General features: G+C 73.8%; 41 protein-coding genes (1 of these 41 only partly in view). All 41 read left to right on the top strand.

The features are described 5' to 3' along the window. A partial coding sequence (gene mltG / locus BFL37_RS02590) for an endolytic transglycosylase MltG (protein WP_431305848.1) occupies positions 1-1,193 on the top strand: 1,193 nt, incomplete at its 5' end. Next, entirely contained in the window at positions 1,186-2,076 is an 891-nt protein-coding gene (locus BFL37_RS02585) for a shikimate dehydrogenase (protein ID WP_086513600.1), read from the top strand. The genes mltG and BFL37_RS02585, both read left to right, overlap by 8 nt. 52 nt (positions 2,077-2,128) lie before the next feature. Further along, positions 2,129-3,367: a chorismate synthase gene (aroC, locus tag BFL37_RS02580; protein ID WP_086513599.1), complete on the top strand. Its 1,239-nt coding sequence runs from the start codon at positions 2,129-2,131 to the stop codon at positions 3,365-3,367. A gap of 2 nt (positions 3,368-3,369) precedes the next feature. Beyond that, positions 3,370-3,861, top strand: a complete 492-nt coding sequence (locus tag BFL37_RS02575; protein ID WP_086513598.1) for a shikimate kinase — start codon at positions 3,370-3,372, stop codon at positions 3,859-3,861. Beyond that, positions 3,858-4,985 carry a 3-dehydroquinate synthase gene (gene aroB, locus BFL37_RS02570; RefSeq protein ID WP_086513597.1) on the top strand — a complete coding sequence of 376 codons (1,128 nt, stop codon included), beginning with the start codon at positions 3,858-3,860 and terminating at the stop codon, positions 4,983-4,985. Before BFL37_RS02575 ends, aroB begins: the two co-directional genes overlap by 4 nt. Further along, positions 4,982-5,767: an SDR family oxidoreductase gene (locus tag BFL37_RS02565; protein ID WP_086513596.1), complete on the top strand. Its 786-nt coding sequence runs from the start codon at positions 4,982-4,984 to the stop codon at positions 5,765-5,767. Before aroB ends, BFL37_RS02565 begins: the two co-directional genes overlap by 4 nt. A 19-nt stretch (positions 5,768-5,786) precedes the next feature. Then, the gene (locus BFL37_RS02560; RefSeq protein WP_086513595.1) at positions 5,787-6,227 is read left to right on the top strand and encodes a type II 3-dehydroquinate dehydratase; all 441 of its coding nucleotides are present in this window, start codon (positions 5,787-5,789) and stop codon (positions 6,225-6,227) included. 107 nt (positions 6,228-6,334) lie between these two features. Next, positions 6,335-6,898, top strand: coding sequence for an elongation factor P (gene efp, locus BFL37_RS02555; protein WP_086513594.1), 564 nt, complete (start codon positions 6,335-6,337; stop codon positions 6,896-6,898). A gap of 4 nt (positions 6,899-6,902) precedes the next feature. After that, on the top strand, positions 6,903-7,316 hold the full coding sequence (nusB, locus tag BFL37_RS02550; protein WP_086513593.1) for a transcription antitermination factor NusB: 414 nt from the start codon (positions 6,903-6,905) through the stop codon (positions 7,314-7,316). Between the two features lie 91 nt (positions 7,317-7,407). After that, a complete protein-coding gene (locus BFL37_RS02545; RefSeq protein ID WP_086513592.1) occupies positions 7,408-8,277 on the top strand; it encodes an ABC transporter ATP-binding protein in 870 nt (289 codons plus the stop codon). A gap of 52 nt (positions 8,278-8,329) precedes the next feature. Then, positions 8,330-9,382: an aliphatic sulfonate ABC transporter substrate-binding protein gene (locus BFL37_RS02540; protein ID WP_086513591.1), complete on the top strand. Its 1,053-nt coding sequence runs from the start codon at positions 8,330-8,332 to the stop codon at positions 9,380-9,382. Next, positions 9,379-10,248, top strand: a complete 870-nt coding sequence (locus tag BFL37_RS02535) for an ABC transporter permease (protein ID WP_241533812.1) — start codon at positions 9,379-9,381, stop codon at positions 10,246-10,248. The genes BFL37_RS02540 and BFL37_RS02535 overlap by 4 nt, the downstream gene beginning before the upstream one ends. 74 nt (positions 10,249-10,322) lie before the next feature. Next, the gene (acs, locus tag BFL37_RS02530; RefSeq protein WP_086513590.1) at positions 10,323-12,383 is read left to right on the top strand and encodes an acetate--CoA ligase; all 2,061 of its coding nucleotides are present in this window, start codon (positions 10,323-10,325) and stop codon (positions 12,381-12,383) included. A 113-nt stretch (positions 12,384-12,496) separates the two neighbouring features. Next, positions 12,497-13,081, top strand: coding sequence for a bifunctional pyr operon transcriptional regulator/uracil phosphoribosyltransferase PyrR (gene pyrR / locus BFL37_RS02525; protein ID WP_086513589.1), 585 nt, complete (start codon positions 12,497-12,499; stop codon positions 13,079-13,081). Beyond that, positions 13,078-14,034: an aspartate carbamoyltransferase catalytic subunit gene (locus BFL37_RS02520; protein ID WP_086513588.1), complete on the top strand. Its 957-nt coding sequence runs from the start codon at positions 13,078-13,080 to the stop codon at positions 14,032-14,034. The genes pyrR and BFL37_RS02520 overlap by 4 nt, the downstream gene beginning before the upstream one ends. After that, positions 14,031-15,455 (top strand): dihydroorotase, encoded by a 1,425-nt coding sequence (locus BFL37_RS02515; RefSeq protein ID WP_086513587.1) that lies wholly within the window; start codon positions 14,031-14,033, stop codon positions 15,453-15,455. The genes BFL37_RS02520 and BFL37_RS02515 overlap by 4 nt, the downstream gene beginning before the upstream one ends. Next, positions 15,452-15,979, top strand: coding sequence for a hypothetical protein (locus BFL37_RS02510; protein WP_086513586.1), 528 nt, complete (start codon positions 15,452-15,454; stop codon positions 15,977-15,979). Before BFL37_RS02515 ends, BFL37_RS02510 begins: the two co-directional genes overlap by 4 nt. 5 nt (positions 15,980-15,984) lie before the next feature. Then, complete coding sequence (gene carA, locus BFL37_RS02505) at positions 15,985-17,154, top strand: glutamine-hydrolyzing carbamoyl-phosphate synthase small subunit (RefSeq protein WP_172403724.1); 1,170 nt, start codon at positions 15,985-15,987, stop codon at positions 17,152-17,154. Then, complete coding sequence (gene carB, locus BFL37_RS02500) at positions 17,154-20,444, top strand: carbamoyl-phosphate synthase large subunit (protein ID WP_086513584.1); 3,291 nt, start codon at positions 17,154-17,156, stop codon at positions 20,442-20,444. The genes carA and carB overlap by 1 nt, the downstream gene beginning before the upstream one ends. Continuing rightward, positions 20,441-21,337, top strand: a complete 897-nt coding sequence (gene pyrF / locus BFL37_RS02495) for an orotidine-5'-phosphate decarboxylase (RefSeq protein ID WP_086513583.1) — start codon at positions 20,441-20,443, stop codon at positions 21,335-21,337. Before carB ends, pyrF begins: the two co-directional genes overlap by 4 nt. Further along, positions 21,334-22,242, top strand: a complete 909-nt coding sequence (gmk, locus tag BFL37_RS02490; RefSeq protein ID WP_086513582.1) for a guanylate kinase — start codon at positions 21,334-21,336, stop codon at positions 22,240-22,242. The genes pyrF and gmk overlap by 4 nt, the downstream gene beginning before the upstream one ends. Positions 22,243-22,290: 48 nt before the next feature. Continuing rightward, complete coding sequence (gene rpoZ, locus BFL37_RS02485) at positions 22,291-22,560, top strand: DNA-directed RNA polymerase subunit omega (RefSeq protein WP_012038467.1); 270 nt, start codon at positions 22,291-22,293, stop codon at positions 22,558-22,560. A 78-nt stretch (positions 22,561-22,638) separates the two neighbouring features. Beyond that, positions 22,639-23,856: a bifunctional phosphopantothenoylcysteine decarboxylase/phosphopantothenate--cysteine ligase CoaBC gene (gene coaBC, locus BFL37_RS02480; protein ID WP_086513581.1), complete on the top strand. Its 1,218-nt coding sequence runs from the start codon at positions 22,639-22,641 to the stop codon at positions 23,854-23,856. Between the two features lie 38 nt (positions 23,857-23,894). Then, complete coding sequence (metK, locus tag BFL37_RS02475; protein WP_086513580.1) at positions 23,895-25,106, top strand: methionine adenosyltransferase; 1,212 nt, start codon at positions 23,895-23,897, stop codon at positions 25,104-25,106. Positions 25,107-25,148: 42 nt separating this feature from the next. Beyond that, complete coding sequence (locus BFL37_RS02470) at positions 25,149-27,158, top strand: primosomal protein N' (RefSeq protein WP_086513579.1); 2,010 nt, start codon at positions 25,149-25,151, stop codon at positions 27,156-27,158. Positions 27,159-27,252: 94 nt separating this feature from the next. After that, positions 27,253-28,170, top strand: coding sequence for a methionyl-tRNA formyltransferase (gene fmt / locus BFL37_RS02465; protein WP_086513578.1), 918 nt, complete (start codon positions 27,253-27,255; stop codon positions 28,168-28,170). A 138-nt stretch (positions 28,171-28,308) separates the two neighbouring features. Further along, positions 28,309-29,787, top strand: a complete 1,479-nt coding sequence (locus BFL37_RS02460) for an RsmB/NOP family class I SAM-dependent RNA methyltransferase (protein WP_086513577.1) — start codon at positions 28,309-28,311, stop codon at positions 29,785-29,787. A gap of 10 nt (positions 29,788-29,797) precedes the next feature. Beyond that, positions 29,798-30,466, top strand: a complete 669-nt coding sequence (gene rpe / locus BFL37_RS02455; protein ID WP_086513576.1) for a ribulose-phosphate 3-epimerase — start codon at positions 29,798-29,800, stop codon at positions 30,464-30,466. Positions 30,467-30,497: 31 nt separating this feature from the next. Then, positions 30,498-30,866, top strand: coding sequence for an FKBP-type peptidyl-prolyl cis-trans isomerase (locus tag BFL37_RS02450; protein ID WP_086513575.1), 369 nt, complete (start codon positions 30,498-30,500; stop codon positions 30,864-30,866). 111 nt (positions 30,867-30,977) lie between these two features. Beyond that, positions 30,978-31,241 (top strand): phosphoribosyl-ATP diphosphatase, encoded by a 264-nt coding sequence (locus BFL37_RS02445; protein WP_012038459.1) that lies wholly within the window; start codon positions 30,978-30,980, stop codon positions 31,239-31,241. 48 nt (positions 31,242-31,289) lie between these two features. Further along, entirely contained in the window at positions 31,290-32,129 is an 840-nt protein-coding gene (gene hisG, locus BFL37_RS02440; RefSeq protein ID WP_043669648.1) for an ATP phosphoribosyltransferase, read from the top strand. Positions 32,130-32,131: 2 nt separating this feature from the next. Next, the gene (gene hisF / locus BFL37_RS02435; protein ID WP_086513574.1) at positions 32,132-32,923 is read left to right on the top strand and encodes an imidazole glycerol phosphate synthase subunit HisF; all 792 of its coding nucleotides are present in this window, start codon (positions 32,132-32,134) and stop codon (positions 32,921-32,923) included. After that, entirely contained in the window at positions 32,920-33,345 is a 426-nt protein-coding gene (gene hisI / locus BFL37_RS02430; protein WP_172403721.1) for a phosphoribosyl-AMP cyclohydrolase, read from the top strand. The genes hisF and hisI overlap by 4 nt, the downstream gene beginning before the upstream one ends. After that, positions 33,342-34,892, top strand: a complete 1,551-nt coding sequence (locus tag BFL37_RS02425) for an anthranilate synthase component I (RefSeq protein ID WP_086513573.1) — start codon at positions 33,342-33,344, stop codon at positions 34,890-34,892. The genes hisI and BFL37_RS02425 overlap by 4 nt, the downstream gene beginning before the upstream one ends. Then, complete coding sequence (locus BFL37_RS02420) at positions 34,892-35,530, top strand: Trp biosynthesis-associated membrane protein (protein WP_086513572.1); 639 nt, start codon at positions 34,892-34,894, stop codon at positions 35,528-35,530. The genes BFL37_RS02425 and BFL37_RS02420 overlap by 1 nt, the downstream gene beginning before the upstream one ends. A gap of 103 nt (positions 35,531-35,633) precedes the next feature. Next, positions 35,634-35,876, top strand: a complete 243-nt coding sequence (locus BFL37_RS02415; protein WP_086513571.1) for a DUF6704 family protein — start codon at positions 35,634-35,636, stop codon at positions 35,874-35,876. Further along, complete coding sequence (trpC, locus tag BFL37_RS02410; RefSeq protein ID WP_086513570.1) at positions 35,877-36,653, top strand: indole-3-glycerol phosphate synthase TrpC; 777 nt, start codon at positions 35,877-35,879, stop codon at positions 36,651-36,653. It abuts the gene before it with no gap. Continuing rightward, positions 36,650-37,864: a tryptophan synthase subunit beta gene (trpB, locus tag BFL37_RS02405; RefSeq protein ID WP_086513569.1), complete on the top strand. Its 1,215-nt coding sequence runs from the start codon at positions 36,650-36,652 to the stop codon at positions 37,862-37,864. Before trpC ends, trpB begins: the two co-directional genes overlap by 4 nt. Next, the gene (gene trpA, locus BFL37_RS02400; protein WP_086513568.1) at positions 37,861-38,679 is read left to right on the top strand and encodes a tryptophan synthase subunit alpha; all 819 of its coding nucleotides are present in this window, start codon (positions 37,861-37,863) and stop codon (positions 38,677-38,679) included. The genes trpB and trpA overlap by 4 nt, the downstream gene beginning before the upstream one ends. Before the next feature lie 71 nt (positions 38,680-38,750). After that, positions 38,751-39,773, top strand: coding sequence for a prolipoprotein diacylglyceryl transferase (gene lgt, locus BFL37_RS02395; RefSeq protein WP_086513612.1), 1,023 nt, complete (start codon positions 38,751-38,753; stop codon positions 39,771-39,773). 102 nt (positions 39,774-39,875) lie between these two features. Further along, positions 39,876-42,799 carry the 5' portion of a glutamate synthase large subunit gene (gene gltB, locus BFL37_RS02390; protein WP_086513567.1) on the top strand. Its footprint extends 1,648 nt past the window's final position, so only the first 2,924 of its 4,572 coding nucleotides appear in the window; its start codon is at positions 39,876-39,878; its stop codon lies off the right edge, out of view.

Genomic DNA, 42,799 nt, shown 5'->3' with positions numbered 1-42,799 from the left:
GGCGGCACCGCTCCGACGGGCCGATCCGACTCACGGAGGTGCCGACGACCGCGACGATCCCGGTGGTCGAGCAGGCGGGAGCGTCCGTGCCGACCGGCACCGGCGCGGTGCCGCCCTCGCCGGCGCCCGCGAAGCCCAAGCGCCGCCACCCCAAGTGGCCGTACGTCGTCGTGCTGCTCGTCGTGCTCTTCGGCGGCGCCGGCGTCATCGCGACGTCGCTGTTCGGGCCGGTCGTGTCCGCCCTGCTTACCCCCGCCGAGCCCACCGACTACGACGGCGACGGATCCGGCGAGGTGCAGGTGGTCGTCAAGACCGGCGACACGGGCAGCACCATCGGCGACACCCTCGCCGAGCAGGACGTCGTGAAGACGTCCAAGGCGTTCTACCAGGCCGTCGTCAGCTCCGGCGGCGAGGTCGTGTTCCAGCCGGGGACCTACGTGCTGCGGAAGCAGATGAGCGCGGCCTCGGCGCTGGCGATGCTGCAGGATCCCGCGAGCCAGGTCCAGGCCATGGTCACCATCCCCGAGGGCCAGACCGCCGCGCAGGCGTTCGAGCTCATCGCGGAGGGCACCGGCACCCCCGTCGCCGACCTCGAGGCCGCCGTCGAGGACCGCGCCGCGCTCGGCATCCCCGCGGAGGCGCCCAACATCGAGGGCTACCTCTTCCCCGCCACGTACGACTTCCCGCCGGGCACCTCCGCGACGGACATGGTGAAGACGATGGTGAGCCGCACCTTCCAGGCGCTCGACCAGGCCGGGGTGCCCGCCGCCGACAGGCACCGCGTGCTCACGATGGCGGCGCTCATCCAGAAGGAGGCGCGCTTCGAGGGCGACTTCTACAAGGTGTCGCGCGTCTTCCAGAACCGCATCGACATCGGGATGCCGCTGCAGTCGGACGCCACCGTCGCCTACGGGGCGCAGTCCTCCGGCCGGGTCACGACCACCGACGCCGAGCGCGCCGACGACAACCCGTGGAACACCTACGTGCACCCGGGCCTGCCCATCGGCCCCATCTCGAACCCCGGCGACCTCGCCATCAAGGCGGCGATGGCCCCCGCGGACGGGCCGTGGCTGTACTTCGTCACGGTCAACACCATCACGGGTGACACCGTCTTCTCGGAGACGTACGAGGAGCACCTCAAGGCCGTCGCGCAGTGGCAGCAGTTCATGAGGGACAACCCGGGCAATGGCTGATCCGCGGACCCCGGCCGTGCGGCTGGCGGTCCTCGGCAGCCCCATCGCCCACTCGCTGTCGCCCCGGCTGCACGGGGCGGCGTACCGCGTGCTCGGGCTCGACTGGTCCTACGACGCGGTCGACTGCACGGGGGCGGATCTCGGCGCGTTCGTCGACGGCCTCGGGTCGGGGTGGCGCGGTCTCTCGCTCACGATGCCGCTCAAGCGCGACGTGCTGCCGCTCCTCGACCGGATCGACGACACGGCCCGGCTCGCGGGCGCGGCCAACACCCTGCTCCTCGAGGACGACGGCGCGGGTGGGACGCGGCGACGCGGCGCGAACACGGACGTCGCGGGGATCGTCCGGGCGTTCGGGATGGCGGGCGTCGAGCGGTGCGGACGCGCGGTCGTGCTGGGCGCCGGATCCACCGCGCGCTCGGCGGTCGTCGCGCTCGCGCGCATGGGCGCGCACGAGGTGACCGTGGCGGCCCGGCGCCCGGAGCAGGGCCGGGAGCTCGCCCCGCTGGCCGACGAGCTGGGCCTCGCGCTCCGCGTCGTGCCGCTCGACGACGCCGTCAGCGCGCTCCGCGAGGCCGACACCGTGGTCAGCACGCTGCCGGGCGACGCCGCCGCGTCCGTGCCGCTGCCGACCGGTCTGCCCGCGGTGACCGTGCTCCTCGACGTGACGTACGCGCCGTGGCCCACCGGCGTCTCCTCCGCGTGGGAGCGCGCGAGCGGGCGCGTCGTGCCGGGGATCGACATGCTCGTGCACCAGGCGCTCGGCCAGGTGCGCCTGTTCGTCCACGGCGACGCGGAGCGCCCGCTGCCGGGGGAGGGGCGCGTGCTCGAGGCGATGCTCGCGAGCGTCGGACGGGATCCGCGGACCGCCTGGATCGGCGTCTGACGCCTCCTCCGCGCCGCGGGATCGTCGCCGACCGCTGTGGGAGGATGGGGGCATGCTGCGTTGGCTCACCGCCGGGGAATCCCACGGACCCGAACTCATCGCCGTCCTGGAGGGCCTGCCCGCGGGCGTGCCCGTCAGCCTCGACGGCATCCGCGCCGACCTCGCCCGTCGCAAGCTCGGCTACGGCCGGGGTGCACGCATGGCGTTCGAGCAGGACGAGCTGAGCCTCTCGACCGGCGTGGTCCACGGGCGCACGCTCGGCAGCCCCATCGCGGTGCGCATCGGCAACACGGAGTGGCCCAAGTGGGTCGACGTCATGAGCCCCGAGCCGGTGGACCCGGAGAAGCTGCAGGGCGCGCGCGCCGCGGCCCTCACGCGTCCCCGCCCCGGCCACGCGGACCTCGTGGGCATGCAGAAGTACGACTTCGACGAGGCGCGTCCCGTGCTCGAGCGCGCCAGCGCCCGCGAGACCGCGGCCCGCGTGGCCCTCGGCGCCGTGGCGCGCGCGTTCCTCGCCGAGCTCGGCATCACGCTGGTCAGCCACACGCTCTCCATCGGCCCCGTCCGCGTGCCCGAGGGCGCGCCGCTGCCGACGCCGGCCGACGTCGACGCGCTGGATGCGGATCCGCTGCGCTGCTTCCACCCCGAGACGAGCGCCCGCATGGTCGCCGAGGTCGACGACACGAAGTCGAGCGGCGACACCGTCGGCGGCGTCGTCGAGGTGCTCGCCTACGACCTGCCGCCCGGCCTCGGCTCGCACGTGCACTGGGATCGCCGGCTCGACTCGAAGCTCGCAGCCGCGCTCATGGGCATCCAGGCGATCAAGGGCGTCGAGGTCGGCGACGGCTTCCTCACCACCACCCGCCGCGGATCCGAGGCGCACGACGAGCTGTTCTCCACGGCCGCCGGCATCGGGCGCTCCACCGATCGCGCCGGCGGCACCGAGGGCGGCATGTCGACGGGCACCGTCCTCCGCGTCCGCGCGGGCATGAAGCCCATCGCCACCGTGCCGCGCGCGCTCCGCACCATCGACACCGCGACGGGCGGAGCCGCCCCCGCGAACCACCAGCGCTCCGACGTGTGCGCCGTCCCCGCCGCGGGCGTCGTGGCCGAGGCCATGGTCGCCCTCACGCTCGCCGACGCGGTGCTGGAGAAGTTCGGCGGCGACTCCGTCGGCGAGACCCTCCGGAACCTCCGCGGCTACCTCGACGCGATCCCCGAGGGCCGCCGCTCCGGCGCGGACCTCGTGGACGAGGCGGACGCCGCGCCGCCCGCACCGCCCGAGGCCTGAGCGTGCCGGTCGTCCTGATCGGCCCGCCCGGCGCGGGCAAGACCACGGTCGGCCGCCGCGTGGCGAAGGCCCTGGGGCTGCCGTTCACGGACACCGACAGGGCCGTCGTGGCCGCGCACGGATCCATCGCGGACATCTTCCGCGACCACGGCGAGCCGCGGTTCCGCGAGCTCGAGCGCGATGCCGTGGCCCGCGCCCTCGCGGACGACGGCGTCGTGTCGCTCGGCGGGGGAGCGGTGCTCGATCCCGCCACCCGCGCCGACCTCGAGGCCTGCGGCGTCGTGCTCCTCACCGTCAGCGAGCAGGCCGTGCGCGCGCGGATCCGCGGCCACGACCGCCCGCTCGTCGACGGCCTCGAGAGCTGGCGCCGCATCGTCGCCGACCGCGAGGAGCTGTACCGCTCGCTCGCCGACCTGACCATCGACACCTCCGACCGCCCGCTCCCGCGCATCGTCCGCGAGATCGAGCGCTTCGCCCGGGAAAGGCAGCCATGACCGACCCTCACGCCACCGACGCCACCACCGAGACCGCCGTCGCGGAATCCGACGCGCCCACCGTGATCCACGTCTCCGGCACGCCCGGCTACGACGTCACCGTCGGCCGCGGCCTCGTCGCCGGGGTCGGCGCGCTGCTCGGCCCGCGCGTCCGCAAGGTGCTCATGGTGCACGCGCCCGCCCTCGCCGACGAGGCGTCCCGGCTGCGCGAGCGCCTGCAGGGCGACGTGGAGGTGTACCTCGCGGAGGTGCCCGACGCGGAGGGCGCCAAGCGCGTCGAGGTCGCGGCGTTCTGCTGGAAGATCATGGGCACCACCGACTTCACGCGATCGGACGCCGTCATCACGCTCGGCGGCGGCGCCACGACCGACCTCGGCGGGTTCGTCGCGGCCACCTGGCTGCGCGGCGTGATGCTCATCCAGATCCCCACCACCGTGCTCGCCATGGTCGACGCGGCCGTCGGCGGCAAGACCGGCATCAACACCTCCGAGGGCAAGAACCTCGTGGGCGCCTTCTACGCGCCGACCGCCGTGATCGTGGACCTCGACCTGCTCGCGACGCTGCCGCGCGAGGAGATCGTCACGGGCTTCGCCGAGATCGTGAAGGCCGGGTTCATCGCGGTGCCGGAGATCCTCGACGTCATCGAGCGGGACGTGGCGCGCGTCACGGATCCCACGAGCCCCGAGTTCCGCCGCGTGGTGGAGCTCGCGATCGCGATGAAGGCGGAGGTCGTGGGGGAGGACTTCACCGAGAAGGGCCGCCGCGAGATCCTCAACTACGGCCACACGCTCGGCCACGCCATCGAGCACGCGGAGCGCTACCGCTGGCGGCACGGCGCGGCCGTCGCGGTCGGCATGGTCTTCGCCGCGGAGCTCTCCCGCCTCACGCGCTCGCTGTCCGACGAGGCGGTCGACCGGCACCGCCGGATCCTCGACTCGCTCGACCTGCCCACCAGCTACCCCGTCGGCCGCTGGCCCACGCTCGTCGCCAGCATGAAGCGCGACAAGAAGGCGCGCGGCGACATGATGCGCTTCATCGTGCTCGACGGCGTCGGCCGCGCGAGCGTGCTCAACGGGCCCGAGGAGGCGCTGCTGTTCGCGGCGTACCAGGAGATCGGCTCGTGACCGACCCCGCGCATCCGGACGCGCCCGCCCGTCCCGTCGCCCTCGTCACGGGCGTCGGCCGGGTCGCGGGACTCGGCGCGGCCATCGCGGAGGACCTGGCGCTCGGCGGCTGGGACGTCGCCTTCTCGTACTGGTCGGCCTACGACGCCCGCATGCCGTGGGGCCCGCAGCCGGAGGATCCCGCCCGGGTCGCCGAGGCGGTCGAGCGCGCCGGGGGCCGGGCGCACGCCGTCGAGGCGGACCTCATGGACACCGGCGCGGCCGAGCGGATCCTCGACGAGGTCGAGCGCGAGCTCGGCCCCATCACGGGCCTCGTCCTCAGCCACGCCGAGTCCGTCGACAGCGGGCTCCTCGACACGAGCGTGGAGGCCCTCGACCGGCACCTCGCGGTGAACGTCCGGGCGTCGCTCCAGCTGATCCAGGGCTTCGCGCGACGCTACCGCGCCGAGCCCGGCGCCGGCCGCATCGTCGCGCTCACGAGCGACCACGTCGTGGGCAACGTGGCGTACGGGGCGAGCAAGGCGGCGCTCGACCGCATCGTCATCGCCGCCGCGCGGGAGCTCGAGCACGTGCGCGTCACCGCCAACCTCGTGGATCCCGGACCCACCGACACCGGGTGGTTCACGCCCGAGCTGCGCGAGGGCCTCCGCCAGGCCACGCCCCGCGGCCGGCTCGCCGAGCCCCGCGACGCGGCCGCGCTCGTGTGCTTCCTGCTGTCGGCGGAGGGCGGCTGGATCAACGGCCAGCGCATCCGCTCGGACGGCGGCCAGAGCGTCGGCTGACCCGCCCTAGGCTGGGCGCATGTCACGCGTGCTCGTCCTCAACGGCCCCAACCTCGGACGGCTCGGCAGCCGCGAGCCCGACGTGTACGGCACCGGATCCCTCGACGACCTCCGCCGGGAGCTCGTCGCCTTCGCGCCCGCCGACGTCGACGTCGACCTCCGGCAGACCGACGACGAGGCGACCCTCATCGGCTGGCTGCACGAGGCCGTGGACACCCGGACCCCCGTGATCATGAACCCCGCGGCCTTCACGCACTACTCGTACGCGCTCCGCGACGCCGCCGCCCTCGTCACGAAGGCCGGCCTCCTCCTCATCGAGGTGCACCTGTCGAACCCGCACGCGCGCGAGGAGTTCCGGCACACCAGCGTCGTCTCGCCCGTCGCCACGGGCGTCATCGCGGGCTTCGGGCAGAGCTCCTACCTCCTGGCCCTCGCGCACGTCGTGACCGGCACCCGTTAGGCTGATCCCTCGGATCGCCCCGCCGCCCGAAGGTCGGCACCGGCATCCCCGCGCGGCCGCACCGACGCCGCACCTCCCGCTCGTCGAACAGGCAAGGACCCTCCCGCATGGCCTCTACCGCTGACATCAAGAACGGCGTCGTCCTCAACATGGACGGCCAGCTGTGGACCGTCATCGAGTTCCAGCACGTCAAGCCGGGCAAGGGCGGCGCGTTCGTGCGCACCAAGGTCAAGAACGTGATGAGCGGCAAGGTCGTCGACCGCACGTTCAACGCCGGCGCCAAGATCGAGACCGAGACGGTCGACCGCCGCGACTTCCAGTACCTCTACGCCGACGGCGAGAACTTCGTGTTCATGGACACGAGCGACTACGACCAGATCACGCTGTCCGCCGCGCAGGTCGGCGACGCGAAGAACTTCATGCTCGAGAATCAGAGCGTGACCGTCGCGCTGCACAACGGCGAGGGGCTCTACGTCGAGCTGCCCGCGTCGGTCGTGCTGACGATCACGTACACGGAGCCGGGTCTGCAGGGCGACCGCTCGACGGGCGGCACGAAGCCCGCGACCGTCGAGACCGGGCACCAGATCCAGGTCCCGCTCTTCCTCGAGCAGGGCACGCGCGTCAAGGTCGACACCCGCACGGGCGACTACCTCGGCCGCGTCACCGACTGACCCCGTGAGCGCACGCACCAAGGCGCGCAAGCGCGCCCTCGACGTCCTCTACGTCGCCGACATCCGCGGGGAGTCCATCCCCGCGACCCTCGCGGTCGAGCAGCAGCGCGCCGCCGCGGAGCCCGACCGGCAGGCCTCCTGGGCATACGCCCGCGAGATCGCGGAGGGGGTCGTCGACCACCAGGACGAGATCGACGAGCTCATCGAGACGTACTCGGTCAACTGGACCCTCGCCCGCATGCCGGCCGTCGACCGGGCGATCCTGCGCATCGGCATCTGGGAGATCCTCTTCAACGCCGACGTGCCGGACGGCGTCGCGATCTCGGAGAGCGTCGACCTCGCGTCGTCGCTGTCGACCGACGAGTCGGCCTCGTTCGTCAACGGCATGCTCGCGCGGATCGCGGCGACGCAGGCCTGATCGCGCCACCCGCGTTACGTCGCATGACGCGGCGCGACGGCGTGTGACGGGCGGGGGTCCGCGGGGGCGCGCGTCGCCCTAGCGTCGGGTCATGCCCGTCACCGTCTCCGCCCCGCACCGCGATCCCGCGACTCCCGACCCGGGCGATGCCCCGCGCGGCGCCGCGACCGCCTCGGCCGGGGCCGTCGCGCTCCGCGGGGTCGGCCGCTCCTTCGCCGTCGACGGATCCCGCGCCCGCCGCACCGTGCTCCGGGACGTCGACCTCGACCTCGCCGCGGGGGACGTCGTCGCGGTCCTCGGGCCGTCCGGCTGCGGCAAGTCGACGCTCCTCCGCCAGGTGAGCGGGCTCGACCGGCCCGACGTCGGATCCATCCTGATCGACGGCACGCCCGTGCGCGACGTCGACCAGCGCTCCGCCGTGGCGTTCCAGGAGCCGCGGCTCCTGCCCTGGCGCACCATCCGCGCCAACGTGCGGCTCGGCCTGCCCCGAGACGTGCCGCGCGCGGAGGGCGACGCCCGCGTGCGCGACCTGCTCGAGCTCACCGGCCTCGCCGAGGCCGCGGACCTCCGTCCCCGGCAGGTGTCCGGCGGCATGGCCCAGCGCGCCTCGCTCGCCCGCGCCCTCGCGCGCCGGCCCCGCGTCCTCGTGCTCGACGAGCCGTTCGGGGCGCTCGACGCCCTGACGCGCCTCCGCATGCAGGACCTGCTGCTCGACGTGCACGCCGCGATCCCGACCACGGTCCTCCTCGTCACGCACGACGTGGACGAGGCGCTGCACCTCGCCGACCGCGTGGTGCTGCTCGGCCCGGACACCGCGGAGGGCGCCGCACCCGGCGCGACCGTGCGCCGCGTGCTCGACGTGCCGGGCGCCCGCCCGCGCGACCGCGGCGACGCGACCCTCGCGGCCCTCCGCGCCGAGCTGCTCGAGGGGCTCGGCGTGCCGGGCCACCGGGCGCGCTGAGCCGGACCCGCACCGCCACCCGCACCACCCGACACCGCACCGAGGACCCACCGTGACCCGTCTCCTTCCCCGCAGATCCCTCCCCGGCCTCGCGCTCGCGAGCGCCGCCGTCATGCTCCTCGCCGGCTGCGCCGCGGGGGAGGGCTCGTCCGTCGCGCCCGCCGCCGACGCCTCGGCGGATCCCGCGGGCTGGAGCGCCGACACGCTCACCCTCGACTGGGCGACCTACAACCCGCTCAGCCTCATCGTGAGGGACCAGGGCCTGGTCGAGAAGCGCCTCGGGTCGGACGTGACGGTCGACTGGGTGCAGAGCGCCGGGTCGAACAAGGCCAACGAGCTGCTGCGCGCCGGGGCCGTCGACGTGGGATCCACCGCCGGATCCGCCGCGCTGCTGGCCCGGGCCAACGGCTCGCCCATCCGCACCATCGACGTGTACTCGCAGCCCGAGTGGACCGCGATCGTCGTCCCGGAGGGATCGCCCATCACGAGCGTCGACCAGCTCCGCGGCGCCGACATCGCCGCCACGACGGGCACCGACCCGTACTTCTTCCTGCTGCAGACGCTCGACGAGGCGGGCATCCCCGTCTCCGACGTCACCATCCAGAACCTCCAGCACGCCGACGGCCGCGCCGCCCTGGAGAACGGCTCGGTCGACGCGTGGGCCGGGCTCGACCCGCTCATGGCGGCGAGCGAGGCCGAGGCGGGATCCACGCTGCTGTACCGCAACGTCGACTTCGCGACCTACGGGTTCCTCAACGCGACGCAGTCCTTCCTCGACGCGTCGCCCGACCTCGCGCAGGCCGTCGTCGACGCCTACGAGGAGGCGCGCGCCTGGGCCGTCGACCACCCCGACGAGACCGCGGCGATCCTCGCGCAGGCCGCCGCGATCGACCCGGCCGTGGCGTCCACCGTCATCGACCGCACGAACCTGGGCATCAGCCCCGTGCCGGGCGACGCGCAGCGCGACGTCCTGGAGCGCGTCGGCCCGATCCTCGTGGAGTCCGGCGACGTGCAGGACCAGGGGGAGGTCGACGCCGCGCTCGACGAGCTGTTCGAGCCGCGGTTCGCGAAGGCCGCCGATCCCGCCGCGGGGACCGCCGGATGACCGCCCTCGACACGGCGGCCGGCAGCGGGACCGACGCGGGCGGCCTCCGCGCGGACCCGGGCACCCCGGGCACCCCGGGCACCCCGGGCGCGACCACGCCCCGGCGCTCCACCCGCGGCACGCTCGCCCGCGCGGGCCTCGGCCTCGTCGTCCCGCTCCTGGTCGTGGGGATCTGGGCCGCGGCCACCGCCACGGGTGCCGTCCCGCCGCACCTGCTGCCCGCGCCGCTCGACGTCGTGCGCGCGGGGGTCCAGCTCGCCGAGCAGGGGATCCTCGGGCAGTACGTCGCGATCTCCCTCCAGCGCGTGCTGCTCGGCTTCGCGCTCGGCGCCACGGTGGGCCTCGTGCTCGGTGCCGTGGTCGGTCTGTCGCGCGTCGGCCGGCTGCTCCTGGCGCCGACCGCGGGCGCGTTCCGCACCGTGCCGTCGCTCGCGTGGGTGCCGCTGCTGCTGCTCTGGATGGGGATCAACGAGGACTCCAAGGTCACGCTCGTCGCCATCGGCGCCATGTTCCCCGTGTACACGACGGTCGCGGGGGCGCTCCGGCATGTGGACCCGCACCTCGTGGAGGTGGGGCGCGCGTTCGGGCTCACGCGGATCCCGCTGCTCGTCACCGTGCAGCTGCCCGCCGTGCTGCCGGCCGTCGTCTCCGGCCTCCGGCTCGCGCTCGCGCAGTCGTGGCTGTTCCTCGTCGCGGCCGAGCTGCTCGCCGCCTCGATGGGGCTCGGGTACCTGCTGACGGAGTCGTCGGCGAACGGACGCGTGGACAGGGTGCTGCTGGCGATCGTGCTGCTCGCCGTGCTGGGCGCCGTCACGGACGCGGTGGTCGGCCTCGTCGAGCGCGTGCTCGTGCGCCGCTGGGGGTGACGCCCGGCGTCGTCCATGTCGTCGCGTGACATCCCGGTTCCGGTTCCCGGCCCGGGCGCACGTAGCGTCGGCGCATGACCTCCCCGCGCACCGAGCAGGCCGAGACCGCACGCCCCGCCGAGACCGCCCTCGACGCCCCGGACGCCGCGGCGCACGAGCCGGCGCTCTTCCCGCCGCCCGCCGCGCTCGCCGCCGCCGCCAACGTGCAGGCGGAGGCGTACGACCGCGCCGAGGCGGATCCGGTCGCCTTCTGGGAGGAGGCCGCCCGCCGCCTCGACTGGGAGACGCCGTGGGACACCGCGCACACGTGGATCCCGCCGGTCGCCGCCGACGGCACCCCGCAGGTCCCCGAGGCCACCTGGTTCGCGGGCGGGCGCCTCAACGTCGCCGCCAACTGCGTCGACCGGCACGTCGCCGGAGGCCGGGGCGAGAAGGTCGCCCTGCATTTCGAGGGCGAGCCCGGCGACCGCCGCACGGTGACCTACCGAAATTTGCAGGAGGAGGTGTCGCGTGCGGCCAACGCGCTCACCGCCCTCGGCGTGGGTCCCGGCGACCGCGTCGTCATCTACCTGCCCGTGCTCGTCGAGACCGTCGTCGCGACCCTGGCCGTCGCGCGCATCGGCGCCGTGCACTCGCTCGTCTTCGGCGGCTTCTCCGCGGAGGCGCTGCGCTTCCGCGTCGAGGACACGGGCGCGAAGCTCCTCATCACGAGCGACGGCCAGAACCGCCGCGGCACGGCCGTCGCCACCAAGCCGCAGGCCGACGAGGCCGTCGCGGGCGTCGCCTCGATCGAGCACGTGCTCGTCGTCCGCCGCACCGGGCAGGACGTGCCGTGGACCGCGGGCCGCGATGTGTGGTGGCACGACGCCGTGGGATCCGCCTCGCCCGTGCACGAGCCCCGCGCCTTCGACGCCGAGCACCCGCTCTTCATCATCTACACGTCCGGCACCACGGGCCGCCCCAAGGGCCTCGTGCACACCTCCGGCGGCTACCTGACGCACGCGTCCTGGGCGCACTGGGCGCACTTCGACGCCAAGCCCGACGACGTGCACTGGTGCACGGCCGACCTCGCCTGGGTCACCGCGCACACCTACGAGATCTACGGGCCGCTCTCCAACGGGCTCACACAGGTGATCTACGAGGGCACGCCCGACACGCCCCACCGCGGGCGGCACCTGGAGATCATCGAGCGGTACCGGGTGACGACGTACTACACGGCGCCCACGCTCATCCGGTCGCTCATGGGCTGGTTCCCCGAGGGGATCGCGGGCCGCGACCTGTCGAGCATCCGCCTGCTGGGATCCGTGGGGGAGGCCATCAACCCGGCCGCGTGGCGCTGGTTCCACCGCGAGGTCGGCGGCGGATCCTCACCCGTGGTCGACACGTGGTGGCAGTCCGAGACGGGCGCCGCCGTCATCGCGCCGCTGCCGGGCGTCTCCACCCTGAAGCCCGGCGCCGCCGGCCGCGCGCTCCCCGGCTTTCGCGTCGCGGTCGTCGACGACGCGGGCGACGACGTCGCGCCGGGGGAGTCGGGCCTCCTCGTGATCCAGCGCCCCTGGCCCGGCATGGCCCGCACGGTGTGGGGCGACCCGGCCCGCTACCGCAGCGCCTACTGGGAGCGCTTCGCCGACCGCGGCTGGTTCCTCGCCGGCGACGGCGCGCGCATGGACGCCGACGGCGACGTGGCGCTGCAGGGGCGGATCGACGAGGTCGTCAACGTGTCCGGGCACCGGCTCTCCACCATCGAGATCGAGTCGGCGCTCGTCGCGCACCCGCGCGTGGGCGAGGCCGGCGTCACGGGCGTCGCCGACGACCTCACCGGGCAGCGCGTGATCGCGTTCGTCGTGCCGCGGGGCGACGACCGCCCGGCGGACGACGACGCGGACGGCTGGGCGGCGCTCGCCGCGGAGCTCGGGCCCGTCCTCACGGCGCACGTGGCCCGCGCCATCGGGCCGGTCGCGAAGCCGCGCCGGATCGTCGCGGTGCCGGACGTGCCGAAGACGCGCTCGGGCAAGATCATGCGGCGGCTCCTCGCCGACCTCGTGGAGGGCCGGACCCTCGGCGACGCCACGAGCCTCCAAGACGCCGCCGTGCTCGGCCGGATCCGCGCGGTGCTCGACGCGTCGCCGCGCTGAGGACACGCGCGGGCGGGGCGCCGGGCCCCCGCGTCCGGGGGGAGACCCGCTAGAGTGCTCCCGGAACAGACCACCTTTAACATCCGTCCCGAGAGGCGGGGAAGGAGGTCGGATTGCCTCAGCGCATCGTGCTGCAGCCCTCTGACATCACCCGTGCGCTCACGCGCATCGCCCACGAGATCCTCGAGTCGAACCGCGGTCCCCACGACCTGCTGCTCCTCGGCATCCCGACCCGCGGCACCGTCCTCGCCGAGCGCATCGGGCGGATCATCGCCCGCCTCGAGCCCGAGGCCCCCGCCGACCTGGTGGGCTCGCTCGACGTCACGATGTACCGCGACGACCTGCAGCGGAACCCGACCCGCGCGCCGGCTCCCACGCTCCTGCCCGCGGGCGGCGTCGACGGCCGCACGGTCGTGCTCGTCGACGACGTGCTCTTCTCCGGCCGCACCGTGCGCGCCGCCCTCGACGCGATCGGCGACCTCGGCCGCCCCACGGCCGTGCGGCTCGCCGCGCTGGTCGACCGCGGCCACCGCGAGCTCCCCATCCGCGCCGACTTCGTGGGCAAGAACCTGCCGTCGAGCCTGGCCGAGCGGATCTTCGTGCGGCTCGACGAGATCGACGGCGAGGACTCGGTGAGCATCGCCGGCCCCGACGACGAGCCCGGGTCCGGGTCGACCGGCGAGGGGGCGGCGCGATGAGGCACCTGCTCTCCACGCGCGACCTGTCCCGGGACGAGGCCGTCCGCATCCTCGACGTCGCCGAGGACATGGCCGACGTCGGCACGCGCGAGATCAAGAAGACCCCCGCACTCCGCGGCCGCACGGTCGTCAACCTCTTCTTCGAGGACTCGACCCGGACGCGCATCTCGTTCGAGGCGGCGGCGAAGCGCCTCTCGGCGGACGTGATCAACTTCAGCGCCAAGGGATCCAGCGTCTCCAAGGGCGAGAGCCTCAAGGACACCGCGCAGACCCTGCAGGCCATGGGCGCCGACGGCGTCGTGGTCCGGCACCCGTCCTCCGGCGCGCCGCACACGCTCGCGGGCAGCGGCTGGATCGACGCCGGCATCGTCAACGCGGGAGACGGCACGCACGAGCACCCCACGCAGGCGCTGCTCGATGCGTTCACCATCCGCCGCCGGCTGCACGGATCCGCCGCGCGCGGGAAGAGCCTCGACGGGGCGCGCGTCGTCATCGTCGGCGACGTGCTGCACTCGCGCGTCGCGCGCTCGAACGCCTGGCTGCTCACGACGCTCGGCGCCGAGGTCACGCTCGTCGCCCCGCCCACGCTCGTGCCGGTGGGCGTCGGATCCTGGCCCGTCACCGTGCGCTACGACCTCGACCAGGCGCTCGTCGAGGGGAAGCCGGACGCCGTCATGATGCTGCGGATCCAGGCCGAGCGCATGCGCGCCGCCTTCTTCCCGAACCCGCGCGAGTACGCGCGCATCTGGGGCCTCGACGACGCGCGCCTCGCGCTCCTCGGGCCCGATACGATCGTCATGCACCCGGGGCCCATGAACCGCGGGCTCGAGATATCCGCCGCCGCCGCCGACTCGGAGAGGTCCACGGTGCGCGAGCAGGTCGCCAACGGCGTCTCGGTGCGCATGGCCGTCCTCTACCTCCTGCTGTCCGGCGACGGGAAGGCCGACCGATGACCCAGAACGCGATGAACCCCGACGACACCCACCTGATCCGCGGCGCGACCCTGCCCGGGGGCGCGCGCGCCGACATCCTCGTCGCCGACGGGCGGATCCGGGAGATCGGCCCCGACCTCGAGGCGCCCGACGGCGCGCACGTCGTCGAGGCCGAGGGCCTCGTGGCCCTGCCCGGCCTCGTCGACCTGCACGTGCACCTGCGGGAGCCCGGCTACGAGCAGAGCGAGACCGTGCTCACCGGATCCCGCGCGGCGGCCCTCGGCGGCTTCACGGCGGTCTTCGCGATGGCCAACACGATGCCCGTGCAGGACACCGCGGGCGTCGTCGAGCAGGTGAAGGCCCTCGGCGACGCGGCCGGGTACGCGACCGTGCGCCCGATCGGCGCCGTGTCGGTGGGCCTCGCGGGGGAGTCGATGGCCGAGATCGGCGCGATGGCCTCCAGCCGCGCCGCCGTCCGCGTCTTCTCCGACGACGGCAAGTGCGTCTCGGACCCGCTCCTCATGCGCCGCGCGCTCGAGTACGTGAAGGCGTTCGACGGCGTCATCGCACAGCACGCGCAGGACCCGCGCCTCACCGAGGGCGCCACCATGAACGAGGGCGCGCTGTCGGGCGAGCTCGGCATCACGGGCTGGCCCGCGGTCGCCGAGGAGTCGATCATCGCGCGCGACGTGCTGCTCGCCGAGCACGTCGGATCCCGCCTCCACGTCTGCCACGTCTCCACCGCCGGGTCCGTCGACGTGATCCGCTGGGCCAAGGCCCGCGGCGTCGACATCACCGCCGAGGTCACGCCCCACCACCTGCTCCTCACCGAGGACCTGGTCGCCGGGTACGACGCGCGCTACAAGGTGAACCCGCCGCTGCGCCGCCGCGAGGACGTGGAGGCCCTCCGCGCCGCGCTCGCCGACGGCACGATCGACGTGGTCGCGACCGACCACGCGCCGCACCCGACGGAGGCCAAGGACTGCGAGTGGGACGCGGCCGCGTTCGGCATGGTCGGCCTCGAGTCCGCGCTCTCCGTGGTCCAGCTCGCGATGGTCGACACGGGCCTCCTCGACTGGGAGGGCGTCGCGCGCGTCATGTCGCACGCGCCCGCGCGCATCGGCCGGCTCGCCGAGCACGGGCACGCGCTCGAGGCGGGATCCCCGGCCGACATCACGCTGTACGACCCGGCCGCCTCGCGCGTCTTCGGCCGCGACGACCTCGGCGGGCTGAGCGGCAACTCGCCGTACCTGGAGATGACGCTGCCCGGACGCGTCGTCGCGACGTTCCACCGGGGCTACCCGACGGTGCTCGACGGCGCCCTCGTCGACCGCGCGACCGTCGCCCGGTCCGCGGTCCTCCGCGACCGGGCCGACGCCGACGCGCGCGACACCGATGCGCGCGACGCCGCCGCGTCCGACGCCCCGGCGGGTCGCGCATGAGCGACCGCCTCGGACCCGCGCTCACCGTGATCGCGCTCCTCGTCCTGCTGCTCGCGCTCATGGCGCTCGGCTGGCGCGCGCGCCGCCGCCGCCAGCGGACGCTGCCCGAGCCGCCCCGCCCGCCCGCGGACCTCGCGGCGCCCGCGCTCGAGGTCGACGTGCTCTACGTCGCCACGACCACGGCCGGCCAGCCGCTCGACCGGCTCACCGTCCGGCCCCTCGGCTTCCGGGGTCGCGCCGCGGCCCGGGTGCACGACGCCGGGCTCGTCCTCGCGATCGACGGCGAGCGCGAGGTGCTCGTGCCCGCCGACCGCATCACGGGGTCCGGGCTCGCGACCTACGCGATCGACCGCGTCGTGGAGGAGGGCGGCCTCGTGGCCGTCACCTGGGTGCTCGACCCCGCGGCCGGCACCTCGGTCGACACGTACCTCCGGGTGATCGACCCGCACGAGAAGACCGCGCTCGTCGACGCCCTCCACCACATCACGCGCCCTGCGCACGACGACGACAACGAAGGGAAGTGACCGACATGGCCCGACACGAACCAGCTGTCCTGGTGCTCGAGGACGGACGGAGGTACGTCGGACGCGCGTACGGCGCCCGCGGCGTGACCCTCGGCGAGGCCGTCTTCGCCACCGGCATGACCGGCTACCAGGAGACGATCACCGACCCGTCCTACGCGGGCCAGATCGTGCTCCAGACGGCGCCGCACATCGGCAACACCGGCATGAACGACGACGACATGGAGTCCCGCCGCATCTGGGTGGCCGGCTACGTCGTCCGCGACCCCTCCCGCGTGGTCTCGAACTTCCGCGGGCAGCGCACCCTCGAGGACGACCTGATCGCGCAGGGCGTGGTGGGCATCTCGAACATCGACACGCGCGCCGTCACCCGCCGGATCCGCGACGAGGGCGCCATGCGCGCCGGCGTCTTCTCGGGCAACGCCTTCGCGCTCGGCGACGAGGAGCAGCTCGCGCAGGTGCGGCGGGCGCCCGACATGGCGGGCCGGAACCTCTCCGCCGACGTCTCCACGCAGGAGACCTACACGATCCCCGCGGAAGGGCCGCGCATCGGATCCGTCGCCGTGCTCGACCTCGGCATCAAGACCGCGACGGTGAAGCACCTGGCCGCCCGCGGCCTCGACGTGCACGTCGTGCCGCAGTCGATCACCACGGAGGAACTCGCCGAGCTCGCGCCCACCGCGGTCTTCTACTCGAACGGCCCCGGCGACCCCGAGGCGTCGCAGTACCACGTGGAGCTGCTGCAGGACGTGCTGCGGAAGGGCATCCCGTTCTTCGGGATCTGCTTCGGCAACCAGCTCCTCGGCCGCGCCCTCGGCTTCGACACCTACAAGCTGCCGTTCGGCCACCGCGGGATCAACCAGCCCGTGCTCGACCGCCGCACCGGCCGCGTCGAGATCACGAGCCAGAACCACGGCTTCGCGGTCTCCGCGCCGCTCGACGGGCCCGTCGAGAGCCCCGCCGGCTTCGGCCGCGCCGAGGTCAGCCACGTCTCGCTCAACGACCAGGTGGTCGAGGGCCTCAACTGCCTCGACATCCCCGCCTTCAGCGTGCAGTACCACCCGGAGGCGGCCGCCGGCCCGCACGACTCGTCGTATCTCTTCGACCGGTTCATCGAGCTGATCCACGCCGCGGGCGACGCCCCCGCATCCGCCGCGACCCCCCAGGAGACCGTGTAATGCCCAAGCGCGACGACATCAACAGCGTCCTCGTCATCGGCTCCGGGCCGATCGTCATCGGCCAGGCCGCCGAGTTCGACTACTCGGGCACGCAGGCCTGCCGCGTGCTCCGCGAGGAGGGCGTGCGCGTCATCCTCGTGAACTCGAACCCGGCCACGATCATGACCGACCCGGGCTTCGCCGACGCGACCTACATCGAGCCGATCACGAGCGAGGTGCTCGAGAAGATCATCATCAAGGAGCGTCCCGACGCGGTGCTCCCGACGCTCGGCGGCCAGACGGCGCTCAACGCGGCCATCCGGCTCGATGAGCTCGGCATCCTCGCCAAGCACGGCGTGGAGCTCATCGGCGCGAAGGTCGAGGCCATCCAGAAGGGCGAGGACCGCCAGCTCTTCAAGGACCTCGTCCTCGAGTCCGGCGCGGACGTCGCCCGCTCGCACGTCGCGAAGACGCTCGAGCAGGCCGTGGAGTTCGCCGAGGACCTCGGCTACCCGCTCGTGATCCGTCCCTCCTTCACCATGGGCGGCCTCGGATCCGGCTTCGCGCACACCCGCGCCGAGCTCGAGCGCATGGTAGCCGACGGCCTCCAGTCGAGCCCCACCACCGAGGTGCTCCTCGAGGAGTCGATCCTCGGCTGGAAGGAGTACGAGCTGGAGCTCATGCGCGACACGGCCGACAACACGGTCGTCGTCTGCTCCATCGAGAACGTCGACCCCGTCGGCGTGCACACGGGCGACTCGATCACGGTCGCACCGGCGCTCACGCTCACCGACCGCGAGTACCAGCACATGCGCGACATCGGCATCGACATCATCCGGCGCGTGGGCGTCGACACCGGCGGCTGCAACATCCAGTTCGCGGTGGACCCGACGAACGGCCGCCTCATCGTCATCGAGATGAACCCGCGCGTCTCCCGCTCGAGCGCGCTCGCCTCGAAGGCGACGGGTTTCCCGATCGCGAAGATCGCGGCGAAGCTCGCCATCGGCTACCGGCTCGACGAGATCCCCAACGACATCACCAAGGTCACGCCCGCGAGCTTCGAGCCGACGCTCGACTACGTGGTCGTGAAGGTGCCGCGCTTCGCGTTCGAGAAGTTCCCGGCCGCCGACGCCGAGCTCACCACCACCATGAAGTCGGTGGGCGAGGCCATGGCCATCGGCCGCAACTACTCCACCGCGCTGCAGAAGGCGCTGCGCTCGCTCGAGAAGCGCGGATCCTCGTTCCACTGGGGCGCCGAGAGCCGCTCGGTCGAGGAGCTGCTCGAGACGAGCCGCATCCCCACCGACGGCCGCATCGTCACGGTGCAGCAGGCCCTCCGCGCGGGCGCGACCGCGGAGCAGGTCTTCGACGCCACGAAGATCGACCCCTGGTTCATCGACCAGATCGTCCTCATCAACGAGGTCGCCGACGCCGTGCGCGACGCCGCCGAGCTCGACGCGGAGACGCTGCGCGAGGCGAAGGACCACGGCTTCTCGGACGCGCAGATCGCCGAGATCCGCAGCCTCTCCGAGCAGGAGGTGCGCGACGCGCGCCACGCGGCGGAGATCCGCCCCGTGTTCAAGACGGTCGACACGTGCGCGGGGGAGTTCCCCGCCATCACGCCGTACCACTACTCCAGCTACGACTCCGAGACGGAGATCGTGCCGTCCGACCGCCGCAAGGTGATCATCCTGGGCTCGGGCCCGAACCGCATCGGCCAGGGCATCGAGTTCGACTACTCGTGCGTGCACGCGTCCTTCGCGCTGTCCGACGCGGGCTTCGAGACCATCATGATCAACTGCAACCCGGAGACGGTCTCGACCGACTACGACACGAGCGACCGGCTCTACTTCGAGCCGCTGACGCTCGAGGACGTGCTGGAGATCGTGCACGCGGAGCAGCGGGCGGGCGAGCTCGTCGGGGTCGTCGTGCAGCTCGGCGGCCAGACCGCGCTCGGGCTCGCCAAGGGCCTCGAGGCCGCGGGCGTCCCCATCCTCGGCACGAGCCCCTCGGCCATCGACCTCGCGGAGGAGCGGGGCCTGTTCTCCGGGATCCTCGACGCCGCGGGCCTCGTGGCGCCGCGGAACGGCACGGCCACGGCGATCGACGAGGCCGTGGTCGTCGCGGAGGAGATCGGCTACCCGGTGCTCGTCCGCCCGAGCTACGTGCTTGGCGGCCGCGGCATGGAGATCGTCTTCGACACCGCCACCCTGCACGACTACTTCCTGCGCATGGCCGACCAGGGCATCATCGGCGAGGGCAAGCCCCTCCTCATCGACCGGTTCCTCGACGACGCCATCGAGATCGACATCGACGCCATCTACGACGGCCGTGAGCTCTACGTCGGCGGCGTCATGGAGCACATCGAGGAGGCCGGGATCCACTCGGGCGACTCGAGCTGCACCCTGCCGCCCGTGACGCTCGGGCGCGGCCAGATCCAGCAGGTCGTCGACGCCACGCGCGCCATCGCCGAGGGCGTGGGCGTGCGCGGCCTCCTCAACGTGCAGTTCGCGATCGGCGCGGGCGTGCTCTACGTCCTCGAGGCCAACCCGCGCGCGAGCCGCACCGTGCCCTTCGTCTCCAAGGCGCTCGGCATCCCGCTCGCGAAGGCCGCGTCGCTCGTCATGGTCGGCACGTCCATCGCGGAGCTGAAGGCGCAGGGCCTCCTGCCCGAGCGCGACGGATCCGACGTGCCGATGGACTCGCCCGTCGCCGTCAAGGAGGCCGTGCTGCCCTTCAAGCGGTTCCGCACGAAGGACGGCCTCATCGTCGACTCCGTGCTCGGCCCGGAGATGCGCTCCACGGGCGAGGTCATGGGCATCGACCGCGACTTCCCGCGGGCGTTCGCGAAGAGCCAGGAGGCGGCGTTCGGCGGCCTCCCGCTCTCCGGCACGGTGTTCGTCTCGGTCGCCGACCGCGACAAGCGCTCCATCGTGCTGCCGGTGCTCCGCCTCCAGCAGCTCGGCTTCGAGGTGCTCGCGACCGCGGGCACGGCGGAGATCCTCAGCCGCAACGGGATCCAGGCGCGCGTCGTGCGCAAGTACAGCGAGGAGCCCGCCGCAGGCGACTCGCCGTCGATCGTGGACCTCATCAACCGCGACGAGGTGGACGTGGTCATCAACACCCCGTCCGGCCGCACCGCGCGCGCCGACGGCTACGAGATCCGCGCGGCGGCCGTCGCGGCGGACAAGGCGCTGTTCACGACCATCGCGCAGCTCACGGCCGCGGTCGCGTCCTTCGACGCCATCCGCGCCGGCTTCGACGTCACGAGCCTGCAGGACTACGCGATCGCCCGCGAGGCCCGCAGGTGACGACCGCGGACGGCGGGGCGGCCACGGTCGCCCCGCCGTTCGGCGCGCGCCTCGCGCGCGCCTTCCGGGAGCGCGGGCACCTCTGCGTCGGCATCGACCCGCACCGGTCGCTGCTCGACGCCTGGGGCCTCGCCGACGACGCGCGCGGCCTCGAGGAGTTCGGCCTCCGCGTGGTCGAGGCGACCGCGGGACGGGCCGGCATCGTCAAACCGCAGGTCGCGTTCTTCGAGCGCCACGGATCCGCCGGGTACGCCGCCCTCGAGCGCGTGCTCGCCGCCGCGCGCGACGCCGGCCTCCTCGTCATCGCCGACGCCAAGCGCGGCGACATCGGGTCCACGGTCGACGCGTACGGCGCCGCCTGGCTCGCGCCCGACAGCCCGCTGCGCGCGGACGCCGTGACCCTCACGGCCTACACGGGCGTCGGATCCCTCGACGGCGTCCGCGCCGCCGCGGAACGCTGGGGCGCGGGCGTCTTCGTCCTCGCCGCCACCTCGAACCCCGAGGCGCGCGAGCTGCAGCGCGCCCTGCTGCCCGGCGACGGATCCGCCGCGGGCGCCCGCACGGTCGCCCGCGGGATCCAGGACGCCGCGGTCGCCGCCAACGGCCCGCTCGACGACCCGTCGGCCGAGCCGGGCTCGTTCGGCCTGGTCGTCGGCGCGACCGTCGACGCCGCCGACGCCGGGCTCGACCTGGCGCGGCTCGTCCGCACGCCGATCCTGGCGCCGGGCTTCGGCCATCAGGGCGCGATGCTCGGCGATGTCCGGTCCCTGTTCGGGCCGGCCGCCGGCGTTGTGATCGCGGCCGCATCGCGGAGTATCCTCACGGCAGGGCCACGGCGTGTCGCGGAGGCCGTCACCGACCACGCCGGACGACTCGAAGAGGTGCTGCCATGAGGCCCGAACCACCCGAGGTCGACCGGGTCGCCGCGTCCCAGGCCGCCGTCGCCGCCCGCCGCGCGCGCGCCCAGGTGAAGCACGACATCGTCACGGGGGAGCGCACGCCGCTCGGCGTGCTCGACGCGTCCGCGGATCCCGTCCGCCGCGCCGAGGCCACGCTCCGCGTCACCGAATTCCTCACGAGCATCCCGAACATCGGCCCCACCAAGCTCGAGCGGATCCTCGGCGACCTCGGCATCTCGACCGCCAAGCGCCTCGGCGGCCTCGGCGTGCACCAGCGCGTGCGCCTCACCCGCTTCCTCGAGGAGTGGCAGGCCGCGAAGCAGATCGTGGAGCCCAGCCGCCTCGTGGTGCTCGCCGGGCCCACCGCGGTCGGCAAGGGCACCGTGTCCACCTTCATCCGCGAGAACGAGCCCGACGTGCTCCTCTCGGTCTCCGCCACGACGCGCGCGCCGCGTCCCGGCGAGGTCGAGGGCGTCAACTACTACTTCGTCTCCGACGCCGAGTTCGACCGGATGGTCGAGCGGCACGAGCTGCTCGAGTGGGCCACGGTGCACAACGCGCACCGCTACGGCACGCCGCGCGCGCCGATCGACCAGGCGCTGGCCGAGGGCCGGAGCGTCCTGCTCGAGATCGACATCCAGGGCGCGCGCCAGGTGAAGGCCGCGATGCCCGAGGCCCGCCTCGTCTTCCTGCTGCCGCCCACCTGGGAGGAGCTCGTGCGCCGCCTGGTCGGCCGCGGCACCGAGGGGCCCGAGGAGCAGCAGCGCCGGCTGGACACCGCGAAGGTCGAGCTGGCGGCGCAGGACGAGTTCGACCACCTCGTCGTCAACCGCGATGTCGCGGACGCGGCGCGCGAGGTCGTAGACTTGATGAGATCCAGGAAGGCCGTCGGTCCATGAAGCGGACCTGCACGGCCTTCTTCCATGCAATGAGGAAGCGGCACATCCATGGTTGACAAGACCCAGGGCATCATCGACCCGCCCATCGACGAGCTCCTCTCGAAGGTCGACTCGAAGTACGCGCTCGTGATCTTCGCCTCCAAGCGGGCCCGCCAGATCAACGACTACTACGCCGACCTGCACGAGGGCAGCCTGTTCGACAACGTCGGACCGCTCGTCGACTCCACCATCGACGACAAGCCCCTCTCGGTCGCCATGCACGAGATCAACGAGGACAAGCTCGTCGCCACGCCCATCGTGGAGCCCGCGGCCTCCTAGCCGCCCGCCGTCCCGGATGCCCCGCGCCGACCGCACGCCGCACGCCCTCCCGGCCCTCGAGCCCCGGAGCGCCGCCGCGTGATGGTCGTCGTGGGGATCACGGGCGGGATCGCGGCCTACAAGGCCGTCGGCGTGGTCCGGGGCCTCGTGCTCCTCGGTCACGACGTGCACGTCGTGCCCACCGAGGCGGCGCTCCGCTTCGTGGGGAAGCCCACGCTCGAGGCCGTCAGCCGGAACCCCGTCACGAGCGACCTCTACGACGGGGTCTCCGAGGTGCGCCACGTGGCGCTCGGCCAGAAGGCCGACCTCATCGTCGTCGCCCCGGCCACCGCGCACACGCTCGCCGCCATGGCCCTCGGCCTCTCGGACGATCTGCTCGGCACGACCATCCTCGCCAGCCGTGCGCCCCTCGTCGTCGCCCCCGCGATGCACACCGAGATGTGGCAGCACCCGGCCACCCAGGCCAACGCGGCGCTCCTGCGCTCGCGCGGCGCGACGCTCGTCGGCCCGACGTCGGGCCGCCTCACGGGCACCGACTCCGGACCCGGCCGCATGGCCGAGGTGGAGGACGTCATCGCCGCCGCCCTCGCCGCCGTCCGCCCCGGCGGGCGCGATCTCGAGGGCCGGCGCATCGTCGTCTCCGCGGGCGGCACGCGCGAACCTCTGGATCCCGTGCGCTTCCTCGGCAACCGCTCCTCCGGCCGGCAGGGGGTCGCCCTCGCGGCCGCCGCGCGCGACCGCGGCGCCGAGGTCACGCTCGTCGCGGCGCACCTCGAGGTGCCCGCGCCCACCGGCGTCCGCGTCGTGCCCGTCTCGACCGCGCTCGAGCTCTCCGACGCCATGGTGCGCGAGGCCGACGGCGCCGACGTCGTCATCATGGCCGCGGCCGTCGCCGACTACCGGCCCGTCGCCGTCTCCCCGGGCAAGATCAGGAAGGAGGAGGCGGGTGACGCGCTCTCGGTCGAGCTCGTGCGGAACCCGGACGTCCTCCAGCGCCTCGCCGCCGACGCCGCCGCGCCGCGCGCGGACGGCACGCGCCGCCTCGTCGTCGGCTTCGCGGCCGAGACCGAGGAGGACCCGGTCGAGCGGCTGAGGATCGGCCGGGCGAAGGTCGCCCGGAAGGGCTGCGACCTGCTCGTCCTCAACAGGGTCGGGTGGTCGCAAGGGTTCGCCGCGGAGGACAACGCGATCACGGTGCTCGACAGGTCCGGCGATACACTCGTGGAGGCCTCCGGCTCCAAGGAGCAGGTCGCCCATCGAATTCTCGACGTAGTGGGCGCGCCGGCGCCGCAGTAGCGAACGGCGCGCGACCACGCGATCCCCTGGAGCGACCCGTGACCGACCTGCGCCTGTTCACCTCCGAGTCCGTCACCGAGGGACACCCCGACAAGATCTGCGACCAGATCTCGGACAGCATCCTCGACGCGCTCCTGACGCAGGACCGGACCAGCCGCGCGGCGGTCGAGACGCTCGTCACCACGGGCCTCGTGCACGTCGCGGGCGAGGTCACCACGAGCGGCTACGTCGACATCCCGCAGATCGTGCGCGACCGCATCCGGGACATCGGCTACGACTCCTCCGAGGTCGGCTTCGACGGCAGCAACTGCGGCGTCACGGTGTCCATCGGCGCGCAGTCGCCCGACATCGCGCAGGGGGTCGACCGCTCGTACGAGTCCCGTTCGGGATCCGCGTCCACCGACGCGCACGACCTGCAGGGCGCCGGCGACCAGGGCCTCATGTTCGGCTACGCGTCGCGCGACACCCCCGTGTTCATGCCGCTGCCGATCTACCTGGCGCACCGCCTGGCCGAGCGCCTCGCGGCGGTCCGCCACTCGGGCGAGCTCGCGTACCTCCGGCCGGACGGCAAGACGCAGGTCACCATCGGCTACGACGGCCTCGTGCCGCGCACGGTCGACACCGTCGTGCTGTCCACCCAGCACGGCCCGCAGGTGTCCCAGGAGGACCTCCGCCGCGAGGTCGAGGAGCACGTGATCCGCCCGGTGCTCGCGCAGGCCGCGGAGATCGGCATCGAGCTCGACTCGCGCGACGCGACCCTGCTGATCAACCCCACGGGCAAGTTCGAGATCGGCGGGCCGAAGGGCGACGCGGGCCTCACGGGCCGGAAGATCATCGTCGACACCTACGGCGGCTTCAGCCGGCACGGCGGCGGCGCCTTCAGCGGCAAGGACCCGTCGAAGGTCGACCGGAGCGCCGCCTACGCCATGCGCTGGGTCGCGAAGAACGCGGTCGCCGCGGGCCTCGCCGACCGGCTCGAGGTGCAGGTCGCGTACGCCATCGGCAAGGCCGCGCCCGTCGGCCTCTACGTCGAGGCCTTCGGCACGGCGCACGTGCCCGAGGAGCGCATCGTCCGCGCCATCCGCGATGTCTTCGACCTGCGTCCCGCCGCCATCGTCGAGCGGCTCGACCTGCTCCGCCCCGTCTACGCGCAGACCGCCGCCTACGGGCACTTCGGGCGCGAGCTGCCGGACTTCACCTGGGAGGCGCTCGACCGTGTCGCCGACCTGCAGAGCGCCGCGGGCCTCTGACGCGCCCCGTCGTCCGGGTCCCGGCGTGACCGGGAGGGCACGGTGACCGCGGCGGATCCGGTCGGCGCGGGCCCGTCCGTCGTGCGGGTCATGGTCGACTCCCCGCTGCCGCAGCTCGACCGGCTGTTCGACTACGCGGTGCCCGAGGAGCTGCGCGCGACGTGCGTGCCCGGCGTGCGCGTGCGCGTGCCGCTGCGCTCCGCGGGGCGCGTGGCCGACGGCTACGTGGTCGAGGTCGGCGACGGCCGGGGCTACGACGGGAAGCTCAGCGAGGTGGAGCAGGTCGTGTCGCCGCTGCCCGTGCTGCGGCCGGAGATCTGGACGCTCGCGCGGGAGGTCGCCGACCGTCAGGCCGGGACCGCATCCGACGTGATCCGGCTGGCCGTGCCGCCGCGCCAGGTGCGGGTGGAGAAGGCGCACCTCGCGGCGCTGGCGGCGGCGGAAGCGGACGACGTGGAGGACGCGGATCCCGCCCTCGTCGCGCTCCGGCCCGTCGACGGCTATGCGCCGGACGGCCTGGCCGCGGCGGTCGACGGTTCCGGTCGGGTGGCCGTCGACGCCATCCCCGAGGTCGTCGAGCTGCCCGGAGGCGTCTGGGCCGGTCGCTGGGCCGTGACCCTCGCGCAGGCCGCCGCGCGCGTCCTCGCGTCCGGCCGCAGCAGCGTCCTCGTCGTGCCCGACTACCGCGACCAGGACCAGCTGGAAGCCGCCCTCGCCGCCCACGCCCCCGCCGGGTCCGTGATCCGCACCGACGCGCGCCAGTCCGGCCCCGACCGCTACCGCTCCTTCCTCGCCGGGCTCGGCGACGCGCCCCGCATCGTCGTCGGCAACCGCTCCGCCGTCTACGCGCCCGCGCCGCGCCTCGGCCTCGTCGCGATGTGGGACGAGGGGGATCCGCTGCACGCGGAGCCGCTCAGCCCGTACGCCAACGCGCGCGACGTCGCCCTCCTCCGCAGCCGCCAGCAGGGCACGGCGCTCGTGCTGCTCGCGCACTCGCGGAGCACCGAGGTCGAGCGCCTCGTCGCGATCGGGTACCTGGCGAGCGTCTCGCCCGCCGCCACCCGGACCCCGCGGGTGATCCCGACCACCTCGCAGACGGGCGACGAGGGCTTCGCCCGGCAGGCGCGGATCCCCTCGGGCGCCTGGCGCGCGGCCAAGGACGCGGTCGAGCACGGGCCGGTCCTCATCCAGGTCGCCCGCCCCGGCTACGCGCCGCTCGTCGCGTGCCGCGCCTGCCGCCAGGCGGCGCGCTGCACCGTCTGCACGGGCCCGCTCGGCATGTCCACCGCCACGAGCACGCCCACGTGCGGCTGGTGCGGGCACCTCGCCGGCGACTGGCGCTGCGCGAACTGCGGATCCGACGAGCTGCGCCTCGTGACCATCGGCGCGGGCCGCACGGCGGAGGAGCTCGGCCGCGCGTTCCCCGGCGTGCAGGTCGTGCTGGCCGACGGCGAGCGCCACGTGCAGGAGGTCGACGCCGAGTCGCGGCTCGTCGTCGCCACGCGCGGGGCCGAGCCCGTCGCGGCGGGCGGCTACCGTGCGATCCTGCTGCTCGACGGGGAGCGGATGCTCGCCCGCGAGAGCCTGCGGGTGGGGGAGGACGTGCTCCGCCAGTGGTCGAACGCCGCCGCCCTCGCCGCTCCCCGCGCGCCCGTGATGCTCGTGGGCGTCGGCGGCCAGGTCGCCCGCGCCCTCGCGACCTGGCAGCAGTCGCGGTACGCGCACGAGGAGCTGCTCGAGCGCCGCGCCCTGCGGTTCCCGCCCGCCGTGCGCGCCGCGAGCGTGGAGGGGCTCCCGGACGTCGTGGGCGAGGCGGTCGGGCGGCTCGACGGGATCGAGGGCGTCGACGTCCTCGGGCCGGTGCCCACCGAGCAGGGCCGCGTGCGCGCCATCGTCCGGCTCGACTACGCGAGCGGGCCGGACGCGGCGCGCGAGCTGCGCGCCGCCGTCGTGCGGAACGCCTCCAGCCGTCGGAAGCCCGTCGCCGGCCGCACCGGGTTCCGGCCCACCGTGCCCCTCCGTGTACGGTTCGACGACACGGGGCTGTTCTGATCCGCGGCCGCCGCCCGGCACGCGCGCCCGGCCGCGTCGCCCCGCCACCCGACTCCTCCGCCCACCCGCACGCCGTCCCCGAGAGGACCCCTCGATGAGACTCGTCTTCGCCGGCACGCCCCTCGCGGCCGTGCCCTCGCTCCAGCGGCTCGCCGCGTCCGGCCACGAGATCGCGCTCGTCGTCACCCGCGCGGACGCGCCGCTCGGCCGGAAGCGCGTGCTCACGCCGTCGCCCGTGGCCGCGGAGGCGGAGCGCCTCGGCATCCCGACGCTCCGCGTGAACCGCCTCGACGAGGACGCCACCGCCCGCATCGCCGCGGTCGAGGCCGACCTCGGCGTGATCGTCGCGTACGGCGGCCTCGTGCGCGAGCCGCTGCTGTCCACGCCCGCCCGCGGCTGGATCAACCTGCACTTCTCGCTGCTGCCCCGGTGGCGCGGCGCCGCGCCCGTGCAGCGCTCGATCATGGCGGGCGAGCGCGTCACGGGCGCCAGCGTCTTCCAGCTGGAGCGCGGCATGGACACCGGTCCCGTCTTCGCGATGGAGGAGCGGCCCACGGGCGACCACGAGACGGCCGGGCACGTGCTCGACGCGCTCGCGGTCCAGGGCGCCGACCTGCTGGCGCGCACGGTGGACGCCATCGCGGCGGGCACCGCCGTCGCCCGGCCCCAGGAGGGCGAGCCGACCCTCGCGCCCAAGACCACGATCGACGACGGCCGCGTCGACTGGGCCCGCCCGGCCGACGAGGTGCTCGCGCGCATCCGCGGCGTCACGCCCGAGCCCGGCGCGCACACGTCCGTCGAGGACGTGCGCCTCAAGATCCACCGAGCAGCGGCCCTCCGCGACGCCGCGCCGCTGGATCCCGGCCGCATCGCCGCCCTCGACGGCCGCGTCGCGGTCGGCACCGCCAGCCACCCCGTCGAGCTCATCCAGGTGCAGCCCGCGGGGAAGAGCCCCATGCCCGCGGCCGACTGGTGGCGCGGCGTCACGATGAGGGACGTGACCGCACGATGAGCGAGAGCACAGGACGCCCCGCCGCCGACCGGTGGCGCGGCGTCACGATGAAGGACGTGACCGCACGATGAGCGAGAGCACAGGACGCCCCGCCGCCGACCGGTGGCGCGGCGTCACGATGAAGGACGTGACCGCACGATGAGCGACAGCACCGGATCCTCCGCCCGCCGACCGGGCGCACGCCGGCCCGCGGGAGGCGGCCGCCGCCGTCCCGACGACCGTCCCGCGGTCGGCGGCTCCGCCACCGTCAGCGCGGCGCGGCGCGTCGCCTACGAGGTCGTGAGCGCGGTCCGCGAGTCGGATGCGTACGCGAACCTTCTGCTCCCCGTCAAGATCCGCCGTGCGGCCCTCAGCGCGCAGGACGCCGCGCTCGCCACGGAGCTGACCTACGGCACGCTCCGCATGTCCGGCTACTACGACCGCGTGATCGAGCTCGCCGCGGGCCGCCCCGTCGCGGCCATCGACGCGCCGATCCTCGACGTCCTCCGCCTCTCCGTGCACCAGCTCCTCAGCATGCGCGTCGCCACCCACGCGGCCGTCAACGAGGGCGTCGACATGGCGCGCGCGGTCGGATCCCGCTCCGCCACCGGCTTCGTCAACGGCGTCCTCCGCACCGTCACGCGCTCCGAGCCCGCCGAGTGGCGGCAGCGCGTGCTCGACAGCGCCGCGAGCGACGACGAGCGGCTCGCCCTCGAGCACTCGCACCCGCTGTGGGTGCTGCGCGCCCTCCGCCAGGCGCTCGCCCGCGAGGGCCGCGCCGACGAGCTCGAGGACCTGCTGCGCGCCGACAACGCCGCGCCCGCGGTGAGCCTCGTCGCGCTCCCGGGCCTCGCGACCGTCGCGGAGACGCAGGAGCAGCCGGCTGCGTTCTCGCCCGTCGGCGCCTACCTCGAGGGCGGAGATCCGATGGACGCGCCCGGCGTCGCCGAGGGCCGCGTCCGCGTGCAGGACGAGGGATCCCAGCTCGCCGCCCTCGCGCTCAGCCGCGCGCGGCCCGTCACCCCCGGCGAGCGCTGGCTGGACCTCTGCGCGGGCCCCGGCGGCAAGGCCGCGCTGCTCGCCGCGGAGGCCGGTCGATCCGGCGCCCTGCTCACCGCGAACGAGCTCGTCCCCGCGCGGGCGGGCCTCGTCCGCGATGCCCTCCGCGCGGTGCCCGGCGACACCGAGGTATGGGAGCTCGACGGCACGACCGTGGGGGAGGGCCACCCCGGGGAGTTCGACCGGATCCTCCTCGACGCGCCCTGCAGCGGCCTCGGCGCCCTCCGCCGCCGGCCCGAGGCGCGCTGGCGGAAGACCCCGCGCGACGTCGCGGGCCTCGGGGCCCTGCAGGCCGGGCTCATCGACGCCGCGATCGGCGCGCTCGCGCCCGGCGGGATCCTCGCCTACGTCACGTGCTCGCCGCACCTCGCCGAGACCCGCGCCATCGTGCAGGCCGCGCTGCAGCGCCACGGGGACGTGACGGCGCTCGACACGGGCGCGGTGCTCCAGGAGGTGGCCGACGGCGACCTCGAGCTGCCGGAGGACCCCGACGCGGGGAGCCGCGGATCCAGCGTGCAGCTCTGGCCGCACCGGCACGGCACGGATGCCATGTTCATCGCCCTGCTGACCCGCCGGTAGGGTCGGGACCATGCCCGTCCGCATCGAACCGAGCATCCTGTCCGCCGACTTCGCGAACCTGGAGCGCGAGATCCGGCGTCTCGCCACCGCCGACCTCGTGCACGTCGACATCATGGACAACCACTTCGTGCCGAACCTCACGTTCGGGCTGACCATGGTCGAGCGCCTGCAGCAGGTGACGCCCGTGCCGCTCGACATCCACCTGATGATCGAGGACGTCGACCGCTGGGCGCCCGGCTACGCGGAGGCGGGCGCCGCGAGCGTCACCTTCCACGCCGAGGCCACGCGCGAGCCCGTCGCGCTCGCCCGGCGGCTCCGCGAGATCGGCGCGCGCGCCGGCATCGCGCTGAAGCCCGGCACGCCGGTGGACGACTACCTCGACCTGCTGCACGAGTTCGACCAGGTGCTCGTGATGACGGTCGAGCCCGGGTTCGGCGGCCAGTCGTTCATGCCCGAGACCATGCCGAAGCTCCGGGCGCTGCGCTCGCGCCTCCGGGAGTCCGGCCACGACGTGTGGCTCCAGGTGGACGGAGGCATCGACGTCGAGACCATCGGCCGCGCGGCCGAGGCGGGCGCCGACACGTTCGTCTCCGGATCCGGCGTGTTCCGCGGCGGCGACCCCGAGTCGGCCATCGCCGAGCTCCGCCGGGCCGCCGAGGCGCACACGCACGCGCACTGAGGCCCCGTCCGGGATCTGCTTGACTGGATCCATGACCGACACCACCAAGCCCGAGGTCGAGCCCGTCGACGGCCCGGCCCCCGCAGAGCTCACCATCTCCGACGTCACCGTGGGCGACGGCCCCGAGGCCCAGCCCGGCGACACCGTCGACGTGCACTACCTCGGCGTCGACTTCGAGTCCGGCGAGGAGTTCGACTCCTCGTGGAGCCGCGGCCAGTCCGTGCGATTCCCCCTCAGGAGCCTCATCGCCGGCTGGCAGCAGGGCATCCCCGGCATGAAGGTCGGCGGGCGCCGCCAGCTCGTCGTCCCGCCCGAGCTCGCCTACGGCCCCGCGGGCGGCGGCCACCGCCTCTCCGGCCGCACGCTGATCTTCGTGATCGACCTGCAGGGCGTCGGCTAGCGAGGCCGTCCGCCGCGGCAGCGGCACCACCACCGGGAGGCCGGGAGCATCGCGCTCCCGGCCTCCCGTCGTCGTGCCGGGGGCCGCTCCCGCGGCTGTACCCTGGAGCACGTGAAGACCTTCGATGACCTGTTCGGCGAGCTGACCCGGATCGCCGCCGAGCGGCCCGAGGGGTCCGGCACCGTCCGCGAGCTCGACGGCGGCGTGCACGCGATCGGCAAGAAGGTCGTCGAGGAGGCCGCCGAGGTCTGGATGGCGGCCGAGCACGAGTCCGACGACCGCGCGGCCGAGGAGATCTCGCAGCTGCTGTACCACGTGCAGGTCATGATGATCGCGCGCGGCCTCACCCTGGAGGACGTCGGCCGACATCTGTGACGCGCCCCGTCACCCGTGTCGTCCCCTCCTCAGGAAGAAGTGATCCCCATGCTCCGTGTCGCCGTGCCCAACAAGGGCTCGCTCGCCGAGACCGCCGCCCAGATGCTCGCCGAGGCCGGGTACGCCGGCCGTCGTGACCCCAAGGAGCTCTACGTCCTCGACGCGCGCAACGACGTCGAGTTCTTCTACCTCCGCCCGCGCGACATCGCGACCTACGTCGGATCCGGCGCGCTCGACGTCGGCATCACCGGCCGCGACCTCCTCATCGACTCCGCGTCCGAGGCCGCCGAGACCGCGGAGCTCGGCTTCGCGGGATCCACTTTCCGGTTCGCCGGCCCCGTCGGCCGCTTCGCCGACCTCGCCGACCTCGCCGGGGTCCGCATCGCCACCAGCTACCCCGTCCTCGTCGGCGGCTTCCTCCGCGAGCACGGCGTCGAGGCGCAGCTCATCCGCCTCGACGGCGCGGTCGAGTCGGCCATCCAGCTGGGCGTCGCGGACGCGATCGCCGACGTGGTCGAGACGGGCACCACGCTCCGCAAGGCCGGCCTCGAGATCTTCGGCCCCGTGATCCTGCGCTCCACCGCCGTGCTCATCTCCGGCGCCGAGGAGAAGGCGGGCGCGGCCACGCTGCTCCGCCGCCTCGAGGGCGTGCTCGTCGCCCGCCGCTACGTGCTCATGGACTACGACGTGCCGCTCGACCTGCTCGACGCGGCCACGGCCATCACGCCCGGCATCGAGTCGCCCACCATCTCGCCGCTGCAGGATCCCGCCTGGGTCGCCGTGCGCTCGATGGTGCCGCGCGACGACACGAACCAGATCATGGACCGCCTCCACGAGGTCGGCGCGCGCGCCATCCTCGTCAGCCCGATCCACGCCGCCCGGATCTGACCGTGGACGCATCCGCCGCCGCGGGCCCTGCCGCGCACCTCGCCGTCCGCGTCATCCCGTGCCTCGACGTGGCCGCCGGCCGCGTCGTCAAGGGCGTCAACTTCCTCGACCTGCAGGACGCGGGCGATCCGGTCGAGCTCGCGCGCCTCTACTACGAGCAGGGCGCCGACGAGCTCACCTTCCTCGACGTCACGGCCACGGTCGAGGACCGCTCGACCATGTACGACGTCGTGAGCGCGACCGCCGAGCAGGTCTTCATCCCGCTCACGGTCGGCGGGGGAGTGCGCAGCGCCGACGACGTGGCCCGCCTCCTCGCGAGCGGCGCGGACAAGATCGGCGTCAACAGCGCGGCCATCGCGCGCCCGGACCTCGTGGGCGAGATCGCCGACCGCTTCGGCGCGCAGGTGTGCGTCCTCTCGCTCGACGTGACCCGCGGCGACACGGAGTCCGGCTTCGTCGTCACCACGCACGGCGGCCGCACCCGCACGACCATCGACGCGATCGCGTGGGCCCGCGAGGCCGTGGAGCGCGGCGCGGGGGAGCTGCTCGTCAACTCCATCGACGCCGACGGCACGCGCGACGGCTTCGACCTCGAGCTCGTGGCCGCCATGCGCGCCGTGAGCCGCGTCCCCGTCATCGCCTCCGGCGGCGCGGGCGAGCTCGACCACTTCGCGCCCGCCATCGAGGCCGGCGCCGACGCCGTGCTGGCCGCGAGCGTCTTCCACTCCCGCCGGTTCACGATCGGCGACGTCAAGGGCGCCCTCGCGGACGCCGGTCAGGTGGTGCGGCGATGACCGACGGCTTCCCCGCGTCCCCCGACGCACCCGGCACGACGGCCCCCGACGTCGACGGGATCCTCGCCCGCGCGGCCTTCGCGGACGACGGCCTCCTCCCCGCCGTGATCCAGCAGCACGACACGCGCGAGGTGCTCATGCTCGGCTACATGGACCGCGAGGCCCTCCGCCGCACGCTCACCTCGGGCCGCGTCACCTTCTGGTCGCGCTCCCGCAGCGAGTACTGGCGGAAGGGCGACACGTCCGGCCACGCCCAGTACGTGCGCGACGCCGCCCTCGACTGCGACGGCGACACGGTCCTCGTCCAGGTCGACCAGGTAGGAGTGGCCTGCCACACCGGCACGCGCACCTGCTTCGACGCCGACCACCTCCACCCCGTCCAGGCCGCGCGCCCCGCCGCCGACGAAGGGCCCACCGAATGACCGCGTCCCCGCGCCCCGCCGCGTCCGCCCCCGGCACCACCACGCGCGAGGGCTTCCGCGCCCTCGCCGCCGACCACCGCGTCATCCCCGTCCTCCGCGAGGTCTTCGCCGACGGGGAGACGCCGGTCGGCGTGCACCGCAAGCTCACCGCGGGGCGCCCGGGCAGCTTCCTGCTCGAGTCCGCCGGCCAGGGCGGCATCTGGACGCGCTTCTCGTTCGTCGGCGTCTCCTCCTTCGGCGTCCTCACGCAGCACGGCGACGAGGCCCGCTGGCTCGACTACGGCATCGACGCGCGTCGCGCCCTCGGCGACGACGCGCCCGACGGCCCGCTGGCCGCCCTCGCCGCGCTCTACGCCCGCTGGGAGACGCCGCGGATCCCGGGCATGCCGCCCCTCACCGGCGGCCTCGTCGGCTTCATCGGCTGGGAGGCCGTGCGCCAGATCGAGCGCCTGCCCGACCGCCCGCCGGCCGAGGTGCCCGTGCCCGGCCAGGCGCTGAGCTTCGTCTCCGAGCTGGCCGTGCTGGATCACCGCCGCGGCACCGTCACGCTCGTCGCCACCGCCCTGAACGACGGCGTCGACGACGAGGACGACATGTGGGCGGACGCGCAGGCGCGCCTCGACCGCATGCAGGCCGACCTCGCGCGCCCCGCCGAGACGTTCCTCGCCGACGTCGACCTGCAGGCCCAGCCGTCGCCGACGCTGCGGACGCAGCCCGCCGACTTCCACGAGTCCATCGCGCGCAGCAAGCACCACATCCACGAGGGCGACGTGTTCCAGGTCGTCGTCTCGCAGCGCTTCGACCAGCCGACCACGGCCGACCCGATCGACGTCTACCGCATCCTCCGCGTGCTCAACCCGAGCCCGTACATGTACCTCCTCACGCTCGAGGACGCCGACGGGAAGCCGTACTCCATCGTCGGATCCTCGCCCGAGGCGCTCGTCACCGTCACCGACGACCACGTCTACATGCACCCCATCGCCGGATCCCGCCCGCGCGGCGCGACCGTGGAGGAGGACGTCGCCCACGAGGAGTCGCTCCTCGCCGACCCGAAGGAGCGCGCCGAGCACCTCATGCTCGTCGACCTCGCGCGCAACGACATGCTGAAGGCGTGCGCCCCGGGATCCGTCGAGGTCACCGAGTTCATGCGCGTCGAGCGGTTCAGCCACATCATGCACCTGGTCAGCTCGGTCGAGGGCACCCTGCGCCCCGGCGTCTCGAGCATCGACGTCTTCCGGGCCACCTTCCCGGCCGGCACGCTCTCGGGCGCGCCGAAGCCGCGCGCGCTGCAGATCATCGACGAGCTCGAGCCCGCCCAGCGCGGCGTCTACGGGGGAGTGGTCGGCTACTTCGACTTCGCGGGCGACGCGGACCTCGCCATCGCCATCCGCACCGCCACCATCGTCGACGGCGTCGCCCACGTGCAGGCGGGCGGCGGAATGGTCGCCGACTCCGACCCGGACGCGGAGTACCTGGAGTCGCAGAACAAGGCCGCGGCACCGCTGCGCGCCGTGGCCGTCGCCGAGGCCATGCGGCGCGTGCGCTGATGCGGGTCACGCGCCGCACGAAGTCCCTCTCCCTCTTGCTCGTCCTCGCGACGAGCGCCGCCACCTTCCTCGGCTGGTCGCAGGACTGGTCGACGCTCCGCATCGGCGGCCAGGAACCTGCGCTGGTGCCGGTGGCGGGCAGCGTCGCGGCTCCCGCGCTCAGCGCCCTCGCGCTGTCGAGCCTCGCCCTCGCCGGCGCCCTCGCCATCGCGGGCCGCGCGCTCCGCGTGGTGCTCGGCGTGCTGCAGCTCCTCATCGGCGCGACGGTCGCGCTCACCGCCATCGCCGCGATCGCCGGTCCCGTCCAGGCGGGCGAGGCCGCGGTCACGACCGTCACGGGGGTGGCGGGATCCGCGCCGGTCGCCGACCTCGTCGTCGGCTGGACCACCACCCCGTGGGGTCCCGTGACGCTGGCCGCCGGCGTCGCATCGGCGCTGACGGGCCTGTTCGTCGCCGTCACCGGCCCGCGGTGGCCCACCGGCCGCTCCCGCTACGACGCGCCCGACCAGTCGCCCGAGCGCCGGATCGTCCCGCGCGAGGATCCCGTGGCCGCCTGGGACAGCCTGAGCGGCGGCGCCGACCCCACCCGGCGCGAGCACGGCGACGCGGACGACGCCCCGCCCGGCGCGGCCACGTGAGGGTCGGCTGACGTCCCCGCGAGCCCTCCCCATGCCGACGGGCGTCCCGACGACGCCCGGTAGACTCGACCCATCCCGCCCGTACGACCCACGAGGAGCACGCATGTCCACCGAGTCCGCAGAACCCGGCCACGGCAACTCGCCGGCGGCCTGGACGGCCGTCGTCATCATGCTCGTCGCGTTCGCCGTCGGCACCATCGCCTTCTGGTTCGCCATCGAGCCCGTCGTGTGGGCCTCCGCGGTCCTCGCGATCCTCGGCTGGATCACCGGCGGGGTCATGAAGAAGATGGGCTTCGGGGTCGGCGGGCACCGCACGGTCTCCACGCACTCGAAGGCGCACTCCTAGATGCTGGGCGACCTCCTCGCCGGCGCCCTCGAGGACGCGGCCGCGCGCCGCGAGACCCGTCCCCTCGCCCGGGTCGAGGCCGAGGCGCTCGCGCGTCCCGCCGCCCTCGACGCGTTGAGCGCCCTCGCGCCGTCCGACCGCGTCAAGATCATCGCCGAGGTCAAGCGCTCGAGCCCGTCGCGCGGAGCCCTCGCCGAGATCCCGGATCCCGCGCTCCTCGCCTCCCGCTACGAGACCGGCGGAGCCAGCGCCATCAGCGTCCTCACCGAGGGCCGCAAGTTCGGCGGCTCGCTGCAGGACCTCGAGCAGGTCCGCGACACCGTCTCCATCCCCGTGCTGCGCAAGGACTTCATCGGCGAGCCGTACCAGGTGCTGGAGGCGCGCGCCTCGGGCGCCGACCTCGTCCTCCTCATCGTCGCGGCCCTCGACCAGCGGGCCCTCGTCGAGCTGCACGCCCTCGTGGGCGAGCTCGGCATGACCGCGCTCGTCGAGACCCACTCGGCCGAGGAGGTGTCCCGCGCGCTCGACCTCGGCGCGCAGGTCGTCGGGGTCAACGCCCGCAACCTCACCACCTTCGAGCTCGACCGCGACCTCTTCGGCCGCCTGGCCGACTCCATCCCCGCGGGCGTCGTCCGCATCGCCGAGTCCGCGGTGAAGACCGCCGACGACGTGGCGCACTACCGCCGCTCGGGCGCCGACGTCGTCCTGGTGGGCGAGGCGCTCGTCACCGGCGACCCCGTCCGCACACTCACCGAGTTCCTGGAGACCCGCCCGTGACCGACCTCCGCAGCACGACCGGCCCCTACTTCGGCGAGTTCGGCGGGCGGTACGTGCCCGAGTCGCTCGTCGCGGCGCTGGACGAGCTGTCGGAGGCGTGGGAGGCGCTCAAGGTGGACCCCGAGTTCATCCAGGAGCTGCAGGAGCTGCACCGCACCTACACCGGGCGCCCGTCGCTCATCACGGAGGTGCCGCGCTTCGCGGAGCACGCCGGCGGTGCGCGCATCATCCTCAAGCGCGAGGACCTGAACCACACCGGCTCGCACAAGATCAACAACGTGCTCGGCCAGGCGCTGCTCACCAAGAAGATCGGCAAGAAGCGCATCATCGCCGAGACGGGCGCGGGCCAGCACGGCGTCGCGACCGCCACCGCCGCCGCGCTCTTCGGGCTCGACTGCGTCATCTACATGGGCGAGGTCGACACGGAGCGCCAGGCGCTCAACGTGGCGCGCATGCGCCTGCTCGGCGCCGAGGTCGTCCCGGTCCGCTCGGGATCGCGGACGCTCAAGGACGCCATCAACGACGCCATGCGCGACTGGGTCACGAACGTGGAGACCACGAACTACGTCTTCGGCACCGTCGCGGGTCCGCACCCGTTCCCGGCCATGGTCCGCGACCTCCAGAAGGTCATCGGCGAGGAGGCGCGCGAGCAGGTCCTCGCGCTCACCGGCCGGCTGCCCGACGCGGTCGCCGCGTGCGTGGGCGGCGGGTCCAACGCCATCGGCATCTTCCACGCGTTCCTCGACGACGCCGACGTGGCCCTCTACGGCTTCGAGGCCGGCGGCGACGGCGCGGACACCCCGCGAACCGCGGCCACCATCACCAAGGGGCGCCCCGGCATGCTGCACGGCGCGCGCAGCTACCTCCTCCAGGACGAGGACGGCCAGACCATCGACTCGCACTCGATCTCCGCGGGCCTCGACTACCCGGGCGTCGGTCCCGAGCACTCCTGGCTGTCGAACCTCGGCCGCGCCTCGTACCGTCCCGTCACGGACGACCAGGCCATGAGCGCGCTCCGCCTGCTCAGCCGCACGGAGGGCATCATCCCGGCCATCGAGTCGGCGCACGCCCTGGCCGGCGCGCTCGAGCTCGGCAAGGAGCTCGGACCGGATTCGATCATCCTGATCAACCTCAGCGGCCGTGGCGACAAGGACATGGAGACCGCGGGCGCCTACTTCGACCTCATCGACGCCGGGGCGGAGCAGTCGTGACCGCGGCAGCCCACGCCGCCGCGCCCACGGGCAGCCCCGTCGAGCGGACCATCGCGCTCCGCCGCGAGCAGGGATCGGGGGCCCTCGTCGGCTACCTCCCCGTCGGCTTCCCCGACGTCGCCACGAGCATCGAGGCGGCCGTCGCGCTCGTCGAGAACGGCGTCGACGTCATCGAGCTCGGCCTGCCGTACAGCGATCCCGTGATGGACGGCCCCGTCATCCAGCGCGCCACGCAGACGGCCCTCGCGCAGGGCTTCCGCCTCCGCGACGGCTTCGACGCCCTGCACGCGATCACGCAGCGCGTGGACGCCCCCGTCCTCCTCATGACCTACTGGAACCCCGTCGTGCAGTACGGCGTCGAGCGCTTCGCCGACGACATCGTCGCCGCGGGCGGCGCCGGCCTCATCACGCCGGACCTCATCCCGGACGAGGGCGCCGACTGGCTCGCCGCGTCCGAGCGCACGGGTCTCGACCGCGTGTTCCTCGCCGCCCCGTCCTCCAGCGAGGCGCGGCTGCACCAGGCGGTCGAGCGCAGCCGCGGGTTCGTCTACGCGGTCTCCACCATGGGCATCACGGGCGCGCGGCAGGACGTCGACCAGGCCGCCCGCGGCCTCGTCTCCCGCCTGCGCGACGCGGGATCCACGAGCGCGTGCGTCGGCATCGGCATCTCCACGGGCGACCAGGTGCGCGAGGTCCTCGACTACGCCGACGGCGCCATCGTCGGATCGGCCCTCGTGGCGGCCCTCGCCGACGGGGGCGTGCCCGGCGTCGCCCGCGCCGCGGCCGATCTGGCGCGGGGAACCGCGCTACAGTAGCCCCCGGCCCGCGGTCCCGCCGCGCCCGCCGATCCCCCTGCGAAAGTGAGCGCCATCCGTTGTTCGCCCCGATGAGCATCCCCAGCCCGGATCCGTCCGAGACCCGGTTCGACGTCACGGCGTGGCTGCAGGGCTTCGGCATCGACCTGCCGCTCACCTTCGTGATCCACGCGTACGCCGTGTGCATCCTGCTCGGCATCCTCATCGCGGCCTTCCTCACCAACCGCCGCCTGGTCGCGCGCGGCGTGGAGTCCGGCACCGTCATCGACTTCACGCTGTGCGCGCTCGTCCTCGGCATCATCGGCGCCCGGGCCTTCCACGTGCTCACCCACCCCGGCGACTACTTCTACGAGGGCGCGAACCTGCTGCGGGTGCTCTACGTGTGGGAGGGCGGCATCGCCATCTTCGGCGCCCTCATCGGCGGCGCCGTGGGCGTCTGGCTCGGCTCCAAGTGGACGGGCGTCCGCTTCTGGACCTTCGCGGACGCGCTGGCCCCCGGCCTCCTGCTCGCGCAGGCCGCCGGACGCATGGGCAACTACTTCAACCAGGAGCTGTTCGGCACGCCCACCACCCTGCCGTGGGGCCTCGAGGTCGACCCGACCAACGCGGCGTTCCCCGCAGGGCTCCCCGCGGGCACGCTCTTCCACCCCACGTTCCTCTACGAGATCGTCTGGAACGTCGCCGGTGCCCTCCTCATCATCGGGCTCGGACGTGCCGTCCGGCTGCAGTGGGGCCGCGGCCTCGCCGTCTACCTCATGTGGTACGGACTCGGGCGCATGGTCTTCGAGTCCATCCGCATCGACCCGAGCGAGATCTACTTCGGCATCCGCACCAACGTGTGGGCGGCGTTCTTCGCGGTCGCGCTCGGCCTCGTCCTCTTCATCATCCAGACGCGTCGCCACGTCGGCAGCGAGCCGAGCCCGTACCTGCCCGGCCGCACCCCGGATGACGTAAGCGCCCGCGCGAAGGCGGGCCGCGACGGCGAGGTAGCATCGGTGTACACGGATTCGGACTTCACCGACGGCGACGACGATCGGGCATCCACCGGGTCGGACTCCCACGCTCTCCCCGCCACAAGCGGACGCGGCGCCTAGTCCCCAGCGCGGGCACCCCCGCGGTCACCGCCTCCTCTCCGCGAGGCGGTCCCCACCACAGGGCCAGCGACGTCCCTCCGCAGTGCATCTAGGACGGTTCCCATGGCGTTCTCCTCCACCTCCCCCCTCGGCGGCTCGTTCCCCGAGCGGCAGGGCCTCTACGACCCGGCGTTCGAGAAGGACGCGTGCGGCTTGGCGATGGTCGCCACGCTGCGCGGCACCCCCGGCCACGACATCATCGTCAACGCCCTCGACGCGCTGCGGAACCTCGAGCACCGCGGCGCCATCGGCTCCGACGCGGGGACGGGCGACGGCGCCGGGATCATGACGCAGATCCCCGACGAGTTCCTCCGCGGCGTCGTGGGCTTCGACCTGCCGCCCATGGGGGAGTACGCGGTCGGCATGGCGTTCCTGCCCACGGACGACGCCGAGCGCGCGGAGCTGCAGGCGGGCATCGAGGGCATCGCCGGCGACGAGCGCCTGCGCGTCCTCGGCTGGCGCGAGGTGCCCGTGGACCCGGCGCAGCTCGGCAACCTGGCACGCAAGGCGATGCCCGCCTTCCGACAGCTGTTCCTCGCCTCCGACGCCGCGCAGCCGGCCGACCGCGCGTCGGGGCTCGCCCTCGACCGCCTCGCCTTCCGCCTGCGCAAGCGCGCGGAGCGGGAGCTCGGCGCCTACTTCATCTCGCTGTCCGCGCGCACGCTCGTCTACAAGGGCATGGTCACCACGCTCCAGCTCGAGCCGTTCTACCCGGACCTCTCCGACGAGCGCTTCGCCTCCAAGCTCGCCATCGTGCACTCCCGGTACTCCACGAACACGTTCCCGTCGTGGCCGCTCGCGCAGCCGCTGCGGATGATGGCGCACAACGGCGAGATCAACACGGTCGCGGGCAACCGCAACTGGATGCGCGCCCGCCAGTCCCAGCTCGAGTCCGAGCTGCTCGGCGACCTCTCTCCGCTGATGCCCATCGTCACGCCCGGCGCGAGCGACTCCGCGTCCTTCGACGAGGTCCTCGAGCTCCTCAGCCTGAGCGGCCGCAGCCTGCCGCACGCGATGATGATGATGGTCCCCGAGGCGTGGGAGAAGCAGACCGACATCGACCCCGTCCGCCGCGACTTCTACGAGTACCACTCCATGGTCATGGAGCCGTGGGACGGGCCGGCGGCGCTCACCTTCACCGACGGCACGCTCGTCGGCGCCACGCTCGACCGCAACGGCCTGCGCCCCGGCCGCTACCTCGTCACCCACGACGGCCTCGTGGTGCTCGGCAGCGAGATCGGCGTGCTGGAGATCGACCCCGCCCGGATCATGCGCAAGGGCCGCCTGCGCCCGGGCAAGATGTTCCTCGTCGACACCGAGGCCGGCCGCATCATCGAGGACGACGAGATCAAGTCCGAGCTCGCCGCCAGCGCGCCGTGGGGGGAGTGGCTCCGGAACCGCATCCACCTCGCCGACCTGCCCGAGCGCGAGCACGTCGTGCACACGCCCGCGTCCGTCGTGCGGCGCCAGCGCACCTTCGGCTACACGGAGGAGGAGGTGCGGATGCTCCTCATGCCGATGGCGAAGGTCGGCGCCGAGCCCCTCGGCGCCATGGGCTCGGACACGCCCATCGCGGTGCTCTCGCAGCGCCCGCGCCTGCTGTTCGACTACTTCACGCAGCAGTTCGCGCAGGTCACCAACCCGCCGCTCGACTCCATCCGCGAGGAGGTCGTCACCAGCCTCCGCCTCGGCCTCGGGCCGCAGCGCAACCTCCTCGACGCGGGTCCCGAGCACACCAAGCAGGTCGTGCTCGACTTCCCCGTCATCGACAACGACGAGCTGGCCAAGGTCATCCACATCGACCACCGGCCGGGCAGCCGCACCACCACCATCGTGAGCGGCCTCTACCGCGTCGACGACGGCCCGCTCGCCATGCAGAGGCGCATCGACGCCATGTGCGAGGAGGTCGACCGCGCGATCGCGCACGGCGCGCAGTTCATCGTGCTGTCGGACCGCGACTCCAACCGCGACCTCGCGCCCATCCCGTCGCTGCTCATGATCGCGGCCGTGCACCACCACCTCATCCGCAAGCAGACCCGCATGAAGGTCGGCATCGTGGTCGAGGCCGGCGACGTGCGCGAGGTGCACCACATCGCGCTGCTCATCGGCTACGGCGCCTCGGCCGTCAACCCGTACCTGGCCATGGAGTCGTGCGAGGACCTCGTCCGCAGCGGCATGCTCACGGGCGTGACCCCGGAGAAGGCCACCCGGAACCTCATCAAGGGGCTCGGCAAGGGCGTGCTGAAGATCATGTCCAAGATGGGCATCTCCACGGTCTCCTCCTACGCCGGCGCGCAGTGCTTCGAGGCGGTCGGCCTCTCGCAGGGGCTCGTGGACCAGTACTTCTCGGGCACGACCACGCGCCTCGGCGGGGTCGGCATCGACGTCATCGCGGCCGAGAACGCCGCCCGCCACCGCAGCGCCTACCCGACGGACGGAGCCGTGCTCTCGCACGAGCGCCTGCAGACGGGCGGCGAGTACCAGTGGCGCCGCGACGGATCCCCGCACCTGTTCAACCCGGACACGATCTTCCGGCTGCAGCACGCGACGCGCATGCGCCGGTACGACATCTTCCGCGAGTACACGACCATGGTCGACGCGCAGTCGAAGGACCTCATGACCCTCCGCGGCATGTTCCGGCTGCGGACGGGCACGCGCCCGCCCGTGCCGCTCGACGAGGTGGAGCCCATCTCCGACATCGTCAAGCGCTTCTCCACGGGGGCGATGAGCTACGGCTCGATCTCCGAGGAGGCGCACGAGACCCTCGCCATCGCGATGAACCGGCTGGGAGCCAAGTCGAACACGGGCGAGGGCGGCGAGAACGTGGAGCGCCTGCTCGACCCCGAGCGTCGCAGCGCCATCAAGCAGGTGGCGTCGGGGCGCTTCGGCGTCACGAGCATGTACCTCACGCACGCGGACGACATCCAGATCAAGCTCGCGCAGGGTGCCAAGCCCGGCGAGGGCGGGCAGCTCCCGCCCGGCAAGGT

The organism is Clavibacter michiganensis, assembly GCF_002151125.1.
GTDB lineage: Bacteria > Actinomycetota > Actinomycetes > Actinomycetales > Microbacteriaceae > Clavibacter > Clavibacter michiganensis_C.
The sequence above is the reverse complement of the archived record's forward strand: the minus strand, read 5'-3'. Positions and strand labels throughout refer to the sequence as shown.

Bases quoted from the DNA above. Each gene is read 5' to 3' on its own strand.
- BFL37_RS02425 (WP_086513573.1), top strand. From the start codon at position 33,342: ATGACCGCGTCCCCGCGCCCCGCCGCGTCCGCCCCCGGCACCACCACG.
- lgt (WP_086513612.1), top strand. From the start codon at position 38,751: ATGAGCATCCCCAGCCCGGATCCGTCCGAGACCCGGTTCGACGTCACG.
- BFL37_RS02460 (WP_086513577.1), top strand. From the start codon at position 28,309: ATGAGCGACAGCACCGGATCCTCCGCCCGCCGACCGGGCGCACGCCGG.
- BFL37_RS02450 (WP_086513575.1), top strand. From the start codon at position 30,498: ATGACCGACACCACCAAGCCCGAGGTCGAGCCCGTCGACGGCCCGGCC.
- carB (WP_086513584.1), top strand. From the start codon at position 17,154: ATGCCCAAGCGCGACGACATCAACAGCGTCCTCGTCATCGGCTCCGGG.
- BFL37_RS02515 (WP_086513587.1), top strand. From the start codon at position 14,031: ATGACCCAGAACGCGATGAACCCCGACGACACCCACCTGATCCGCGGC.
- aroB (WP_086513597.1), top strand. From the start codon at position 3,858: ATGACCGACCCTCACGCCACCGACGCCACCACCGAGACCGCCGTCGCG.
- gmk (WP_086513582.1), top strand. From the start codon at position 21,334: ATGAGGCCCGAACCACCCGAGGTCGACCGGGTCGCCGCGTCCCAGGCC.
- rpe (WP_086513576.1), top strand. From the start codon at position 29,798: ATGCCCGTCCGCATCGAACCGAGCATCCTGTCCGCCGACTTCGCGAAC.
- fmt (WP_086513578.1), top strand. From the start codon at position 27,253: ATGAGACTCGTCTTCGCCGGCACGCCCCTCGCGGCCGTGCCCTCGCTC.
- trpC (WP_086513570.1), top strand. From the start codon at position 35,877: ATGCTGGGCGACCTCCTCGCCGGCGCCCTCGAGGACGCGGCCGCGCGC.
- efp (WP_086513594.1), top strand. From the start codon at position 6,335: ATGGCCTCTACCGCTGACATCAAGAACGGCGTCGTCCTCAACATGGAC.
- rpoZ (WP_012038467.1), top strand. From the start codon at position 22,291: ATGGTTGACAAGACCCAGGGCATCATCGACCCGCCCATCGACGAGCTC.
- hisI (WP_172403721.1), top strand. From the start codon at position 32,920: ATGACCGACGGCTTCCCCGCGTCCCCCGACGCACCCGGCACGACGGCC.
- BFL37_RS02535 (WP_241533812.1), top strand. From the start codon at position 9,379: ATGACCGCCCTCGACACGGCGGCCGGCAGCGGGACCGACGCGGGCGGC.
- BFL37_RS02520 (WP_086513588.1), top strand. From the start codon at position 13,078: ATGAGGCACCTGCTCTCCACGCGCGACCTGTCCCGGGACGAGGCCGTC.
- BFL37_RS02585 (WP_086513600.1), top strand. From the start codon at position 1,186: ATGGCTGATCCGCGGACCCCGGCCGTGCGGCTGGCGGTCCTCGGCAGC.
- BFL37_RS02560 (WP_086513595.1), top strand. From the start codon at position 5,787: ATGTCACGCGTGCTCGTCCTCAACGGCCCCAACCTCGGACGGCTCGGC.
- acs (WP_086513590.1), top strand. From the start codon at position 10,323: ATGACCTCCCCGCGCACCGAGCAGGCCGAGACCGCACGCCCCGCCGAG.
- carA (WP_172403724.1), top strand. From the start codon at position 15,985: ATGGCCCGACACGAACCAGCTGTCCTGGTGCTCGAGGACGGACGGAGG.
- BFL37_RS02420 (WP_086513572.1), top strand. From the start codon at position 34,892: ATGCGGGTCACGCGCCGCACGAAGTCCCTCTCCCTCTTGCTCGTCCTC.
- hisG (WP_043669648.1), top strand. From the start codon at position 31,290: ATGCTCCGTGTCGCCGTGCCCAACAAGGGCTCGCTCGCCGAGACCGCC.
- BFL37_RS02545 (WP_086513592.1), top strand. From the start codon at position 7,408: ATGCCCGTCACCGTCTCCGCCCCGCACCGCGATCCCGCGACTCCCGAC.
- BFL37_RS02510 (WP_086513586.1), top strand. From the start codon at position 15,452: ATGAGCGACCGCCTCGGACCCGCGCTCACCGTGATCGCGCTCCTCGTC.
- aroC (WP_086513599.1), top strand. From the start codon at position 2,129: ATGCTGCGTTGGCTCACCGCCGGGGAATCCCACGGACCCGAACTCATC.
- BFL37_RS02415 (WP_086513571.1), top strand. From the start codon at position 35,634: ATGTCCACCGAGTCCGCAGAACCCGGCCACGGCAACTCGCCGGCGGCC.